This is a genomic window from Streptomyces kronopolitis (assembly GCF_014646275.1).
GTDB classification, from domain to species: Bacteria; Actinomycetota; Actinomycetes; order Streptomycetales; family Streptomycetaceae; genus Streptomyces; species Streptomyces kronopolitis.
Map to the genome: position 1 here is coordinate 1 of NZ_BMND01000011.1, position 57,671 is coordinate 57,671.

Genomic DNA, 57,671 nt, shown 5'->3' on the forward strand with positions numbered 1-57,671 from the left:
AGCGGCCGGGGCCGGCGCGGGGTCCGGAGCCGCGGCGGGGGCCGGGGCCGGGGCGGCAGCGGCCGGAGCGGCGGCGGCCTGGTCGGCCGAACCGATCACGGCGAGCTTGGCGCCGACCTCGGCGGTCTCGTCCTCAGCGACGACGATCTCCAGCAGGGTGCCGGAGGCCGGGGCCGGGATCTCGGTGTCGACCTTGTCGGTGGAGACCTCCAGCAGCGGCTCGTCGGCCTGGACCTCCTCGCCGACCTCCTTCAGCCAGCGGGTGACGGTGCCCTCGGTGACGCTCTCGCCGAGCGCGGGGAGGACGACGTCCGTGCCCTCGGCGCCACCCGCGGGGGCGGCGGCGGGGGCGGGGGCCTCGGCGGCCGGAGCCGCGGAGGGCTCGGGCTGCGGCTCGGCCGCGGGGGCCTCGGCAGCGGCCGGGGCCGGGGCAGCGGCAGGCGCGCCGGTGCCGTCGTCGATGACGGCCAGCTCGGCGCCGACCTCCACGGTCTCGTCCTCGGCCACCTTGATGGCGGACAGGACGCCGGCGGCCGGGGCCGGGATCTCGGTGTCGACCTTGTCGGTCGACACCTCGAGCAACGGCTCGTCGGCCTCGACGCGCTCACCCTCGGCCTTGAGCCAGCGGGTGACGGTGCCCTCGGTGACGCTCTCGCCGAGCGCCGGCAGGGTTACAGAAACCGCCATGGTTTCAGTTGCTCCTTACAAAAGTGGTGCGGATGTGATCGCGCCCGGGAAGGGGTCAGTCGTGGGAGTGGAGAGGCTTGCCGGCCAGGGCCAGGTGGGCCTCGCCGAGGGCTTCGTTCTGCGTCGGGTGCGCGTGCACGAGCTGCGCAACCTCGGCCGGCAGGGCCTCCCAGTTGTAGACCAGCTGGGCCTCACCGACCTGCTCGCCCATACGGTCACCGACCATGTGGACGCCGACCACGGCACCGTCCTTGACCTGGACGAGCTTGATCTCGCCCGTGGTCTTGAGGATCTTGCTCTTGCCGTTGCCCGCGAGGTTGTACTTGAGAGCGACGACCTTGTCGGCGCCGTACAGCTCCTTGGCCTTGGCCTCGGTGATACCCACCGACGCGACCTCGGGGTGGCAGTACGTGACGCGCGGCACGCCGTCGTAGTCGATCGGCACGGTCTTCTGACCGGCCAGCCGCTCCGCCACCAGCATGCCCTCGGCGAAGCCGACGTGCGCGAGCTGGAGGGTGGGAACGAGGTCACCGACGGCCGAGATGGTCGGCACGTTGGTCTGCATGTACTCGTCGACGAGGACGTAGCCGCGGTCCATCGCGACGCCCTGCTCCTCGTAGCCCAGGCCCGCCGAGACCGGCCCGCGGCCGATCGCGACCAGCAGCACCTCGGCCTCGAAGGTCTTGCCGTCGGCGAGGGTGACCTTCACGCCGTCGGCGGTGTACTCGGCCTTGTCGAAGAAGGTGCCGAGGTTGAACTTGATGCCCCGCTTGCGGAAGGCCCGCTCCAGCAGCTTGGAGCTGTTCTCGTCCTCGACCGGGACGAGGTGCTTGAGGCCCTCGACGACGGTGACGTCGGTGCCGAAGGACTTCCACGCGGAGGCGAACTCGACGCCGATGACGCCGCCGCCCAGCACGATCGCGGACTTCGGCACGCGGTTCAGCGTCAGCGCGTGGTCGGAGGAGATGATGCGGTCGCCGTCGATCTCCAGGCCCGGCAGCGACTTCGGCACGGAGCCGGTCGCCAGCAGGACGTGGCGGCCCTGGACACGCTGGCCGTTCACGTCGACAGAGGTCGGGGAGGACAGCCGGCCCTCGCCCTCGATGTACGTCACCTTGCGGGAGGCGATCAGGCCCTGCAGGCCCTTGTACAGGCCCGAGATGACCTCGTCCTTGTACTTGTGGACCGCCTCGATGTCGATGCCCTCGAAGGTGGCCTTGACACCGAACTGCTCGCTCTCGCGAGCCTGGTCGGCGATCTCACCGGCGTGCAGCAGAGCCTTCGTGGGGATGCAGCCGTTGTGCAGGCAGGTACCGCCGACCTTGCCCTTCTCGATCAGGGCGACGTCCAGGCCCAGCTGCGCCCCGCGCAGGGCAGCGGCGTAACCACCGCTACCGCCTCCGAGGATCACTAGGTCGAAAACGGTGCTGGCGTCGTTCGCCACGTCACGTCCTCCATGCATGGGTACGCCGGAGCCGGTCTCCGATGACCGGGCGGCGGCTGTGGTTCGGCCGCTTTTACTTCGGCCCTGGGTAAGGGGGGCCCTGTCCTGCCGAGAACCCATCTTCGCACTTGTTCCGGGAAGCCGGGACGGCGGGCCGGGCTGTGAGACGGTGATCAGCTGCCCCGTATGGGTTACTAACGGGTACAGAAAGTGCAGTGGCGCGAAGCGCCGCCTGGGAAGGGTGGTGGTGGGCGACGGGTGGGCTGATTTCGTTGAGGGCGAACGCGCGGCCGAGGCCCCGGGCGGGATGCCCGGGGCCTCGGGGATCAAGCGGACGGCGGGGCGGAAATGCCCCGGCCGGGCGGTCAGCCCAGGTCGCCGGCGGCGGTGCGCTCCGCCAGCCGGACCAGGGTGCGCACCGCGGATCCCGTGCCGCCCTTGGGGGTGTAGCCCCAGGGAGCGCCCTCGTGGAAGGCCGGGCCCGCGATGTCCAGGTGAGCCCAGGTGATGCCCTCGCCGACGAACTCCTTCAGGAAGAGGCCGGCGACCAGGCCGCCGCCCATCCGCTCGCCCATGTTGGCGATGTCGGCGACCGGGGAGTCCATGCCCTTGCGCAGCTCGGCGGGCATCGGCATCGGCCAGGACTGCTCGCCGACCTCCTCCGCGATCTCGTGGATCGAGGTGCGGAAGGCGTCGTCGTTGGCCATGATCCCGAACGTGCGGTTGCCCAGGGCGAGCACCATGGCACCCGTCAGGGTGGCGACGTCCACGATCGCGTCGGGGGACTCCTCCGAGGCGCGGGTCAGCGCGTCGGCCAGCACCAGCCGGCCCTCGGCGTCGGTGTTGAGGACCTCGACGGTCTTGCCGCTGTACATGGTCAGCACGTCGCCGGGGCGGGTGGCCGAGCCGGACGGCATGTTCTCGGCGAGCGCCAGCCAGCCGGTGATGTTCACCCGCAGGCCGAGACGGGCGGCGGCCACGACCGCGGCGAACACGGCGGCCGCACCGCTCATGTCGCACTTCATGGTCTCGTTGTGGCCGGCCGGCTTGAGCGAGATGCCGCCCGAGTCGTAGGTGATGCCCTTGCCGACCAGCGCCAGGGTCTTGTCGGCCTTGGGGTGGGTGTGCGCGATCCGCACCAGGCGCGGGGGAGCCTCGGAGCCCTGGCCGACGCCCATCAGGCCGCCGTAGCCGCCCTTCTTGAGCGCCTTCTCGTCCAGCACCTCGACCTTGAGGCCGAACTCCTTGGCGGCGGCCTGGGCCTGGGCCGCGAAGGACTTCGGGTCGAGGTCGTTGGAGGGCATGTTGATCAGGTCGCGGGCGCGGTTGATCTCGTCGGCCAGCGCGACGGCACGCTCGGCGGCGGCCTTGAACTCCTTGTCGCGCGGCTTGCCGCCGAGGATCGCGACCTCGCCGAGCGGCGCCGAGCGGTCGTCGTTCTTCTTGCCCTTGGCGCCGGCGCCGTTGCTGCTGCGGTACGCGGTGAAGGCGTACGCGCCGAGCAGGGCGCCCTCGCTCACCGCGGCGGCCGCCTCGGCGTCCTCGACGGGCAGGGCGAAGCCGGCCTTCTTGGTGCCGGACAGGGCGCGGGCGGCGCTGCCCGCGGCACGCCGCAGCGCCTCGTTGTCGTAGGTGTCGCCCTTGGCCGGGGCGTCGCCCAGGCCGACCGCCAGCACGACCGGAGCCTTGAGGCCGTCGGCGGCGGGCAGCTTGGTCACCTCGCCCTCGGCACCACTCGCGCCGAGGGTCTCCAGCACGGCGGCGAGCTTGCCGCCGAAGGCCTTGTCCACGGCCTCCGCGCCGGGGGCGACAACGACGCCCTTGGCGCCCTTGGCCACGCCGACGACGACGGCATCCGCACGCACCGTTGCGGCGGGAGAAGTACTGAGGGTCAGTGCAGTCACGGTGATAAGGGTCCTGTTCCGTCCGGGGAATCCGTCTGCGCGCAGCGCGCTGCTGCGGCGAGCCTACGCTCGGCGGCGCCGCGCGGCCCCGTCCCCTACCACACCGGCGACAACCCCCGTCGCGGAAGAAGGCGCCGTACTAGGTGAACTGCTATGAAATCAGGGCGAGTTGGAGGGCGCGGCGGCGGGCGGACGGGGGTCAGCCGAGGGCGAACGCGACCAGCGCGGTGAGCCCGGCGCTCTCCGCGAGCGCCCCGAACACATCGCCGGTCACCCCGCCGAACCGCCGCCGGCAGTGCCGCAGCACCAGCTCGCCGAGCCCGAGTCCGGCCACCGCGGCGAGCGCGGCGTGCAGCGCGCCGTACGGGCCGAAGAGGGCGCCGGCCGCCGCGCATCCGGCGGTCACCAGTGCCGCGCACAGCAACGCCGCCCGCCGCGGGACGCTTTCCGCGACCGCCGCGCCGAGTCCCTCCGGGCGGGCGGCCGGCACCCCCGCACGGGAGGCGAGGGTCAGCGCGGTACGGGAGACGGCCGCCGCGACGGCCGCCGCGACCGCGCCGCGCGCCCACCCCCCGGCGTACGCCTCGGCCAGCGCGGCCACCTGCGCCAGCACGGTGAACAGCAGCGTGAGCACCCCGAACGGGCCGATGTCCGACTGCTTCATGATGCGCAGGGCGTCCTCGGCGGGCTTGGCGCTGCCCAGGCCGTCGGCGGTGTCGGCCAGCCCGTCCAGATGCAGTCCGCGGGTGAGCACCGCGGGCACGGCGGCGGTGCCGACCGCGGCCAGCAGCGGACCGCCGCCGAGCAGCAGCAGCGCCAGGCCGACGGCGGCCGCGCACAGCCCGACGACCAGCCCGGCCAGCGGCGCGCTGAGCATGCCGCCGCGCGCCGCCGCCCGGTCCCAGCGGGTCAGCCGCACCGGCAGCACGGTCAGCGTCCCGAACGCGAAGCGCAGCGCGTCGGCGGCGGACGGGGGAGCGGGAGTGTCGGTCACCGCGGCAGGCTATCCGGGCGCCCTGGGCGTTTGGCTGCCGGTCCCGCGCGCCGGGAGGGGGCCTAATGGTGGCCGGGGTCTGTCGTGCGGATCGGGCCGGACCCCGCGAGCCCGATCCGCACGGCAGGCCCCAGGTGTCCGGACGCGGCAAAGGGGAGCGTGTGGGATGGGCCACTGGTGGTACCGCAACATCGTCGAACCGGGGAAGCAGCCGCTGCTGCTCGCCCTGGCCTCGTTCGTGCTGACCTTCCTCGTCACCCGGGTCATCACCCGCCTCATCCGCGCGGGCCGGGGGCCGTTCCGCGACATCAGCCCGGGCGGCGTCCATGTGCACCACGTCGTGCCCGGGGTGGTGCTGATGGTCGTCGGCGGCTTCATCGCGCTCGCCGGCGGGCGGCGGGGCTTCGGGTCCGGTGTCGCCGCGGTGCTCTTCGGCATGGGGGTGGGCCTCGTCCTGGACGAGTTCGCGCTGATCCTGCACCTCGACGACGTCTACTGGACCGAGGAGGGCACCAAGAGCGTCGAGATCGTCATCCTCACCGTCGCCCTGGTCGCCCTGATCCTGGGCGGGTTCCTGCCGTTCGGCGTCAACGAGCTGTCCCCGGAGGAGGCCACGGACCGCTTCACCGTGGTGCGGACCGTGGCCGTCAACTTCCTCTTCGCGCTCGTCGCGCTCACCAAGGGCAAGGGCCGGATGGCGGTCATCGGCGTCTTCGTGCCGTTCGTCGCGCTGTTCGGCGCGGTCCGGCTGGCCCGGCCGCACTCACTGTGGGCCCGCCGCTTCTACCGCAACCGGCCCAGGGCGCGGGCCCGCGCCCGGATCCGCGCCGTCCGCCACGACCGCCGCTGGTCGGGGCTGCGCCGCAGGGTCGAGCAGTTCATCGGGGGTGCTCCCAGCCGCTGACCGGCCCCGGGTCCGCCGGGGTGCGCGGCCGGCACACCTCCCGCAGCAGGCAGACCGCCAGCACCGCGAGCACCGCCGCCACATGCTCCTTGCCCGCCAGGTTGTTCTTGATGAACACCACCTCCAGGACCATCGCGGCCACCACCGCGCCGCAGGTGAACCACGCGCGATGGCGCCAGCACACGTACACCGCCAGCCCCACCACGGCCGCCGAAGGCCCGGTGTCCAGCACGTACTTGTCCGCGTCGGCCAGCCCGACCGGGCTCTGCGGGCCGATCCAGATGCCGATCCGGGCGTACATCGTCCCGGCGAGCGTGGCCAGGTAGGCGACGCCCAGCGTCTGCCGCCAGCCCACGCAGATCTCGGCGATCCCGAAGACCACCAGGATCTGCGCCAGCGCGCCCCACACCGGGAGGTCCAGCGCGGGCACGAACAGCGACAGCGGGGTGCGCAGCAGCGCCAGCCAGAGGTGCTCCCAGGCCTGGATGGCGCCGATGTCCTGGACCGCCCGATAGCCCCAGGCCTGGTTCTGCACGCACTGGAAGACCAGCGTCAGACAGACCGCGGCCAGCGTCACCGGGATCGCCCGCAGCTTCCGCACCGCCAGCGCGGACCGCACCGTGCTCAGCAGCGGACCCCACTCGGCAACCGCGGCGCGGCGCAGCAACGAGGCCTCCGCCCGCCCCGGCGCGGGCACCTCCCGCCCCGCCCCGGCCTGGCTCATCTCGCCTTCTCCAGGTGCTTGCGGTTCAGCCACTTGGGCAGACCCGGTGCTTCCAGAAAGCCTTCCGCGCGGCCCGCGGCGATTCCGATCCTCAGCAAATCGGTGCTCTTCTCGAAGAGCATGTAGCGCGGCTCCCAGATGGGCCGGTATTTCGCGTTGGCGCGATAGAGCGATTCAATCTGCCACCACCGGGAGAAGAAGCTGAGCAGCGAGCGCCACAGGCGCAGCACCGGGCCCGCACCGAGCCGCGAACCGCGTTCGAAGACGGAACGGAACATCGCGAAGTTCAACGAGAGCTGAGTGATCTCCACCTCTTTCGCGCGCTGGATCAACTCCAGCACCATGAACTCCATCAGGCCGTTCTCGGAGTTCCGCTCGCGCCGCATCAGATCCAGCGAAAGGCCCTTCGGACCCCACGGCACAAAGCTCAGCAGCGCCCGCAGCTCACCGTCCGCGTCACGGCATTCGAGGAACACGCAGCTGCCGTCGGCCGGGTCGCCGAGCCGGCCCAGCGCCATCGAGAAACCGCGCTCGGTCTCCCCGTCGCGCCAGTCGTCGGCCAGCTCCAGCAGCCGGTCCATCTCCTGCGCGGGGATGTCCTCGTGGCGCCTGATGCGGACGGTGTAGCCGGCCCGCTCGATGCGGTGGTACGCCTGCCGCACGGTGCGCATCGCCCGCCCGGCGAGGGTGAACTCCGCGGTCTCCACGATCGCTTCGTCGCCCAGCTCCAGCGCGTCCAGCCCGTGCCGGGCGTAGATCGTGCCGCCCTCCTCGCTCGCGCCCATCACGGCCGGCGCCCAGCCGTGCTCGCGCGCCTCGGCCAGCCAGCCCTCGATCGCGCCGGGCCAGGCCTCGGGGTCGCCCAGCGGATCACCGGAGGCCAGCGACACCCCGCCCACCACGCGGTAGGTGACCGCGGCCTTGCCGCTGGGGGAGAACAGCACGCTCTTGTCGCGGCGCAGCGCGAAGTAGCCCAGCGAGTCGCGGTCGCCGTGCCGGGCCAGCAGCCCGCGCAGCCGCTCCTCGTCGTCCGCGGTGAGCGCGTCGGTGGTGCGCACCGAGCGGAAGGCCGCCCACAGGACCGCGACCAGCAGCAGCGTGCTGAGCACATTGATCGCGACATCGACCCAGTTCGGGGTGGTGATCTCCGGGAGCGCCCGGCCCTCGGCGGCCAGTGACACCAGCCGCATCAGGCCGTAGCGCCAGCGCTCCACGAACGTCGAGGGGACGCCCGAGGTGTTCGTGGCGCTCACCAGCAGCGCCGCGAGCAGCGAGGTGACCAGCAGGCCGCCGGCCGCGACCGCCGCCGCCAGTTTCGGATTCGCCCGGTCGCCCTTGGCGTAGAACTCCCGGCGCCCGATCACCAGCGCGGCGATGAACAGCACGGTCAGCGCCAGCGAAACCCAGTTCTGCACATGTGCGCGGAACTCCGGGAACGTGGCCATCACGAAGGCCAGCGGCGCCGCCAGCAGACCGGACAGCACCAGATTCAAAATCCACGAGGCCCGCTTGCGCCGCCGCAGGGTGACGCAGAGGAAGAGCGAGAAGGCACCGGAGGCGAAGCCCGCCGTCAGCAGATACGGAGTGAAGAATTCCGCGCTGTTGTGCCGGCGGATGCCGTTACCGAACGACACCCACACCGCGCTCAGCACATTGATGAACGTGACCGTGCGCAGATACCAGATACCGAAACCGGCACCACGCCGTGACCATGGACCGCGCGCGCGGCCTTCCTCCGGACTCAAGCGATGTCTCCCATAAAACGTGTAAAGCGCGATCTTATGGGGCGCACACCGGTGGTCCGGTACGGCGAGAAGCACACGAGCGCCCGCAAAGGGGCGCTCGTCCGCTCGCATCCTCCCGGCGGCCCGGCCGCGGTGGGCCGGTGCCGGGTCAGTCGCGCACGGGCAGCTCCGCCGCCAGGGCCGCGGCCGCCTGCACCAGTGGCAGGGCGAGCAGCGCCCCCGTCCCCTCACCCGCAGTGACGCCGTGGTCGAGCAAAGGGTTGAGCGCGATCCGGTCCAGGGCCTTCGCCTGCGCCGGCTCCCCGCTCGCCTGCCCGGCCACCCACCAGTCCGGCGCCCGGAACGCCACCCGCTGCGCCACCAGCGCACAGGCGGCCGAGACCACGCCGTCCAGGATCACCGGGGTGCGGCGCACCGCGCTCTGCAGCAGGAAGCCGGTCATCGCGGTCAGATCCGCGCCGCCGACCGCGGCCAGCAGCTCCAGCTGATCGCCGAGCACCGGACGGGCCCGCCGCAGGGCGTCCCGGATCGCCGCACACTTGCGCATCCACGCCAGATCGTCGATCGGGGACCCGCCCCGACCCGTGACCACCGAGGCGTCCGTGCCGCACAGCGCGGCGATCAGGGTGCTCGCGGCGGTCGTCCCGCCGACGCTCAGATCGCCCAGCACCACCAGGTCGGTGCCGGCGTCCGCCTCCTCGTCGGCGAGGGCCATCCCGGTCCGGAACGCGGCCTCGGCCTCCTCGGCGGTCAGCGCGTCCTCGATGTCGATCCGCCCCGAACCGCGCCGCACGCGGTGCCGGGTGACCTCCTCGGGCAGCTCCTCCGGCGCGCAGTCCACCGCCAGATCGACCACCCGCAGCTGCGCCCCCGCGCCGCGGGCCAGCACCGCCGCCGGGCTCGCCCCGTCCAGCGCGGCCCGGACGAGATCCCTGGTGGTCCCCGCCGGGCGGGCCGAGACACCCAGCTGGGCCACGCCGTGATCGCCCGCGAACAGCAGCACCCGGGGCCGCGCGAGGGGCCGCACCGGCACCTGCTGCTGCGCGGCGGCCAGCCACTCGCCCAGCTCGTCCAGGCGGCCCAGCGCCCCCGGTGGCACGGCCAGGCGCGCCCGCCGTTCCTCGGCGGTCCGGCGCACCCCGCCGTCGGGGCGCTCGATCAGGTGGGCGAAGTCATCGAGATTCAGGGCGCTCATTGGGCGCAGATTACCGTCAACGCACCGCTGACGAGGCACGTCGGAGGGAACGGGCTCCCGCGAAGCGCACCTCGCACACCAGCGGCGTCAGCGCCCGCAGCACCGGCGCCCGCCGCCCGAGCCACGACGGCAGGCCCCACGCCGCCGCCCGCCCCGCCCCACCCGGCGCCGGGACCGGCACGACCTCGCGCACCGCGGCGATCCCGGGGTGGGTGCCCACCAACCGCGGCAGGTCACCGCGGTCCAGCCCCCAGCGGACCGGCGCCGGCCGCCGGCCCCCGCCCGGCGCGGCCGCGGCCCGCCGGACCAGCGCCGCGGCTGGCCGTGGCAGGGCGTCAAAGACCAGCGCACCACCGGGAAACCGCTCCGCGCACGCCGCCAGCAGCGCCCGCACCTCCGCCGGCGGCAGCCGCATCAGCACCCCCGGCGCCGTGACGACGACCCCGTCCCGCGGCTCGTGCACCGCGTCCAGCCAGTCGTGGGCGCCCGCCGGGCAGGCGACCGTACGCCGCCGGGGCCCGTCCGGCAGCAGCATCCGGCGCACCGCGGCGGCCTGCGGCACCACCACCGTCAGCCAGGTCAGCCGCCCGTTGTCCAGCCGCCAGAAGCCGGTGTCGAGGCCCTCCCCGAGCGCGACCACCGTCGCCCGCGGGAAGCGCTCCAGATAGCCGCGGACGGCCGCGTCGAAACGCCGCCCGCGCGCCCCCGGTCCCCGGGCGGGCGACGCGGCCCGCCCGGCCGGCGCACCGGTCCGGGTCCGCTCGGATTCACTCACGCCTCAAGAGCACCCGGCGCCGCTCCCCGGAGCAAGCGGACACGGGGCCCGCCGGGCCTGTGTCATCCACGCAGCGCAAGCGCCTGGCCCGCGACGACCAGCAGCACCTGCTCGCACTCCGCGGCGAACGCCGCGTTCAGCCGCCCCAGTTCGTCGCGGAACCGGCGGCCCGCCGGTGTCGCCGGGACGACCCCGGAGCCGACCTCGTTGCTGACCGCCACCACCGGCCGCGAGGTCGCGCGCACCGCCGCCACCAGCGCGTCGGTCCGCTCCCGCAGCGCCTGCCGTCCCCCGGCCGCCCAGGTCTCCTCGTCCCACGCCCCGACCTCGTCCATGACGTGCGTCAGCCACAGCGCCAGACAGTCGATCAGCAGCGGCGAGGCATCGGCCGCCCGGCCGGCCCCGGAACCGGCCCCCGCGACGCCCCCGGCGGCCTCCGCCCCGGGCCCGCCGATGTCCCCCGGACTCGCGGCGTCCTTTCCCGGCCCGCCGACTTCGCTCGGCCTCCCGGCTTCCCTCCCCGGCCTGGCGGCTTCTCTTCCCGGCCCAGCGGCTTCCCTCCCCGGCCTCCCGGCCTCCAGAAGCGGCACCAGGTCGCACGTCTCCACCGTCCGCCAGCTGCCCGGGCGCCGCTCCCGGTGCAGCGAGACCCGCTGCGCCCAGTCCTCGTCGCCGTCCCGGGTTCCGCCGGTGGCCACGTACACCACGTCCGGGAAGGCCTCCAGCCGCCGCTCCGCCTCCACCGACTTGCCGCTGCGCGCCCCGCCCAGCACCAGCGTCCGCCGCGGCAGATCCGGCACCGCGTGATACTCCCCGACCACCAGCGAACTGCCGTCCGCCACCGCGCGGGCCCCAGCCGCCGCCAGCCTGCGGTGCAGCTCGGGGCCCGGCGGCACGCCGTGGTCCACGTGCACCGCGACCACGTCCGTCGCCGCGTCGACCAGCCCGCCCGCCCGCAGCCGGGCCAGCGCGTCCGGCCGCTCCAGCACATCGAGCAGCACCATGTCGTAGGGCCCCGCGCCGCCCCGGTCGCGGTCCCCGCCGCCCGCCAGCCCGGCCGGTGCCGCGCCCGGCGGCAGATACAGCAGCCGCTCGCCTTCCGCCCCGGTGATCTCGTAGCCGGTGCCGGGGATGTCCACCGCGACCGCCCGCACCCGGTGCCCGTCGAGCAGGGCAAGCTCCCGCCCGTCGGCGACCCGCGCCGGCTGCGGCAGCCCGGCCGGCACCTCCATCGCCGGGCCGTCGTGCGGATGCGAGAGCAGCACCTGCCGGACGCCCGCCAGCGACCGCCCGGCCCGGGCCGCCGCGAAGGCCGGCCCCGGCGTCAGATCGATCAGCAGCACGCCGTCGACGAGCAGCGCGGTCGCCGCCCGCGCCCCGTCGCCGACGGCCGTCGCGCAGGCGGCACACGGGCAGCCGGGGCGCGGCAGCCCCCGCGGGGCCCCGGTGCCGAGGAGAGTCACATCCACACCGCCGAGTTTCTCGCGTCCGGCCGCGGGCAGCGCGGCGGGGGCGGACTCGACACGGCCGTTAGGCTGCCGATCAGCACGGAAGCACGCCCTCGCGCGACGTGGCGGGACCACGTCCGCGGCGGCACGGACTCGTACCCGGTGGGATCCAGGAGGCGGACATGGCGTGGACGTGGCGGTTCGAGACGGCGGACGGCGCGGAGGCGGCCCCCGCCGTGCAGCCGGAGGAGTTCACCACGCAGGGCGACGCGGAGTCCTGGATCGGCGAGGAGTGGAAGGCCCTCCTGGAGGGCGGCGTCGACCAGGTCAGGCTCTTCGAGGACGGCACCGAGATCTACGCGGGCCCGATGAGCCTGCACGCGGACGCCGAGGGCTGAGCCCGCGAAACGCGGCGCGGCCGGCCCCCGAGGAGGGGCCGGCCGCGCCGCATTTCTGTCCGCAACAGCGGGGCGAATCCGCCGGTCAGGGGCGCTGACCCCGCTTGACCTGCGGCTTGGGCAGCCGCAGCCGCCGCATCTGGAGCGTGCGCATCACCGCGTACGCCTTCACGCCCTTGAGGTTCTCCTTCGGGAAGCGCTCTTCGAGCCGCTTGCCCAGACGGAACCAGATCAGCACCGAGTCGAGCACGATCAGCACGATCAGCACCAGCCACAGCAGCAGCGCGATGCTCTGGATCGAGGGCACCCGGATCATGGTGAGCACCAGGATCACCACGGCCATCGGCAGGAAGAACTCGGCGACGCACCAGCGGGAGTCGACGTAGTCCCGGGCGAAGCGGCGCACCGGACCCTTGTCGCGCACCGGCAGATACCGCTCATCGCCGTTGGCCAGCGCCTCGCGCTGACGGGCCATGTCGCTGCGGCGGGCGTCGCGCTGGGCCTTGGCGGCGTCCTTGCGGTTGGCCGGCGTGTGCGCACGGGAGCGGCGCTGCGACTGCGCCTGGTTGCGTTTGGGCGTCGCGCGGCCCTTGGGGGCCTGCGGATCGCGGGGCTGCTGGGGCTGGTCCGCGGTCACCTTGGCGGTCGCGGCCTGCTCATCCTTCGAACGGCTTCGGAACACAACACCCAAGAGTACGTGCTCGCCGCGGCGGGGCCACGGTCCGACGGGCACGATCCGGCAACGGAGCGCCCCGGGCCGTACCGTCTCACCGGCGGCGCCGGTGGCGCCAACCCGGTCAGAGCGGGCATCACCCAGCTTTTCCGGACTCTCCACTACTCCCTGGGCGGGAGGAACGGCGCCCGCGATCGTCCTGGAGGAGGAGCGCATCCGGGCGCGAACAGTGCGGTAATGGAACCAGGGCCCGTACTGTGGGGTCTGTAGATGTGCTGGAGCCTAAGCCCGAGGCGACTCGGTCAGAAGGGGGCGCGCGAGGCCCATGAGCGATGGTGTCATGAAGCGGATGGGGATGATCTTCCGCGCGAAGGCCAACAAGGCCCTGGACCGGGCCGAAGACCCGCGCGAGACCCTCGACTACTCGTACCAGAAGCAGCTGGAGCTGCTGCAGAAGGTGCGCCGCGGGGTCGCCGACGTGGCGACCTCCCGCAAGCGCCTGGAGCTGCAGCTCAACCAGCTCCAGGGCCAGTCCGCCAAGCTGGAGGACCAGGGCCGCAAGGCGCTGGCGCTCGGCCGCGAGGACCTGGCCCGTGAGGCGCTGACCCGCCGCAGCGCGCTGCAGCAGCAGGTCACCGACCTGGAGACGCAGCACCAGACCCTGCAGGGCGAGGAGGAGAAGCTCACCCTCGCCTCCCAGCGGCTGCAGGCCAAGGTCGACGCGTTCCGCACCAAGAAGGAGACGATCAAGGCCACGTACACGGCCGCCCAGGCGCAGACCCGGATCGGAGAGGCCTTCTCCGGCATCTCCGAGGAGATGGGCGACGTCGGCATGGCCATCCAGCGCGCGGAGGACAAGACCGCGCAGCTGCAGGCCAGGGCCGGTGCCATCGACGAGCTGATGGCCTCCGGCGCGCTGGACGACCCGTCCGGCATGGCCAAGGACGACATCACCGCCGAGCTGGACCGGCTCTCCGGTGGCAGCGATGTCGAACTGGAGCTGCAGCGGATGAAGGCCGAACTCGCCGGGGGGCCGTCCGACGGCCAGCAGGCCCTGGAGAGCGGCCAGAACGGCGGGTCCCAGCCCGCCCGGCCGCAGGACCAGCCGCGTTTCGACAAGCAGTGACGGTCCGCGGCCGCTAGCCTCGCAGAGATCGTCGGACCGGACCAAGGGAGACCGTCGTGATCGTACGGATCATGGGGGAGGGCCAGGTGAAGCTGGACGATGCCCACTTCACCGAGCTCAACAAGCTGGACGATGAGCTGCTCGCCGAGATGGAGAGCGGCGACGAAGAAGGCTTCCGGCGCACCCTCGGCGCCCTGCTCGACGCGGTGCGCCGCCTGGGCGCACCGCTTCCCGACGACGCCCTCGAACCGTCCGCCCTCATCCTGCCGTCCCCGGACGCCTCGCTCGACGAGGTCCGGGAAATGCTCAGTGACGACGGGCTGATCCCGGGCTGAATTCCGGCCGGGCCGCGCCCGGTCACTCCACTCCAGCGCACAGCGCCCCGGTCCCCCGCGGACCGGGGCGCTACCGTTTGCTCTTGTGAGCCTCCTCGATCCCCGCCCGGACACCTCGCGCGCCGGCCGCTTCCAGTGGCACCGCACGCATCCGCGCGCGTGGGACGCCCTCGTCGCCGTCGTCGCCTTCGGGCTCATCCTGTTCGGCGCGATGGCCGGTCCGCACGGCCAGCAGGGTGCGCGCTTCGTCCGCCACGAGCTGTCCGCCGCCGGTGTGGCGCTGGCCGCGCTGGCCTGCGCCGCCCTGGTCCTGCGCCACCGGCTGCCGCGCACCGTCCTGGCCGCGACGGTCGTGCTCACCCTCGGGGAGCTGCTCACCCGCACCGACACCCAGGGCGTCCCGGTGGCCGCCGCCACCGTGATCGCCCTCTACGGACTGGCCTCCCGCACCGACCGCCCCACCACCTGGCGGGTCGGCGCGCTGACCATCGTCGTGCTGACCGCCGCCGCCATGCTCTACGGGCCGCGCCCCTGGTACGCGCAGGAGAACATCGGGATCTTCGCCTGGACCGGCATGGCCGCGGCGGCGGGCGACGCGGTCCGCAGCCGCCGCGCCTTCGTCGACGCCATCCGGGAGCGCGCCGAACGCGCCGAGCGCACCCGCGACGAGGAGGCCCGGCGCCGGGTCGCCGAGGAGCGCCTGCGGATCGCCCGCGAGCTGCACGACGTGGTCGCCCATCACATCGCCCTGGTCAACGTCCAGGCCGGGGTGGCCTCGCACGTCATGGACAACCGCCCCGACCAGGCCAAGGAGGCGCTGGCGCATGTGCGCGAGGCGTCCCGCTCGGCGCTGGAGGAACTCCGCACCACCGTCGGCCTGTTGCGGCAGTCCGACGACCCCAAGGCGCCCACCGAGCCGGCCCCGGGCCTGGGCGTCCTCGACCAGCTCGTCGACGGGTTCGTCCGGGCCGGCATCCCCGTCGACCTGGAGATCCCGCACGCGCCCCGGGCGCTGCCCGCCTCCGTCGACCTCACCGCCTACCGCGTGGTCCAGGAGGCCCTGACCAACGTCCACAAGCACGCCGGGGAGGGGGCCCGGGCCACGGTCCGGATCGTCCACGCCGACACCGCGCTGACCGTCACCGTCCTGGACGACGGGGCGGGCCGGGCCGGCGTACCGCGCCAGAAGGGCGGCGAGCGGCCGTCCGTCGACCCGGACCGCCTCACCGAGCCGGAGGACAGCGGCGGCGGCCACGGCCTGATCGGGATGCGCGAGCGGGTCTTCGCGCTGCGCGGCACCGTCGAGACCGGCCCCCGCGCGGCCGGCGGCTTCCAGGTGCGGGTGACCCTTCCACTGCAGTCCGTCCGTACGGGGGAGACCACATGACGATCAAGGTGCTGCTCGCCGACGACCAGGCCCTGCTGCGCAGCGCGTTCCGGGTGCTGGTCGACTCCGAGCCGGACATGCGGGTCGTGGGCGAGGCCTGCGACGGCGCCGGCGCCTACGAACTGACCCGGGCCGAGCGGCCCGACGTCGTCCTGATGGACATCCGGATGCCCGGGGTGGACGGCCTGGCGGCCACCCGCATGATCAGCGAGGACCCCGACCTCACCGGGGTCCGGGTGGTCATCCTGACCACGTTCGAGGCCGACGACTATGTGGTGCAGTCGCTGCGCAACGGCGCCAGCGGCTTCCTCGGCAAGGGCGCCGAACCCGACGAGATGCTGCACGCCATCCGGATCGCGGCGGCCGGCGAGGCGCTGCTGTCACCAGTGGCGACCAAGGGCCTGATCGCCAAGTTCCTGGCGCAGGGCAGCGGTTCGGGCGACGGCGGCCGGGCCGGGCGGGCCACCGGGCGGCTGGCGACGCTGACCGGCCGGGAGCGGGAGGTGCTGACGCTGGTGGCCGGCGGGCTGTCCAACGACGAGATCGCCGGACAGCTCGAGGTCAGCCCGCTCACCGTCAAGACGCATGTGAACCGTGCGATGGCCAAACTCGGCGCCCGGGACCGCGCCCAGTTGGTGGTCATCGCGTACGAGTCGGGACTCGTACGCCCACGGGTGCAGTAAGAACGGCGTAAACGTACTCCGAACGCGGTACACCCCCCGACCGGAAACCGACCTGCGAGCGAGGAAAACCGGCCAGGGCATGCCGGAAGGTTGAGGTGGGCTGCAAAGGCCCCTGTCGTCGGGCCTGAGCAGGCCCCGCCGCCCTTTCGGAACAGAAGAGAGTGACCCCACCATGGCCTGGCTGTCCCGCCTCAGCCTCGTGCAACGGGGCCTGATAGCGCTGATGTCGATCGTGGCGATCGCCTTCGGCGCCATCGCGATCCCGCAGCTCAAGCAGCAGCTCCTGCCGTCCATCGAACTCCCGATGGTCTCCGTGCTGGCCCCCTACCAGGGCGCCTCGCCCGATGTCGTCGAGAAGCAGGTGATCGAACCGCTCGAAGACGGTGTCCAGGGCGTCGACGGCATCAAGTCCGTCACCTCGACGTCGAGCGAGGGCACGGGCGTCATCATGGCGCAGTTCGACTACGGCAACGACTCCAAGCGCCTGGTCGCCGACGTCCAGCAGGCCGTGAACCGCGCCCGCGCCAAACTGCCCAAGGACGTCGACCCGCAGGTGGTGTCCGGCTCCACCGACGACATCCCCACCGTGGTCCTGGCCGTCTCCTCCGGCTCCAAGGACCAGCAGACGCTGGCCGACCAGCTCAACCGCGGCGTCGTACCGGACCTGAAGAACATCGACGGTGTCAGCCAGGTCACCGTGGACGGCGTCCAGGACCGGATCGTCGCGGTCACCCCCGACGACAAGAAGCTCGCCGCCGCCGGGCTGAGCGCCCAGTCGCTGGGCCAGGCGCTGCAGAACGGCGGGACATCGGTGCCCGCCGGCTCGTTCTCCGAGGACGGCAAGAGCAAGACCGTCCAGGTCGGCGCCGGCTTCACCTCCGTCGCGCAGATCAAGGACCTGAAGGTCGCCCCGTCGGCGGGCGGCGGCGCGGGCGGCGGTGCCTCCGCCGGCGGTGACGCGTCCTCGCGCGGCGGTGCCTCCGCCGGTGGTGCCCCCGCCGCCGGCCCCTCCGCGGGCGGGCGTCCGGGCGCCGCGGTCCGCCTCGGCGATGTCGCCACCGTCAAGGAGGAGCAGGCCACTCCGACGTCCCTGACCCGCACCGACGGCAAGCCCAGCCTCGCCGTGAACGTGACGATGGACAAGGACGGCAGCGCGGTCGCCATCTCCGACGCCGTCAAGGACAAGCTCTCCAAGATCCGTCAGGACCTCGGCAAGGACACCCACGTCACGGTCGCCTCCGACCAGGGCCCGCAGGTCTCCAAGTCGATCGACTCGCTGACCACCGAGGGCCTGCTCGGCCTCGCCATGGCGGTCATCGTCATCCTGGTCTTCCTGCTCAGCCTGCGCTCCACGCTGGTGACGGCGGTCTCCATCCCGCTCTCGGTCGTCCTCACCCTGATCGTGCTGTGGACCGGCGACCTCTCCCTCAACATGCTCACCCTCGGCGCGCTGACCATCGCGATCGGCCGCGTCGTCGACGACTCCATCGTCGTCCTGGAGAACATCAAGCGGCACCTGGGCTACGGCGAGGAGCGCCGCGAGGCCATCCTCAACGCCGTCAAGGAGGTCTCCGGCGCGGTCACGTCCTCCACCCTCACCACGGTCGCGGTCTTCCTGCCGATCGGCGTGGTCGGCGGCATGATCGGCGCGCTGTTCGGCTCCTTCTCGGTGACGGTGACCGTCGCCCTGCTCTCCTCCCTGATCGTCTCGCTGACCGTCGTCCCGGTGCTGTCGTACTGGTTCCTGCGGGCTCCGCAGATCCCCGAGGGCAGCACGGTGGACGACCTGCGCCGGGCGGCCGAGGAGAAGGAGGCCAAGAGCCCTCTCCAGCGGTTCTACGTCCCGGTCCTGCGGTTCGCCACCCGCCGCCGGTTCACCAGCCTGGTCATCGCCGTGGCGGTCCTCCTCGGCACCTTCGCCATGGGCCCGCTGCTCAAGACCAACTTCCTCGACCAGGGCGCCCAGGACACCCTCACCCTCAAGCAGGAACTCCCGCCCGGCACCAGCCTGGGCGCGGCCGACAAGCAGGCCAAGCGGGTCGAGAAGGTGCTCGCGGCCGACGACGACATCGCCGACTACCAGGTCACCGTCGGCTCCTCCGGCTTCATGGCGGCCTTCGGCGGCGGCACCGGCGCCAACCAGGCCTCCTACCAGCTCAAGCTGAAGGACTCCGCGGACTCCGACAAGGTCACCGAGGCGCTGCGCACCGACCTCGGCAAGCTCGGCAAGTCCATCGGCGACACCAGCTTCGCCACCGGCGGCGGCTTCGGCAGCCAGGACCTGAGCGTGGTCGTCAAGTCCGGTGACGCCGGGGTCCTGAAGACGGCCAGCGAGCAGGTCCGCAAGGCCGTGGCCGGCCTCGACCACGTCACCGACGTCCAGAGCGACCTCTCCCAGAGCGTGCCCCGGATCTCCGTGAAGCCCAACGACAAGGCGGCCGCGGCCGGTTACGACCAGACCACGCTCGGCGCCGCGGTGACCCAGGCGGTCCGCGGCACCACCAGCGGCTCGGCCGTCCTGGGCGACACCCAGCGGGACATCGTGGTGAAGTCGGCCCACCCGGCCACCACCGAGGGCGAGCTGAAGAACCTGACCGTCCCGACCCCGTCGGGCCCGGCCAAGCTCAGCAGCCTCGCCACCGTGCAGACCGTCCCCGGCCCGGTCCAGATGACCCGGATCGACGGCGCCCGCTCGGCGACCATCACCGCCAAGCCGACCGGTGACGACACCGGCGCGGTCAGCGCCGAGCTGAAGAAGAAGGTCGACGCGCTGAAGCTGCCGGACGGCGCCACCGCGACGATCGGCGGAGTCTCCCAGGACCAGTCCGACGCGTTCTCCTCGCTCGGCCTGGCGATGCTGGCGGCCATCGCCATCGTCTTCATGCTCCTGGTGGCCACCTTCCGCTCGATGATCCAGCCGATGATCCTGCTCGTCTCGATCCCCTTCGCGGCGACCGGCGCGATCGGCCTGCTGGTCGCCACCGGCACCCCGCTGGGCGTCCCGGCGATGATCGGCATGCTGATGCTGATCGGCATCGTGGTCACCAACGCCATCGTGCTGATCGACCTCATCAACCAGTACCGGTCGCAGGGTTACGGGGTCGTCGAGGCGGTCATCGAGGGCGGCCGCCACCGGCTGCGCCCGATCCTGATGACGGCGCTGGCCACGATCATGGCGCTGCTCCCGATGGCGCTGTCCATCACCGGTGACGGCGGCTTCATCTCCCAGCCGCTGGCCGTGGTCGTGATCGGCGGCCTGATCACCTCCACCCTCCTCACCCTCCTCCTCGTCCCGACGCTCTACGCGATGATCGAGCTCCGCAAGGAGCGCCGGGCGAAGAAGAAGGCCGCGAAGCGGAGCGGCAGCGCCGGCCCGCGGACCGGGGAGGACGACCGCACCCCGGAGCCGGCGGCCGTCTGACGGTTCCCCGGCGGTCTTCCGCGCAGAAACGATGCCCCCGCAGGCCGGTGCTTGCGGGGGCATCGTGCTGGGCATCCCCTGACGGGGAGCGCCCGGCACGGGGGATCCCGCCATCGACGAAGGGGGCCCGCATGGGGAAGCACGGTGACGGCAAGGGCGGCACGGACGGCGACAAGCAGCAGAGTCCGAAGGAGTCCGACGGCCGGTGGACCAAGCCGGTGACCGACCCGCCGAAGAAGTAGGGGGAGCCATGTCCTCGCCGGACCGGCTGGTGGAGATCCTGCGCAACAAGGGCGCGCTGACGCCCTCGTGGGCCCCGTCCGTCGCCGCGGTCGACCGGGCGCACTTCGTCCCGGACACCTTCGAGGTGGGGGAGCGCACGGTCTCGCGCGCCGCGGACGAGGCGGAGTGGCGGCGGATGGTCTATGCCGACCTGCCCCTCGTCACCCAGCACAACGACGGCCGCACCGCCGACGGCCAGGTCCCCGTCCCGACGTGCTCGACGTCCATGCCCTCCCTGATGCTCGACATGGCCGCGGTCGTCCAAGACGGCGACGCGGTACTGGAGATCGGCACCGGCACCGGCTACCACGCCGCCTGGCTGGCGCACCGGCTCGGCGGGGACCGCACCACCACCATCGAGACCGACAAGGCCCTGCACGACCTCGCCCGCGACAACCTCGCCCGGGCCGGTCTGCGTCCCCACACGGAGTGCGGCGACGGCCTGGCGGGCGTCCCCGGGCGCGCGCCCTTCGACCGCACCATCGCCACCTGCACGGTGCGCGACATCCCCTACGCCTGGGTGGCGCAGACCGCACCGGGCGGCACGATCCTCACCCCGTGGGGCTCCTCGTTCCACTCCTTCTCGTTCGCGACCCTGACGGTCCGCGACGGGCGGGCCACCGGCCGCTTCTCCGGCCGCCCGGCCTTCATGTGGGCCCGTCAGCAGCGCCGCTCCTACGGCCGGATCCGGGACTGGTTTCACGGCGAGGAGGGCGCCCGCGCGACGACCGCCGTCGACCCCCGGACCCTGGAGGACGACCTGCACGCCCGCTTCGCCGTCGGACTGCGGGTGCGCGACGCCTGGCCGCTGCTGTGCCCCGCCGACGACGGCAGCGACGAGGCCACCTACTGGCTCTTCGACGACGCCCGCACCTCCTGGGCCACCGTCGAATACGTGCCCGGCCGCGACACCTACGAGACCGAGCAGCACGGCCCCCGCCGCCTGTGGGACGAGGTCGAGGCCGCCTACCGCGCCTGGATCGCCCAGGGCAGCCCGCCCCGCCACCACTACCGCATCACGGTCACCCCGGAGGGCCAGACCGTGTCGCTGTGACGTACGGCCGTCCCGGCGCCGGGACGGGCGGTGCGGGTGCGGCCTGCCGAGGTCCGTCGACAGCACGCCTGACGGTCCCGCCGTCCGGGCGGCATCCGCGTGCGGAGGTGCACTTCCCGCCCAGGACGGGGAGCGATGGTCGGGAGGTGGCCGATGGCTGCCGAACCGACGAAAGGGTGCGAGCGTGCCGCACGTCCCGGCCCGCAGGGCCGTCCCCGTCACCGCTGCCGCGCTGCTGCTCGCGCCGGCTCTCGTGGCCGCCGCGCCCGCCGGCGCCGAACTCCCCGACGCGGGGAGGGCTGCCGCCGGGAGGTCCACCGCCGCCGTCCGGGTGGCGGTCACCGGCGGGTCGTACACCGCCAGTGTGGGGCTCGTCCGGACCGGTCCGCGCACCCTGTTCGGCGGCTTCTACTGCGCCGCCGACGGCATCAGCCCGACGCCCCTGACCGCCCTGGTCGACGCCGACCGGATCTACCGCCTCGGCGGGGTACGGGCCCACTGGGACCCCGCCACCCAGGACTACGTGGTCACCGTGATCCACGGCGACGCCGCGGACAGCACCAAGCAGTGGAACGCGTATGTGAACGAGAAGAAGATCACGACGGGCCCCTGCCACACCGCGATCAAGGGCGGCGACAAGGTCCGCTGGACCCTGGAGGCCGTCTCGGGCGCTGCGTCTGGGACGGGGACGGCCGAGCGGCCGCCGCGCCGCCGCCGGGAGCGCTGACCGGCCGCCCCGCCCGCGGGGGAGGGGCGGCCGGTCAGCGCCGTGCTCCGCGGCCGCTACGGCAGCGCCAGCATCCGCTCCAGCGCCAGCTTCGCGAAGCTGGCGGTCTCGTGGTCGACCTCGATGCGGTTGACGAGCTTGCCGGCGGCGAGCGACTCCAGCGTCCACACCAGGTGCGGCAGGTCGATGCGGTTCATCGTCGAGCAGAAGCAGACCGTCTTGTCGAGGAAGACGATCTCCTTGTCCTCCGCGGCGAAGCGGTTGGCCAGCCGGCGCACGAGGTTCAGCTCGGTGCCGATGGCCCACTTCGAGCCGCGCGGGGCGGCCTCCAGGGCCTTGATGATGTACTCCGTCGAACCGACCTGGTCCGCGGCCGCCACGACCTCGTGCTTGCACTCGGGGTGGACCAGGACGTTCACGCCGGGGATGCGCGCGCGGACGTCGTTCACCGAGTCCAGCGAGAACCGGCCGTGCACCGAGCAGTGCCCGCGCCACAGGATCATCTTCGCGGCCCGCAGCTGCTCGACGGTCAGGCCGCCGTTCGGCTTGTGCGGGTTGTAGACCACGCAGTCGTCCAGGGACATGCCCATGTCGCGGACGGCGGTGTTGCGGCCCAGGTGCTGGTCCGGCAGGAAGAGGACCTTGCTCGTCGCGGGGTCGCCCTGCTCGAAGGCCCAGTCCAGCGCGCGCTTGGCGTTGGACGACGTGCAGATCGTGCCGCCGTGCTTGCCGGTGAAGGCCTTGATGTCGGCCGAGGAGTTCATGTACGAGACGGGCACGACCTGCTCGGCGATGCCGGCCTCGGTCAGCACGTCCCAGCACTCGGCGACCTGCTCGGCGGTGGCCATGTCGGCCATCGAGCAGCCGGCGGCCAGGTCGGGGAGGATCACCTGCTGCTCGTCGCCGGTGAGGATGTCGGCCGACTCCGCCATGAAGTGCACACCGCAGAAGACGATGTACTCGGCGTCCGGCCGGGCGGCGGCGTCCCGCGCGAGCTTGAAGGAGTCGCCGGTGACATCGGCGAACTCGATGACCTCGTCGCGCTGGTAGTGGTGCCCCAGGACGAAGACCTTGTCCCCGAGCTTCGCCTTGGCCGCGCGGGCGCGCTCGACGAGATCGGGGTCCGACGGCGCCGGCAGATCGCCGGGGCACTCCACGCCGCGCTCGCTCTTCGGGTCGGCCTCGCGGCCGAGGAGGAGCAGCGCCAGCGGGGTCGGCTGGACGTCCAGGGGCTGGGCGGTGGTCACAACACGCACCCTCTCTTTTCTGCGGACAGCTCTTGCACAAGCCTTCTCGTCTAGTTGACGTTATCTATCATAGCCGCTTCACGTCAGTTTGACGATGGGGGATGTGTCGATGTGACGCATCCGCACCTCGCGGTGTGCGCTCGGCCACCTGTTCCTGCCCGCCGGTGTGCGAGCATGGGGAGAACGAAAGGGGAGAAGCCCCCCGGGCGGCGCCCGGAAAGCTTCTCCACACGTTGCGCCCAGCCGGAATTAATCCGGGACGTCGTGGGTTGCAGCTGGTTGCATCCGATGACAAGCGGTCCGTACAACCCGGGAGAGATCTAGATGAGCGTTCAGGACGAGACCACCGTCAGCGACGGCATCATCCTGTCCGACGCGGCCGCGTCGAAGGTCAAGAGCCTGCTGGAGCAGGAAGGCCGGGACGACCTCGCGCTGCGGGTGGCCGTGCAGCCCGGCGGCTGCTCCGGACTGCGCTACCAGCTCTTCTTCGACGAGCGCGCGCTCGACGGCGATGTCGTCAAGGACTTCGACGGCGTCAAGGTCGTCACCGACCGGATGAGCGCCCCCTACCTGGGCGGTGCCTCCATCGACTTCGTCGACACCATCGAGAAGCAGGGCTTCACGATCGACAACCCGAACGCCACCGGCTCCTGCGCCTGCGGCGACTCCTTCAGCTAAGGAGTTCGGGCAGTACGTACGGAAGGCGGCGCCCCCCGAGTGGGGGAGCGCCGCCTTCCGCTGTTTCCGCCTCCCAGGCCTCCGCCTCCGACGGCCCGCGGGCGCGCCCTACTGCTTGGGCACGGACTCATCGGTCGAGACATCGACCACCTTCCGGCCGTCCAGCGGCTTGTCCAGGGTCACGGTCTTGGTGAACTCCTTGGCGATCTTCACGCAGACCTGTCCCGGCTTCTTGTCCTTGCCGACGACCTTGGTCCGCACGGTCGAGCCCGACTCCTCGGCGCTCACCGAGTAGGTGCTGCACACTCCGCCCCAGAAGTGCACCGTCAGCTTCTTGCCGCCGTCGCTCACGCCGTACGACTCCAGGGCCATCACGCCGGGCTTCCCGGACGGCTTCCCGGGCGCGTGGCCGCCGGGGCTCTGCGAGGCGCTCCGGCCGTCCCGGTGGGCCAGGTACTTCGGGTTCACGGCCGGCTGCGCGACCGTCGAGGTGGCGTCCGGGCCGCTGCCGGCGCCCGGCTGGCGCACCGCGTACAGCCACGACGGCACCAGCGCCTGCCCGCCGTCCACGTACTGCACCGAGAGCCCGAACACCGCGCCGGTCACCTCGGACGGCTGCTGCGCCTTCGTCGGCGCCGGCTCGCACGGCGCGATCCCGCCCGCCTTGCCGTCCTTGCCGTCCTTCTTCCCGGGCGGCGAGGGGCAGCCGGCCGGCTTGCGGCCCTCACCGGAGTTCAGCCGGTCCAGCGTCTTGCCGGCGTTCAGCACCGGATACTCCGCGCCCTTGACCGGGCTCGCGAACTGGCCGCTGCCGCCGACCACTTGACCGTCCGAGCCGACCTGGAGATCGCTCTGCCAGCCGTACGTCGGCAGCCCGCCCAGCACCGGGTTCGTGGTGACGACCCGCACCGCGCCGGACAGCCCGCCCGCGTCGAGCTTGGCGTCCTCCTGGCCGAGCGCCTTCAGCACCGGCCGCACCGCCTGCTTGGCCTTCTCGGGCGACACCGCGCCCTTGCCGCTGCTGTCGTCCTCGGTGGCGATGTCCCCGCCCCCGCGGTACGAGGGGCAGCCGGGCCGGCTCGACGCGGCGCCGTCCCCGGCCTTGCCGCCCCCGTCGTCGCCCTTGCCGCCCCCGTCGTCGCCCTTGCCGCCCTTGGGGGAGGCGGGCAGCGCGCAGTTGGTGCCGCCCGGGGTGCCGTACTGCGAGAACGTCCAGGACCCCGAGCCGGTCTTGTTCACCTGGAGGACGGGGCCGCGGCCGTCCCGGGTCGGCCCGCCGACCTTCCAGGCGGTGCCCTCCGAGCGGACCTTGCCGTCCACGTCCAGGGCCTTGGCCAGCCGCTCGACCGACTCCCGGCTGATCTCGCCCTTGGGGCGGTAGACCGGCGCGGCGTCCGGACCGCCGGGCAGCTCCTTCACCGCCCGGTACTTCGCACCCTGCGGATTGGGCTCACCGGCCGCGATCGAGCCGCCGGAGTAGCCGTCGAGCGCGAGCGGCGGCGGGTCGCCCTTGGCCGAACCGCCCCCGTCGTCGGACGCGGACGAGGCCCAGTACGCCGCGCCGCCCCCGGCCAGCAGCACCGCGGCGGCCACCGAGGCGACCACCGCGGGGGTGCGCCGCCCGCGCTCCGCGGGGTTCGGGCTGTCGTTGCTGTCCTCGGTGTTCACCGCATCGCTCCTTCGGCTCCGCTGAACATCTGATGTCCTCCTCGGTGAGGTGGACGCCGATGGGACGGAGCGGGGGCGGATGCGGTTCCCCGGAGGGCCGCATCCGCCCCCGGCGGGCGGGTGGTCAGTCGCCGTACTCGGACATTCCCTCCACCAGGGCGGCGGAGGACGAGGGGACCTTGACGCCGTGCAGATCGACGGCCCGCCCCGGTGCCGGCGCGGGACGCCGCCCCGCGTGCCAGCGGCCCTTCATCCGCGCGCAGTCACCGCGCAGCTCGTCGAGCGACTCCGGGTCCTGCCGGGCCGGCGAGGGGGCGGGGGACGGTGTGACGGCTTTCACAGGCTTGGTCATAGGGGCACCGTACGCAGCCATAAACTGAGGAGAAAGACCTACTATTGGGTAGTTTCAGTAGTTCAAGTGTCCGGGATGACCGGGTGGCGTGCCACCCCGCCCGGTAGCGTTGCTTCACGTCCGCCCGCCCCTACGCATTCCGCAGGAGCAGACCCGTCGTGCGTATCGCAGTCACCGGCTCCATCGCCACCGACCACCTGATGACCTTCCCCGGCCGTTTCGCCGATCAGCTGGTCGCCGACCAGCTGCATACGGTCTCCCTTTCCTTCCTGGTCGACCAGCTCGACGTCCGCCGCGGCGGCGTCGCCGCCAACATCTGCTTCGGCATGGGCCAGCTCGGCACCTCGCCGATCCTGGTCGGTGCCGCCGGCAACGACTTCGAGGAGTACCGCGCCTGGCTCGACCGCCACGGCGTCGACACCCGCTCCGTCCGCATCTCCGAGGTGCTGCACACCGCGCGCTTCGTGTGCACCACCGACGCCGACCACAACCAGATCGGCTCCTTCTACACCGGCGCGATGAGCGAGGCCCGGCTGATCGAGCTGCAGCACGTGGCCGAGCGGGTCGGCGGCCTGGACCTCGTGGTCATCGGCGCCGACGACCCCGAGGCGATGATCCGGCACACCGAGGAGTGCCGCAGCCGCGGCATCCCCTTCGGGGCCGACTTCTCCCAGCAGATCGCCCGGATGGACGGCGACGCCATCCGCACCCTCATGGAGGGCGCCGCCTACCTCTTCTCCAACGAGTACGAGAAGGGCCTGATCGAGTCCAAGACCGGCTGGACCGACGAGGAGATCCTCGGCAAGGTCGGCACCCGCGTCACCACCCTCGGCGCCCACGGCGTCCGCATCGAGCGGGTCGGCGAGCCGGCCATCGAGGTCGGCGTCCCGGAGGAGAACGCCAAGGCCGACCCGACCGGCGTCGGCGACGCCTTCCGGGCCGGCTTCCTGTCCGGCCTGGCCTGGGGCGTCGGCCTGGAGCGCGCCGCACAGATCGGCTGCATGCTGGCGACGCTGGTCATCGAGACCGTCGGCACCCAGGAGTACGAGCTCCAGCGCAGCCACTTCATGGACCGCTTCACCAAGGCCTACGGCCACGAGGCCGCCGGCGAGGTCCAGCAGCACCTGGCCTGATCCACCGCGTCAGGCGCGGCGCCGCACCACATAGGCGGCGCCGCGCACGGCCGCCCGCTCACCCACGTACTCCTGGTCGCGCATGGCGCACCAGGCCGGGATGTCCTGCCGGGCCGCCTCGTCGTCGGAGAGCACCGTCACGGTCCCGCCGACCGGCACCTCCCCGATCACCTTCGCGAGCTCGATGACCGGGATCGGGCAGCGCCGGCCCAGCGCGTCGACGACCAGCCCGGCCGCCTCGGCGGATCCCGCGGCCGGCGGCGCGTCGGCCCGCGGGACGGCAGCCGAGGGCGCCGTCCGGTCCTCCGCGGGGACACCCAGCCGCTCCCGCACCGTCCGCACCACCCCCGGCAGCACCTCCAGGAAGCGCTCCACGTCCGCCTCCGGCGTGCCGTACGGCAGCGAGATCCGGACATTTCCCTCGGACAGCACCCCCATCGCCCGCAGCACATGGCTCGGCGTCAGCGTGCTGGACGTACAGGACGACCCGGACGACACCGAGAAGCCCGCCCGGTCCAGCTCGTCCAGCAGGGTCTCCCCGTCGACATAGAGGCAGGAGAAGGTGACGAGGTGCGGCAGGCGGCGCACCGGGTCGCCGACCACCTCCACATCCGGCACCAGCTCCGGCACCCGCGCGCGGATCCGGTCCACCAGCCGCCGCAGCCGCGCCGCTTCACCGTCCGTCCCCGGGTCCGCCCGCAGCGCGCGCAGCGAGGCCGCGGCGGCCACGATCGCCGGCAGGTTCTCGAAGCCCGGGCTGCGGCCCGACTCCCGCTCGTCCGCCGGACCCTGGGCCGCGAACCGGGTCCCCTTGCGGACCACGAGCAGCCCCACCCCGGGCGGCCCGCCCCACTTGTGGGCGCTCGCCGCCAGCAGCGACCAGGGACCGGGCACCGGCCCCCACGGCAGCGACTGGGCCGCGTCCACCAGCAGCGGCACCCCCGTCTCCCGGCACAGCTCCGCCACCTCGCCCACCGGCTGCTCGGTGCCCACCTCGTGATTGGCGGACTGGAGGCAGACCAGCGCGGTGTCCGCGGTGAGCGCGGCGGCCACCTCCCCGGCCGCCACCCGGCCGAAGGGGTCCACCGGCAGCTCCGCCCGGCCGCCCCCGGCCGCCTCGTGGACCTCGGCGGCGTGCAGCACCGCGGAGTGCTCGACGGCGGAGTGCAGCAGCCGGCGGCCGGCCCGCCGGCGGCCCGCCAGCGCCCCCGACACCCCGGTGTGCACCGCGCGTGTCCCCGAAGGGGTGAAAACCAATTCGTCCGGGCGGCAGCCCACGGCCTCGGCCGCCGCCTCCCGGGCGGCGTCCAGCAGCAGCCGGGCGCGCCGCCCCTCGCGGTACAGGCGGGCCGGGTCGGCCCAGCCCTCGTCGAGCGAGGCGAGCAGCGCCTCGCGGGCGACCGGGTGCAGCGGGGCGGCGGAGGCCGCGTCGAAGTAGGGCACGTACGAGACGGTAGAACACCGGGCGCGGGCGGTGCGCGGGCCCGGCGCCGACGGGGGCGGGGCGGTTCGCCGGGCCCCTGGGAAGCGGCCCGGGCGCGGTGCCGGGCACGGCGTCAGATGCCTGGTGGAAGCGGGTATTCGGGGGTTCGCCGGACCTTTCGCGGGGGCCGCGGCCACCCCATAGGGGTGCCTCGCGGCGCGTTGGGCACCCTCCCCGCGCGACCCCAAATAGCGTCCAGTAAGGTTTGGCCCGCATAAACATCCAAACCCCTGCCCGACGCAGGGCGGCGACCGACCAGCGAGTAAGGCCGCAGCCGACCGCGCGGGCGAGACTCTCGGGAAGGCGCTACGTGAGTCCCAACGGCTCCGACCGCTCGTCGCGGCGCCCGATGCGGCGGAAGCTGCCGCAGGTGCTTGCTGCGGGCCTGGTCCTTGCGACCGCTACCGGTTGCACATATAAGGACTTCCCCCGCCTCGGCATGCCGACGCCCGTCACCGACGAGGCGCCGCGGATCCTCTCTCTTTGGCAAGGCTCCTGGGCCGCCGCCCTCGCAACGGGCGTGCTGGTCTGGGGCCTGATCATCTGGAGTGTGATCTTCCACCGCCGCAGCAGGACCAAGGTGGAGGTCCCCGCGCAGACCCGGTACAACATGCCGATCGAGGCGTTGTACACGATCGTCCCGTTCATCATCATTGCGGTGCTTTTCTACTTCACCGCACGGGACGAGAGCGCGCTGCTGAAGACTTCCAAGAAGCCGGACCACGTCGTGAACGTGGTCGGCTTCCAGTGGAGCTGGGCGTTCAACTACCTGGAGAACGTGGACGGCAACAAGTCGACCACCAACATCAACTCCAGTGCACTCTCCGCGGTCCCGGACAAGTGGAAGAAGACCGCGCCGGCCGGTGCGGACGGTGTCTACGACGTCGGCACCCCGGGCGAGCGCAACCCGCAGACCGGCAACCCCGGTCCGACCCTGTGGCTGCCGAAGGGCGAGACAGTTCAGTTCGTGCTGACCTCTCGTGACGTCATCCACTCCTTCTGGGTGGTGCCGTTCCTGATGAAGCAGGACGTCATCCCGGGCCACACCAACGTCTTCGAGGTGACTCCCAACAAGGAGGGCACCTTCATGGGCAAGTGCGCCGAGCTCTGCGGCGTCGACCACTCCCGGATGCTCTTCAACGTCAAGGTCGTCTCCCCCGAGCGGTACCGGGAGCACCTGAAGGATCTGGCGAAGAAGGGCCAGACCGGATACCTGCCGTCGGGCATCAAGCAGACGGATCACGCCAGGAATGCGGAGACCAAGAACCAGTGAGCATCCTCAACGAACCTCAGGGTGCCGCCGCCGACAAGGCTCCGGCAGCACCGCCCGTACGCAAGAAGCAACCCGGTATCGCTGCCGTCAAGTGGCTCACCACCACTGACCACAAGACCATCGGCACGCTCTACCTGGTCACGTCGTTCGCGTTCTTCTGCATCGGCGGCCTGATGGCGCTCCTCATGCGCGCCGAGCTGGCTCGTCCCGGCACGCAGATCATGTCGAACGAGCAGTTCAACCAGGCGTTCACGATGCACGGCACGATCATGCTGCTGATGTTCGCGACGCCGCTGTTCGCCGGTTTCGCGAACTGGATCATGCCACTGCAGATCGGCGCGCCCGACGTGGCGTTCCCGCGGCTGAACATGTTCGCCTACTGGCTCTACCTCTTCGGCTCGCTGATCGCGGTGGCCGGCTTCCTCACCCCGCAGGGTGCGGCGGACTTCGGCTGGTTCGCGTACTCGCCGCTGTCGGACGCGGTGCGTTCGCCGGGCGTCGGTGCGGACATGTGGATCATGGGTCTGGCCTTCTCCGGCTTCGGCACGATCCTCGGTTCGGTCAACTTCATCACGACGATCATCTGCATGCGGGCACCCGGCATGACGATGTTCCGCATGCCGATCTTCGTCTGGAACGTCCTGCTGACCGCCGTGCTGGTCCTGCTGGCCTTCCCGGTGCTCGCGGCGGCGCTGCTCGCACTGGAGGCGGACCGCAAATTCGGGGCGCATGTCTTTGATGCGGCGAATGGCGGTGCGTTGCTCTGGCAGCACCTCTTCTGGTTCTTCGGCCATCCAGAGGTGTACATCATCGCGCTGCCGTTCTTCGGCATCATTTCCGAGGTCATTCCGGTGTTCTCCCGGAAGCCGATGTTCGGTTACGTCGGTCTGATCGCGGCGACCGTGTCGATCGCGGGTCTGTCGGTGACGGTGTGGGCGCACCACATGTACGTGACGGGTGGCGTGCTGTTGCCGTTCTTCTCGTTCATGACGTTCCTGATCGCGGTGCCCACAGGTGTGAAGTTCTTCAACTGGATCGGCACGATGTGGAAGGGCTCACTGTCCTTCGAGACGCCGATGCTGTGGGCGATCGGCTTCCTGATCACCTTCACCTTCGGTGGTCTGACGGGTGTCATCCTGGCGTCGCCGCCGATGGACTTCCATGTCTCGGACTCCTACTTCGTGGTGGCGCACTTCCACTACGTGGTGTTCGGCACGGTGGTCTTCGCGATGTTCGCCGGCTTCCACTTCTGGTGGCCGAAGATGACCGGCAAGATGCTGGACGAGCGGCTCGGCAAGATCACGTTCTGGACGCTGTTCGTGGGCTTCCACGGCACCTTCCTCGTCCAGCACTGGCTCGGCGCCGAGGGCATGCCGCGGCGCTACGCGGACTACCTCGCGGCCGACGGCTTCACGACGCTGAACACCATCTCGACGATCAGCTCGTTCCTGCTGGGCCTGTCGATCCTGCCGTTCCTCTACAACGTCTGGAAGACGTCGAAGTACGGCGAGAAGATCGAGGTCGACGACCCGTGGGGCTACGGCCGTTCGCTGGAGTGGGCGACGTCCTGCCCGCCGCCGCGGCACAACTTCCTCACCCTGCCGCGCATTCGCTCCGAATCCCCGGCGTTCGATCTGCACCACCCGGAGATCGCAGCCCTTGACGCGCTGCACAACGGCCACGGCACCGAGGCCGACAAGGCCCTCGCCGGCGGCAAGGAGGCGGGCAAGTGAAGATCCAGGGCAAGATGTTCATCTGGCTCGCCGTCTTCGTCCTCGTCATGGCGATCGTCTACGGCCTGTGGTCGAAGGAGCCGGCGGGCACCACCGCGCTGTTCCTCGCCTTCGGCCTGTGCATCATGGTCGGCTACTACCTGGCCTTCACGGCCCGGCGGGTCGACGCGGGCGCCCAGGACAACGAGAACGCCGAGGTCTCGGACGACGCCGGCGAGCTGGGCTTCTTCAGCCCGCACAGCTGGCAGCCGCTGTCCCTGGCCATCGGAGGCGCGCTCGCCTTCCTGGGCGTGGTCTTCGGCTGGTGGCTGCTGTACTTCTCGCTGCCGGTGATCTTCGTCGGACTCTTCGGCTGGGTCTTCGAGTACTACCGCGGTGAGAACCGCACGCAGTAGGCACGCGCAGTGCCGTACGGGCCCGGACACCCCCTGGGGTGTCCGGGCCCGTCGCGTTGCCCGGCCGGGGGCAGACCCGTTTGCAGTCCTCCAGCGCGCTGGGACAGGTGATTCTTCATATTTTTGGGGCATGAGTCACAGACCTCGAACCCGGACGGTGCTGAGCTGCGGCCTCCTGCTCGTGCCCCTTGCGGTGAGCGCCACCGCGTGCGGGGGCTCGGATTCCGAATCGCTCTCCGCCACTCCCTACGACGCGGCCGACCAGATCACGGCCAACACCCCCGACGGCAAGAAGAAAGCGGACCCCGACAAGCCGCTTGAGGTTTCCGTCAAGGGGGACGACGCGCGGATCACCGACGTGACCGCCACCGATTCCACCGGACGCTTCGTCCGCGGCGAACTGAGCGCCGACGGCCGGCGCTGGCGCACCACGGTGCCCCTGGCCGCCGGCAGCCGCTACACGGTGCGGGTGAGCACCGAGGACGAGGACGGATCCCCCGGCCGCAAGACGCTCACCGTCAACACCGCGGCGGCCGCCGGCCAGTTGTCCGCGGCCTTCGGGCCCGTGGGCGGCGAGTACGGCGTCGGCCAGCCGGTCACCGCAGAGCTGAGCCGGCCGGTCACGGACGCCAAGCAGCGGGCCATCGTCGAGAGCGCCCTGAAGGTCGACTCGATGCCGCGCGTCGAGGGCGCCTGGCACTGGGTGGACGGCAAGAAGCTGCACTTCCGCCCGAAGGAGTACTGGCCCGCCCACGCCACCATCTCGGTGCACAGCAACCTGGCCGGCCTGAAGATCGCCAAGGGCCTCTACGGCGGCCCGTCCAAGCCGCTGCGGCTCACCACCGGCGACCGGGTGGAGGCCATCACCGACGCGGCGTCGCACCAGATGACGGTGCTGCGCAACGGCGAATCGATCAACACCATCCCCGTGACCACCGGCAAACCGGGATTCTCCACCCGCAACGGCGTCAAGGTCGTCCTGGGCAAGGAGAGCTTCGTCCGGATGCGCAGCTCGACGGTCGGCATCGCCGCCGGCAGCGGGGACTCCTACGACCTGCCGGTCTACTGGGCCACCCGGGTGACCTGGAGCGGTGAGTACGTGCACGCCGCACCCTGGTCCGTCGGATCCCAGGGCGCGGCGAACGTCAGCCACGGCTGCACGGGCATGTCCACCAGCAACGCCCAGTGGTTCTTCAACCACGTCCGGGTCGGCGACATCGTCAAGGTCGTCAACAGCGGCGGCGACACCATGACGCCGTTCGACAACGGCTTCGGCGACTGGAACATGCCCTGGCAGGAGTGGCGGGCCGGCAGCGCGCTGAAGAACAAGGCCTCCAGCACCACAGGAGCCGCCGAGCGGGAGCAGAACCCCGCCGACGACGCCCGGCTGCGCCCGACCCTCTGAGCGCCTCCCAGCAGGCCGCTCAGGCCTGTACGAGGTGCTTGCGGCGCAGCAGGCCGGCCAGCGCGTCGGCGAAGGCGACCGGGTCCAGCGGATGGGTCACCGCCGCGTCCGCACGGCTCCAGGTCGCCAGCCAGGCGTCCTGGGGGCGGCCGATCAGCAGCAGCACCGGTGGGCACCGGAAGATCTCGTCCTTGATCTGCCGGCAGACGCCCATGCCGCCCGCGGGGGCGGTCTCGCCGTCGAGCACGCAGACGTCGATGCCGCCCTGCTCCAGCGCCGTCAGGACGGCCGGGGCGGTGGCGCACTCCAGGATCTCGATCCGCGGGGCATCGGCGGCGGGGCGCCGGCCGGCCGCCAGCCGGACCTGCTCGCGGGTGCCTGCGTTGTCGCTGTAGACCAGCACCGTGGCAGTCGCCTGCATCGTTCCTCCACGCTTCGTAGCGGCACAGCATCGGGTGGGGCGGATGCTACTCCCGCGACGGGGGCCCGCAGGAGGGTTCGGACCGATCCGGGATCTTGCCGACGGGCCGTCAGGAGCGGCCCCGGCGCGGCCCGGGCACCCGCGCCGGGCCCGCCGCGTCCCCCCTTCGAGCGACCGCCGAAATGCGCCGTACGAGCAGGGCATACGTCCTTGACACACCGAACGGCACCCCCCGGAGTGAGGGCGGGATAAGCGACCGACATAATGTCGGTCGTGGCGACAGCAACGACAGTAGAAACCGGGCACGCGCACCCGTCGGTCAATCGGCCGAACCTCACCAGCGTCGGAACCATCATCTGGCTGAGTTCCGAGCTGATGTTCTTCGCGGCCCTCTTCGCGATGTACTTCACCCTTCGATCGGTGACCGGTGAGGCGTATTGGAAGGAATCCGCCAGTGCGCTGAATCTTCCGTTCTCCGCGACCAACACCACGATCCTGGTGCTCAGCTCGCTGACCTGCCAGCTCGGCGTCTTCGCCGCCGAGCGCGGCGACGTCAAGAAGCTCCGGGCCTGGTTCGTGGTCACCTTCATCATGGGTGCGATCTTCATCGGCGGTCAGGTCTTCGAGTACACCGAGCTGGTCAAGCACGAGGGCCTGTCGCTCTCGTCCGGCCCCTACGGCTCGGTGTTCTACCTGACCACCGGCTTCCACGGACTGCATGTGACAGGCGGTCTGATCGCCTTCCTGCTGGTCCTGGGCAGGACGTACGCGGCCAAGAGGTTCACCCACACGCAGGCCACCGCGGCCATCGTCGTGTCCTACTACTGGCACTTCGTCGATGTCGTCTGGATCGGCCTCTTCGCCACGATCTACCTGATCCGGTAATCGGTACGGGGCCTTGCCGGGCCCGCATATCAGACAGACATAGCCAAAGCATCGACGCAGAAGATCCTGACACCGGGGTAATCCGTGAAAAAGCTCTCCGCACGACGGCGCCATCCGCTGGCGGCGCTCGTCGTCCTACTCCTCGCGCTGGCGGTCACTGGGGGGCTGTACGCCGCGTTCGCGCCGGCGGACAAGGCTCAGGCCGATGACACCGCCCAGTCCCTTGCCATCAAGGAGGGCAAGAAGCTCTTCGCCGTCGGCTGCGCAAGCTGCCACGGCACCGGCGGTCAGGGCACCTCCGACGGCCCGAGCCTGGTCGGCGTGGGCGCCGCCGCCGTCGACTTCCAGGTTGGCACCGGCCGTATGCCCGCCCAGCAGCCCGGCGCCCAGGTGCCGCGGAAGCGGAACATCTACACCAACGCCCAGATCGACCAGCTCGCGGCCTATGTCGCGTCGCTGGGTGCCGGTCCGTCCGTCCCGGAGAAGTCGCAGTACAACTCCGAGGGCGCGAACATCGGCAAGGGCGGCGAGCTGTTCCGCACCAACTGCGCGCAGTGCCACAACTTCACCGGTAAGGGCGGCGCCCTCACCAACGGCAAGTTCGCACCGACGCTCGAGGGCGTGGACCCGAAGCACATCTACGAGGCCATGGAAACCGGCCCGCAGAACATGCCCTCCTTCGGTGACGGTTCGCTGTCGCAGCAGAACAAGAAGGACATCATCGCGTACCTCGGCGCCGTCAACGGCGATGAATCCGAGAGCCCCGGCGGCCTCGACCTCGGTGGTCTCGGTCCGGTCAGTGAGGGTCTCTTCGGTTACATCTTCGGCCTGGGCGCGCTGATCGCGGTCGCCATCTGGGTCGCAGCCCGGACTACGAAGGCCAAGAAGTCATGAGCGAGACTGGACGACACGAAGACGTGCCAGAAGAAACCCTTCCCGGTGAGCGGGAGACGGCGCACGAAGGTGCGGTGGCCACGGCGGAGAACCCCTTCGCCGACCCGGGCCTGCCGCCCCACGAGCACCGCGCCCAGGACATCGACGAGCAGGCGGCCAAGCGCTCCGAGCGCACCGTGGCGCTGCTCTTCGTGGTGTCGATGATCGCCACGGTCGGCTTCATCGCCTCGTACGTGGCGATCCCGATCGACAAGATCGTCTACATCTGGCCGATCGGCCACATCAGCGCGCTGAACTTCGCGCTGGGTCTGACCCTCGGTGCGGCCCTCTTCTGCATCGGCGCCGGCGCGGTCCACTGGGCCCGCACGCTGATGTCGGACGAGGAGGTCGCCGACGAGCGCCACCCGATCGAGGCGGCCCCCGAGGTCAAGGCCAAGGTCATGGCGGACTTCGCACAGGGTGCGAAGGAATCGCAGATGGGCCGCCGCAAGCTGGTCCGCAACACGATGTTCGGTGCGCTGGCCCTGGTGCCGCTCTCCGGCGTCGTCCTGCTGCGCGACCTCGGGCCGATGCCCGGCACCAAGCTGCGGACGACGAACTGGAAGAAGGGCGTCCGGCTGGTCAACCAGTCGACGAACCTCCCGCTGCGTCCCGAGGACATCGCCGTCGGCTCGCTCACCTTCGCCAAGCCCGAGGGCCTGGAGGAGGACGACGAGGAGTTCGCGGAGAAGATCGCCAAGGACGCCCTGATGCTCGTGCGGATCCAGCCGCAGAACATCAAGGACAAGCACGAGCTGTCCTGGTCGCACGAGGGCATCGTGGCGTACTCCAAGATCTGCACCCACGTCGGCTGCCCGATCAGCCTGTACGAGCAGCAGACGCACCACGTGCTCTGCCCCTGCCACCAGTCGACCTTCGACCTCTCTGACGGCGGTCGAGTGATCTTCGGTCCGGCCGGTCACGCGCTGCCGCAGCTGCACATCACGGAGAAGGACGGCTTCCTGGAGGCCGCAAACGGCTTCGAGGAGCCCGTCGGCCCGAGCTTCTGGGAGCGCGGATGAGTAACGAGACGAGCGCGACCACCACGCGCCGTGGCCAGGCGCCACGGGGCGAGCGGATCGCCGACTGGGCGGACGGCCGGCTGGGCATCTACAGCCTCGCCAAGTCCAACATGCGCAAGATCTTCCCGGACCACTGGTCCTTCATGCTGGGCGAGGTCGCGCTTTACAGCTTCATCATCATCATCCTGACCGGTGTCTATCTGACGCTGTTCTTCCACCCGAGCATGGCCGAGGTGACCTATCACGGGTCCTATGTGCCCATGCAGGGGATCCGGATGACGCAGGCCTTCGAGTCGACGCTGAACATCAGCTTCGACGTGCGCGGCGGCCTGCTGATCCGCCAGATCCACCACTGGGCCGCGCTGGTCTTCCTGGCCGCGATGATGGTCCACATGATGCGGGTGTTCTTCACCGGCGCCTTCCGCAAGCCGCGTGAGATCAACTGGCTGTTCGGCTTCCTGCTGTTCGTGCTGGGCATGTTCACCGGCTTCACCGGCTACTCGCTCCCCGACGACCTGCTCTCCGGCACCGGCGTGCGGTTCATCGAGGGCGTCATCCTGGCGATGCCGCTGGTCGGTTCGTACCTGCAGATGTTCATCTTCGGCGGCGAGTTCCCCGGGCACGACATCATCCCGAGGTTCTTCACGGTCCACGTGCTCCTGCTGCCGGGCATCATGCTCGGCCTGCTGGTGGCCCACCTGATCCTGGTCTTCTACCACAAGCACACCCAGTTCCCGGGTGCCGGCAAGACCAACAACAACGTCGTGGGCATGCCGCTGCTGCCGGTCTACATGGCCAAGGCCGGAGGCTTCTTCTTCCTGGTCTTCGGTGTGATCGCGGCCATCGCCGCGATCGCCAGCATCAACCCGGTGTGGGCCATCGGCCCCTACCGCCCCGACCAGGTGTCCACCGGCGCCCAGCCCGACTGGTACATGGGCTTCGCCGAGGGCCTGGTGCGTGTCATGCCGGGCTGGGAGTGGAACTTCTGGGGCCACACCGTCAACTTCGGTGTGCTGATCCCGATCGTGATCTTCCCGCTGGTCCTGGTCGCGATCGCGGTCTACCCGTTCGTCGAGTCCTGGGTCAAGGGCGACAAGCGCGAGCACCACATCCTGGACCGCCCGCGCAACGTGCCGACCCGTACGGGATTCGGCGTCGCCTGGCTGGTCGCGTACTTCGTGATGCTGATCGGCGGCGGCAACGACCTGTGGGCCACGCACTTCCACCTGTCGCTCAACTCGCTCACCTGGTTCGTCCGGATCGGCTTCTTCGTCCTGCCGGTGCTGGCCTTCATCGCCACCAAGCGGATCTGCCTGGGTCTGCAGCGGCGCGACAAGGACAAGGTGCTGCACGGCCGCGAGTCCGGCATCATCAAGCGCCTGCCGCACGGTGAGTTCATCGAGGTCCACGAGCCGCTCGACCAGGAGCAGCTGCACTTCCTGACCCAGCACGAGCAGCCCGAGCCGCTCGAACTGGGCCCGGAGGTCGACGAGAACGGCGTGGAGCGCAAGCTCTCGCGGTCGCAGAAGCTGCGCGCCAAGCTCTCCAAGAGCTACTACGGCGAGGACAACGTCATCGCCAAGCCCACGGTGGAGGAGTACAAGGAGATCACCAGCGGCCACGGCCACCACTGATCTCCGCGGCGCCTCGTAGCGCACCGCGGTCAGCACGCCACCCAGAGGGCCCCGTCCTCCCCCGAGCTCTCCACGAGCAGGGGGCAGGACGGGGCCCTCCGGCATGTCCGGCGGCTCGATAGGGTGAACCGCAGAAGCAGTGACGAACCAGGAGCGTGGACCATGAACGTTGCGACCCCCTCTGGCGGCGACAGCGTGGCGGCCCACACCTGGCCGGGTCTCCTCAACGCCCTGCTCGACGGCCGCGACCTCACCGCGGACGACACCGCGTGGGCGATGGACAAGATCATGCGGGGCGAGGCCGGCGACGCCCAGATCGCCGGGTTCGCGGTGGCGCTGCGGGCCAAGGGCGAGACCGTCGCGGAGATCTCCGGCCTGGTCCGGACGATGTACGCGCACGCCCGGCTGATCGACGTGCCGGGCCCGAGCGTGGACATCGTCGGCACCGGCGGGGACGGCGCCAAGACCGTCAACATCTCCACGATGTCCTCCATCGTGGTGGCCGGCACCGGCGCCCGGGTCGTCAAGCACGGCAACCGCGCCGCGTCCTCGGCCAGCGGCGCCTCCGACGTCCTGGAGAAGCTCGGCGTCAACCTCGACCTCACCCCGCGGCGGGTCGCGGAGGTCGCCGGGGAGGCGGGGATCACCTTCTGCTTCGCGGTGAAGTTCCACCCCGCGCTGCGGCACGTGGCCAACGCCCGCAGCCAGCTCGGCATCCGCACCACGTTCAACGTGCTGGGCCCGCTGACCAACCCCGCCAAGGTCCGCGCGCAGGCCACCGGCGTCGCGGACGCCCGGATGGCGCCCATCCTGGCCGGAGTGCTCGCCGAGCGCGGCTCCTCGGCCCTGGTCTTCCGCGGCGACGACGGCATGGACGAGCTGACCACCACCGCGACCTCGCGGGTGTGGATCGTCCGGGACGGCACCGTCCGCGAGGAGGCCTTCGACCCGCGGGACGTGGGGATCGAGCTGGTGCCCGTGGAGGCTCTGCGCGGCGCGGACGCCTCGCACAACGCGGAGGTGGCGCGCCGGCTGCTGGACGGGGAGACCGGGCCGGTGCGCGAGGCGGTGCTGCTGAACTCCGCGGCCGCGCTGGTCGCCCTGGCGCCCACGGACGCCCCGCTGACCCACCAGATCCGGGCCGCGCTCGACACCGCCGCCGCCTCGATCGACTCCGGGGCGGCCAAGCGGGCCCTGGAGCGCTGGGTGGCGGCCAGTAACGCCTGAGCGCGCGGTCACGCAGGGTGTGACGCAAGGCCCGTTCCGTCATGTGGGACGGGCCTTGCGCCGCACCGGCGGTATGGCATGATTCTGCGCAGGTCACGAGTGACAGCGACACAGGCCCCGGCCCGCTGTCCGGCAACCCTCCTTCCGTGGCGGGGTGCCCCGGGTGATGACCAGGCCGCAGGCAGCGAGGTCTGCGGCAAGCGCGGATCCCTCGCCAGGGATCCTGGTCCCCGAGGGAGAACTTCCGTGAATCAGCGAATGCGATAGGGCTCGACGGCCCCTTCTCCGCATCCCCTTTTTCCTTTCCGCTGCGGTGCCCCGACGGCGCCTTCCGCGCGCCTTCCCGCAGCGAATTCGCTTACCTCTTACGGGAGTTCGCCATGTCTGTCGCCACCGCTGCCGCCGACCGTTCCGTTTGTTCCCCGCTGCCCGTTCTCGGCCGGGATGTCCGCGTCCCGCTCGTGACCGGCGGCGAGGTCGACTACGCCGCGCTGGACTACGCGGCCAGCGCCCCCGCGCTCCAGCGGGTCTGGGACGACGTGGCGGCCTACGCCCCCTACTACGGCAGCGTGCACCGCGGCGCCGGATACCTCTCGCAGCTCTCCACCGACCTCTTCGAGAACAGCCGCCGGACGGTCGCGGAGTTCCTCGGCTGCCGCGCCGACGACCAGGTGGTGTTCACCCGCTCGACCACCGACTCGCTGAACCTGCTCGCCGCCGCCCTGCCGCAGGGCACCCGCGTCTTCGTCTTCGAGACCGAGCACCACGCCTCGCTGCTGCCGTGGGAGCAGCGCGCCGATGTCGAGGTGACCTACCTGAACGCCCCGCGCACCCCGCTGCAGGCGGTGGACGCCCTGGAGAAGGCGCTGGCGGAGCGCGAGCCCTACGGGCCGGCGCTGGTCTGCGTCACCGGGGCGTCGAACGTGACCGGTGAGCTGTGGCCGGTGCGGGAACTGGCGGCCGCCGCGCACGCGCACGGCGCGCGGATCGTGCTCGACGCCGCGCAGCTCGTCCCGCACCACCCCGTGGACCTCGCCGAACTGGACGCCGACTGGGTCGCGTTCTCCGGACACAAGCTGTACGCGCCGTTCGGCTCCGGGGTGCTGGCCGGCCGCGCGGACTGGCTGCGCGAGGCCGCGCCCTACCTCGCCGGCGGCGGCGCCAGCCGCAAGGTCACCCGGCGTGTGAGCGGGGAAGGGGCTTGCGGGGTGGACGTCGAGTGGCACACCACCGCGGCCCGCCACGAGGCCGGCTCGCCGAACGTCATCGGCGCCTACGCGATCGCCTCCGCCTGCCAGGCGCTGTCCGAGGCCGGCTTCCCCGCCCTCATCGCCCGCGAGCAGGAGCTGATCGAACGGGTCCGGGCCGGCCTGGCCGAGGTGCCCGAGGTCCAGGTGCTCTCCCTCTTCGGCGCGGACGCCGCCCGGGTCGGCGTGCTCTCGTTCGTCGTCGAGGGCTGGAACAGCTCGCACTTCGCGGCGGCGCTGTCGGCCGAGTACGGCATCGGCGTCCGCGACGGCCTCTTCTGCGCCCACCCCCTCGTCCGCACCCTCCTGGGCAGCGAGCCCCAGGACCCCGGCGAGTGCGGCGCCCCCGAGGCGGCCCCCGGCGAACGCTCCCTCAACGCCATCCGCGTCAGCTTTGGCGTCGGCACGCCGGATGAGCATGTCGACCGCTTCGTCCGCGCGGTCCGCGAGCTCGTCACGGACGGCGCCCGCTGGAACTACCGCACGGAGGACGGCCGTTGCGTTCCCGCGCGGAGCGCGGGCTAGTTCCCACGTTTTCGGCTTTCCCGCCGTGGGGGTCTTTCGCCGTTGCGCCTGCGGCGGGCGGTGGGTGTTGGGTGCGGTGACGGTCCTCCGGGGCCTGGTCTGTGGACTGCTTCGCTTTACGTCCACAGACCAGGCCCCTCCGGCCCGTCCCCTCCCGTGGAGGGATGACTGACGGTGGGTGGGGGCGGGCGTCGTGCCCCGCCAGAGCCTCGGTCCGTCGTCAGCCTCGGTCCGTCGTCGGCTGTTTCGGTAGACCACGAGGCGCGCTCGCCCACCGACGTGTACCCCCACCGGCCTTTTTCCCACCCCTCAACGGGAGGGGGCGGGCCGGAGGGGTCGGTGTGTGGGACGTAAAGCGAAGCAGTCCCACACACCGGCCCCGGAGGACCGTCACCGCACCCGACAGCCCCGCGCAGCGGACCCCGCCCGCCGCAGGCGCAAACGACGAGCGCACCGCGAAGCGGGCGCAAAACGGCGAGCAACCCCCACGGCGGGGAAAGACAAAAGCGCGGGAAGAGCCCGGGCTACGCTTCCAGCCCGATCGCAAAGGCAGCCTCAAGGTCGTGCTGCGAATACGTGCGGAACGCGATATGCGTTTCCGTGGAGGCGACGCCCGGGACCTTGCTGATGCGGCCGGGGATGACGTCCGCGAGGTCGTCGTGGGCGGCGACGCGGACCATCGCGATCAGGTCGTGGGCGCCGGTGACGGAGTAGACCTCGCTGACGCCGTCCAGGGCGGCGATCTTCTCGGCGATCTCGGGGATCTGGTCCACGCTGGTCTTGATGAGCACGATCGACGTGATCACGGCTGGCTCTCTCCCTCGGTCGCCCGGTCGTTCTGCCTGGTGGCCCTCACACTATCCCGCCGGTAGCGGGCCCAGGCGTAGAGGAAGCCGAGGGCGAAGCCGACGACATGGGCGAGGTAGGCGACCCCGGGGCCGCGTGAGTCGTGCTGGGCGGCCTGCCACTGGAGGAAGAACCAGAAGAGCAGCACGATCCAGGCGGGGAAGCGCAGCGGCAGGAAGAAGAGGAAGGGAAAGACGCTGGTCACCCGGGCCGTGGGGAAGAGGTAGAGGAAGGCTCCCAGTACCCCGGAGATCGAGCCGGAGGCGCCCACCAGGGTCTGGCCCGAGGAGGCGTGCGCGGCCGCGTAGCCGAGCAGCGCGAGGTAGCCGATGATGAGGTAGAAGGCGGCGAACGGGAGCCGGCCCATCCGCGCCTCGGCCATTCCGCCGAAGACGTAGAGAAAGAGCATGTTGCCGAGCAGGTGCAGCCAGCTGCCGTGCACGAACAACGCGGTCAGCGGCGTGATCAGGGCACGCAGCGAACCGCTCCACAGCTCCAGCGGGATCACGCCCCACCGCTCGAAGTAGGCGGTCTGGGCCTTCAGCAGGGCGTCGCCGGTGCCGTATATGCGGTTCAGGCCGGAGGCCGGGCCGATCACGAAGACCGCGCAGCACAGGCCGATCAGCACATTCGTCACCCGCGAGAACACCGCGGTCAGCGACCGGGTGGCATGCGGCGGACGGGGGAGGAGACCGGACGAGCGGGGTGAACGGGGAGAGGGGGCCGGCGCCGTCATGAAGTGATCATTGCTCAATGCGGGCAATCGGGACAGAGTGCCTCGCCGCATCCCGGCAGCCGGGCGGGGCCCGCACCCGCCCCCCGTCAGGCCGTAGGGTTACAGGCAGTACTTTGCGTACTTCCGCAGTCCGACGGCGCACCGCGTGAACGGCGCAGCAGCACGAGATCGACGAGCACGAAAGAGGACGACAGGATGTCTGTTCCCCTGCCGACGGACGGAACCCGGTGGCGCTGCACGCTGTGCGGCAACCTCACCCGTTTCGACGTGACCCGCCAGGCCAAGGTGGTGGAGTACGTCCATCTGGACCTGGCCGGCGAGCCGAAGGTGGAGGAGCGCGAGGTCCTCAGTGAGAGCATCGAGTCCGTGCGCTGCCGCTGGTGCAACGCGGTCGACCAGATCGAGCTGGTGGACCGTCCGGGCGCGAACGCCTGAGATCGGAGCGAGGCAGCCGTGGTGGACCGTCCAGAAGGGGAGCCGGGGGCCCGGCGTGACGACGTGCCCGAGGGCGCGGCGGACGAGGTGCTCGACCGACCGCTGCCCGAGGGCGTACGGCGCCGTGTCGTGGCGCTCACCGCGGAGTCGTTCGGCGCGCTGACCGTCGCCGAACTCCCGCCCCCGCTGCGGCAGTACGCCCGATTCACCCCGACTCGCCGGGCCAAATTCGCCGGAAACGCGATGGCTTCCGCCCTGGAGAGCGACGCGGTCTTCCGGCAGCGGATCGCCGGCAAGCTGCGCGAGGCGCAGCCGGAGCTGGCCTCGGCGCTGGAGCGCGGCAACCCGCCGGCGGCCGCCGAACCGCTCGATGTCGCGGCGGCCGCCTACGTGCTGCGTCCCGAGGGCTGGGTCAAGCTCGTCGAGGCGGCCGGCGAGGAGGCGCAGCGGGTGCGCGCCGAGCGGGCCGGCGAGGAGGCCGAACGGGAACTGGCCCGGCTGCGCGAGGAGCTGGCGCAGGCGCGCGGCGAGGCCCGTACGGAGGCCGACCGGATCCGGGGCGACCTCGACACCGCCCGCAAGGAGAACGAGTCGCTGCGGCGCAAGCTGCGCAGCGCGCTGAGCGACGTCAAGCGCGGTGAGGCGGCGGTGCGCAAGGGCGATGCCGCCCTCACGGAGGTCCGGGACCGGGCGGCCACCGAGAAGACCGCGGCGGACAGCGAGGTGCGCCGGCTCAAGGCCCGCCTGGCCGAGGCCGAGACGGCGCTGGAGACGAGTCGGCGGGCGGCCCGCGAGGGCCGCAGCGTCGAGGACATGCGGGTGCGGCTGCTGCTCGACACGGTGCTGGACGCGGCCCAGGGGCTGCGCCGCGAGCTGGCGCTGCCGCCCGCCGGCGTCCATCCCGCGGACACCGTCGAGGCGGTCGAGCCGGGCCGGATGACGCCCAAGGACATCGCCGCCCGCGCGCTGTCGGAGATGGACCCGGCGCTGCTGGACCAGCTTCTGGCGCTGCCGCAGGCGCATTTGGTGGTGGATGGGTACAACGTCACCAAAACCGGCTATCCGACCATGCCGCTCGACAAGCAGCGGCTGCGGCTGCTGGGCGGTCTCGCGGTGCTGGCCGCGCAGACCGGCGCGGAGATGACCTGTGTCTTCGACGGGGCGGAGCTGGCGGCGCCGGTGCTGCTCGCGCCCCCGCGCGGCGTACGGGTCCTGTTCAGCAAACCGGGCGTGACGGCAGATGAGTTGATCCGTCAGCTGGTGCGGGCCGAACCGCCCGGCCGGCCGGTCGTCGTGGTCTCCACGGACCGGGAGGTGGCCGACGGGGTGGCGAAGGCCGGGGCGCGCCCGGTCGCATCGGCTCTGTTGCTCAAGCGACTTGCCCGGACGTGAGGTCGCGGGCCACCGGGCGGCCGGGAAATCGCTGCGCTCCGTGTCTGAGCGTCAGTTGGCGCTCACTGCCTGTGCGACGTTGGTAAAGGATGGGGCTGGTGGCGCAGATTTTTCCCCTGGGGATTTGAAGCGATCACAGCTCGGTTACTAAGGTCAGCCCCGAACCTTCATGCAGATGATTATCCAACCGGGATGACCAGTGAAGGTACCGCCGAGTCCGCGGCGTTCACGCGGAGCCGGGGTCTCACCACCCCCCACTTCCCGGTAGGCGGCTGGAGGAAGAAGGAGCTCGCCCCCGTGGCGTCCCACCGTCGACCCAAGCAGCCGAGCCGTACCCGCGTGACCGTGCTCACCGCCACCGCCGCGGCGGCCGTCGCCCTGTCGTCCCAGGCCGCGCAGGCCGACCCCCACCAGTCGAAGAAGGACGTCAAGTCCGAGGTCGACAAGCTCTACAACGAGGCCGAGCAGGCCACGGAGAAGTACGACGGGGTCAAGGAGCAGCAGGACAAGCTGCAGAAGGAGGTCGACGACCTCCAGGACAAGGTGGCCCGCGGCCAGGGGGACCTCAACCAGCTGCGCAAGGGCCTCGGCGCGGTCGCCTCCGGCCAGTACCGCAGCGGCAGCATCGACCCCTCGGTGCAGCTGTTCCTCTCCGGCGACCCGGACACCTACCTCGAAAAGGCCGCCACGCTCGACCAGTTGAGCGGCAAGCAGGCCGACCAGCTGAAGACCATCGCGGACAAGCAGCGCCGGCTCGCCCAGGAGCGCGCCGAGGCGTCCGCGAAGATCAAGGACCTCACCGAGACCCGCAAGGCGCTCGGTGACAAGAAGGACGAGATCAAGGGCAAGCTCGCCAAGGCGCAGCAGCTGCTCAACCAGATGACCGCCAAGGAGCGGGCGGCCATGCAGGCCGAGGAGAACCGCGCCAACCGCAGCAACGACCGGGCCGACCTCGGTGACGACGTCCCGGCGTCCCAGCGCGGTGCGGCGGCCCTCCGGGCCGCCCAGTCCAAGATAGGTTCGCCCTACGTCTGGGGCGCCACCGGCCCGTCGTCCTTCGACTGCTCCGGTCTGACCTCCTGGGCCTACGCGCAGGCCGGCCAGTCGCTGCCGCGCACCTCGCAGCAGCAGGCGAACGCCGGTACCCGGATCGCCTCGCAGAGCGCCCTCAAGCCGGGCGACCTGGTGCTCTTCTACAGCGACCTGCACCACATCGGCCTCTACGCGGGCAACGGCATCGTGCTGCACGCGCCGAAGCCGGGCGCCGCGGTGCGCTACGAGCCCATGAGCAACATGGAGTTCGCGTTCGGCGTGCGGGTCTGACAAGCCTCACAACACTCTCAACCTGCCGCCCGAACGGGCGAATTGCGGCCGCGTCCGCTGACCTGCCGCCCCGTCGGTGACCTGCACAGTCACCGGCGGGGCGGCGCCGTGTGGGCGAACCGCGGTCTTTGGCCGGTGCGGATCCGCGCCGCTACTGTCTGCCCGCGCAGCATCCGGATCACCGACGCCCTCCCGGGCGGCAGGGGCTGCACAGGGAAGGAGTGCGGCATTCGTGGTGTCCCACCGCCGTACCTCGCAGCACGGCCAGAGCACCCTCGCCGGGGTCACCGTTGTGTCGGCCGCCCTGGCGACCGCGGCCGCCGCGCTGTCCGCGCCCTCGGCGGCCGCCGACCCGGCGGGCCACCCGGCCGCCGGCCGTGCGGCGGCGACCGCCCACGTCGCGCGCCTCTACGCGCAGGCGGAGCGGGCCACCGAGAAGTTCGACGGCGCCCAGGCACGGGCCAAGGAACTGCGCGGCCGGGTGACGGCCCTCCAGGACCGCACCGCCCGGGCCCAGGAGCGGGTCAACCGGATGCGCGGCCGGCTGGGCGCACTGGCCGCCGCCCAGTACCGCTCCGGCGGCATGGACCCCACCCTCCAGCTGATGCTCTCCGAACGGCCCGACAGCTTCCTGGAGAAGGCCTCCGCGCTCGACCGGCTCGGCACCGACCAGGCCGGCCAGCTGCGCAGGCTGCGGGCGGCACAGCGCTCCCTGGAGCAGCAGCGCAGGGAGACCACGGCGAAGCTGGCGCAGCTGGAGGCCAGCCGCAAGGACGTCGCCCGCCACAAGCGGGACGTCCAACGCCGGCTGGCCGCCGCGCGGCGGGTGCTGCACGGGCTCCCCACGGACGCCAGGAAGGCCTTCGAACGGGCCGCCCGGGGCGACGGGCGCCACGGGGCGGTCCCGGACCTGCGCGGCGCCGTCCCCGCCTCCGGGCGGGCCGCGGCGGCCGTCGCCGCGGTGCGCTCCGCGATCGGCTCGCCGTACGCCTGGGGGCGCAGCGGCCCCTCGTCGTTCGACTGCTCCGGGCTCACCCAATGGGCCTACGGGCGGGCCGGAGTCTCCATCCCGCGCACCTCGCAGGCCCAGCGCGGCGCCGGCCGGCAGGTGCCGCTCAGCCAGGCGCAACCCGGTGACCTGGTCATCTACCGTGCGGACGGCAGTCATGTCGGGATGTACGTCGGCAACGGGCAGGTGGTCCACGCGCCCTATCCCGGCGCGCGGGTGCGCTACGACCCGGTCGGGATGATGCCGATCTCGGCCGTCACCCGGCCCTGAGGCGCGGCCCAGCGTTTTTGCCCCGGCCGGGGCCGACCTACGATCGTCCGCATGTCAGAGCAGAGGGCGGCAGCGCGGCTGCCGGGGGCCGGTGCGGCGGGGTGCGCCGCCCTGGTCCTCGCGCTGCTCGCCCCGCTGGCGGGGTGTGCGCCGTCGGCCTCCACGCCGGCCCGCTTCCCGGACGTCCAGCGGATGCTCGACACCCGTGCGCAGGCCGTACGCCAACGGGACGCGGCGGGCTTCCTGGCCTCCGTCGACCCGCGGGCCACCGGCTACCGCGGCCGGCAGCGCGCGATGTTCGCCCACCTCGCGGGCGTCCCGCTGGCCGACTGGCACTACGACCTCGACTCGACCGGCGCCTTCCCGCTCCCGTCCGGCGGCGGCACCCGCCTGGCCGCGAAGGTGCGGCTGCGCTACCGCCTCAAGGGCTACGACACCGCCCCGGTGCACTCCGTGCAGTACCTCACCCTGACCGAGCGCGACGGCCGCTGGCTGATCTCCTCCGACACCGACGGCGCCGACGAGGGCCGCACCGGCACCCGGCAGCTGTGGGACCAGGGCCCGGTGCGGCTGGTGCGCGGCAAGCACAGCCTGGTCCTCGGCGGCACCGCGCATCCGGGGCGGCTGAAGGATCTGGCCCGCCGGGTGGACCGGGCGGTGCCCGCGGTCTCCGCGGCCTGGAAGGGGAAGTGGGCGCGCAAGGTCGTGGTGGAGGCGCCGGACTCGGTCGAGCGGATGGCGCAGCTGATGGGCAGCGACGACCCGTCCGGCTACACCGGGATCGCGGCGGTCACCACCGGGGAGGCGGGCGTCGAGACGGCCGCGCCCGCGGACCGCGTGATCGTCAACCCGGACGCCTACGAGGAGCTGAACGACCTGGGCCGCGAGGTGGTGCTCACCCACGAGACCACCCATGTCGCCACCCGCACGGCCACCACCCCGGCCACCCCGCTGTGGCTCTCCGAGGGCTTCGCCGACTGGGTCGCCTACCGCGGCATCCGCCACAAGGCCGTCACCACCGCCCCCGAACTCACCCGCGCGGTCGCCGGCGGCAAGCTCCCGGCCCGGCTGCCGACCGACGAGGACTTCGGCTTCCGGGCCGGCGCCGACCGGCTGGCGAAGGCGTACGAGGGCAGCTGGCTGGCCTGCCGGATGATCGCGGAGAAGTGGGGCGAGGCCAAGCTGATCGCCTTCTACAAGGCGGCCGGCAAGAGCGCGATCCGGGTCGCGGGCGGGGGCACCGGGGCGCCGATGGAGGCGGCCACGGCGACGCCGGGCACCGGCCCGGCCTGGCCGGCGGCCGGCACCGGGCACAAGCCGCCGTCCCGCACCGACCGCACGGACCGCGCCATGCGCACCCAACTGGGCATCGGCATGGCGGAGTTCACCCGCCGCTGGCGCGCCTTCGTACGGCAGCAGCTGCGGCGGTGAGCGGGGGCGCGGCGGCGGTCCCGTCGGCGGGCGTGCGGGCGCCGACCACGCCGGCGCCCTCCCCGGGCACGCTGTCCCCGGACCCCTCCTCTTCGGGCCCGCTGTCGCCGCGCTCGCCGTCCCGTAGCGAGACCCACAGCCGGCGGCAGGCGAGCAGCGAGGCGGCGACCAGCAGTCCGTTGCGCACGACCAGCAGGGCGATGCCCTTCGGGTCGCTCGCCACGACATCGGCGAACCGGACGGGGAACTCCAGCAGGGTGACCCCGGTGGCGAGCAGCACCAGCACCGCCGACGGCGTCTGGCGGCACCCGCGGACCGTCACGCAGACCGCTGCCAGCCCCACCAGCCACAGCATGTACTGCGGGCTGATCACCCGGCTGGTGGTGGTGAACAGCAGGGTCGCGGTGAAGGCCGCCTCGCACAGCGTCGTCGGTCCCGGCGTCCGGGCCCGCACCCGCCACAGGAACAGCCAGCCCGCGGCCGCCAGGCTCAGCGTGAGCGCGACGGTGCCGGCCAGTGCGACGCCCGGCCCGAGGAACTCCAGCGAGCCGTAGTTCAGCAGCACCTGGCCCGGCCAGCCGAAGTGGCGGGCGAAGTGGAAGACCAGGGCGCCGAGCGACTCGACCTCCGTCCCGCGCTCGCGCTGGAAGGTGAGGAAGGCCAGCGCGCCCGGGGCGGCGGCGACGAAGAACAGGGTCAGCCCGGCGGCGGTGGCCCCCGCGCTCCACCACAGCGCACGGGCCCGCCGGCCGCGCACCGCCGCCCCGGTCAGCAGCAGCGCCGGCCAGACCTTCAGCAGCGCGCCGAAGGCGATCAGCGCGCCCGCCACCCGCGGCCGGCGCACGGCGGCGAACAGCGCGGCGACCGCGACCGCCGTGACCATCAGGTCGTAGCGGGCGTAGGCGGTCGGGCCCAGCAGAGCCACCCCCGCGATCCACACCCAGGCCCCGGCCGGGCGGTGGCCGGGCCGCCGGCCGGCCCGCAGGAAGAGCGCCAGCACCACCGCGTCGGTGAGCAGGATCAGGGTGAAGAACGCCGGGGCGTAGTCCAGGAACGGCAGCAGGGCGGGGGAGAGGATCGCGAGGGCGGCGGCCGGCGGGTACTGCCAGGTCACATCGGCCCTCGGGAACGTGCCGGACTTGAGCACGTCGAACCAGCCCTGGTAGATCACCGAGACATCGGTGGTGACATCCGGCCCGGGCAGAACCAGCACCCGCAGGACGCACAGCAGCACCACGGCCCGGGTCGCGGCCCATGCCGCCACCGGGAGCCACACTCCACGTACCGTGCCGGTCCTGATCGTCGTCACCCCATCGCGCTCGTCGCGGGCCCGCCGGCGCCGCGGGCGCCGGGGCCATCGCCGCCTGTCCGCCGATTCCCGCCCGTGCAGTCTGCCCGATCGCGGAGGGCGGCCGGTCATCGCCGTCCGGGAGGTGCGGGGGTGGCGGGGCGGGCCGCCCCCGTCCGGCGGCCGCCCGGTACTGTCGGGCCCGAACCGCCGAGACCGCCCGCCCGGACCGACCGCCGAGAGACCATCGTGCACAAGACCCTGATCGTCACGAACGACTTCCCGCCCCGGCCCGGCGGCATCCAGGCCTTTCTGCACAGCATGGCGCTGCGGCTGGACCCCTCCGAGGTCGTCGTCTACGCCTCGACCTGGAAGCGCGGCGCGGAGGGCCGCGCGGCCACCGCCGCCTTCGACGCCGAGCAGCCGTTCCCGGTGATCAGGGACCGTACGACGATGCTGCTGCCCACCCCGAGGGTGACCCGGCGGGCCGCCGGGCTGCTGCGCGCGCACGGCTGCTCCTCGGTGTGGTTCGGCGCGGCGGCGCCGCTCGGGCTGATGGCGCCGGCGCTGCGGGCGGCCGGCGCCCGCCGGATCGTGGCGACCACCCACGGCCACGAGGCGGGCTGGGCGCAGCTGCCGGCCGCCCGGCAGCTGCTGCGCCGGATCGGCGCGGGCACCGACACCCTCACCTACCTCGGCGAGTACACCCGCAGCCGGATCGCCGGTGCGCTCGCCCCCCGGGACGCCGCACGGATGGTCCAACTCCCGCCCGGCGTCGACGAGAAGACCTTCCACCCCGGCTCGGGCGGCGACGAGGTGCGGGCCCGGCTCGGCCTCGCCGGCCGCCCGGTGGTGGTGTGCGTCTCCCGGCTCGTCCCGCGCAAGGGCCAGGACACCCTGATCGAGGCGATGCCGGCCGTGCTGGCCGCGGTGCCCGACGCCGTCCTGCTGATCGTCGGCGGCGGCCCGTACGAGAAGGACCTGCGCGCGCTGGCGGCCGCCAGGGGCGTCGCGGACGCGGTGCGCTTCACCGGCGCGGTCCCGTGGGAGGAGCTGCCGGCGCACTACGGCGCGGGTGACGTCTTCGCGATGCCGTGCCGCACCCGCCGCGGCGGACTCGACGTCGAGGGCCTGGGCATCGTCTACCTGGAGGCCTCCGCGACCGGACTCCCCGTGGTGGCGGGCGACTCGGGCGGCGCCCCCGACGCCGTCCTGGACGGCGAGACGGGCTGGGTGGTCCCCGGCGGCTCCCCGGCGCCGACCGCCGAGCGCCTGGTCACCCTGCTCCGCGACCCGGCCCTGCGCCGCACCATGGGCGCCCGCGGCCGCGCCTGGGTGGAGGAGAAGTGGCGCTGGGACCTGCTCGCGGAGCGGCTGAAGGACCTTCTGTAGGACCCGCCCGCGCTCCCGGACACACGAGATCCGCCGCCGCGGCGGCAGCCACGACGGCGGATGACGGTGCGGCCGGGCGGCCGGGCGGCCCTAGGACCGGTAGAGCGCCTCGATCTCCTCGGCGAAGTCCTTCGCGACCACGTTCCGCTTGAGCTTCAGCGACGGGGTCACATGGCCCGACTCCTCGGTGAACTGGGCCGGCAGGATGCGGAACTTGCGCACCGACTCGGCCTTGGAGACCGCCGCGTTGCCGTCGTCGATGGCGCGCTGCACGGCGGCCAGCAGCTCCGGGTCCTCGGCGACCTGGGACGGCGTCACATCGGCGGGGTGGCCGTGCTCCTCGGCCCAGCGGGGCAGGAACTCCTCGTCGAGGGTGATCAGCGCGCCGATGAACGGCCGGCCGTCGCCGACGACCATGCACTCGGCGATCAGGGCGTGCGCCCGGATACGGTCCTCGATCACGGCGGGGGCGACGTTCTTGCCGCCCGCGGTGACCAGTATTTCCTTCTTGCGGCCGGTGATGGCGAGGTAGCCGTCCTCGTCGAGGGTGCCGAGGTCGCCGGTGTGGAACCAGCCGTCGGACAGCGCCTCCTTGGTGGCCGACGGGTTGTTCCAGTACTCGGTGAAGAGGTGCTCGCCGTGCAGCAGCACCTCGCCGTCGTCGGCGATCCGCACCACCGAGCCGGGCAGCGGCTGGCCGACGGTGCCGATCTTCTGCCGGTCCCAGGGGTTGAACGCGGTCGCCGCACAGGACTCCGTCAGGCCGTAGCCCTCCAGGGCGGTGAAGCCGATGCCACGGTAGAAGTGGCCCAGCCGCTCGCCCAGCGGGGCGCCGCCGGAGATGGCGTGGGTGGCGCGGCCGCCGAGGACGGCCCGCAGCTTGCTGAACACCAGCCGGTCGAAGACCTTGTACTTCAGTTTCAGGCCGAGCGCCGGGCCCTCCGGGGCGTCCAGCGCGCGGCTGTAGGCGATCGCGACGTCCGCCGCCTTGTCGAAGATCTTGCCCTTGCCGTCCGCCTGCGCCTTGGCCCGCGCCGAGTTGTAGACCTTCTCGAAGACCCGCGGCACGCCCAGGACCAGCGTCGGGCGGAAGGAGGCGAGGTCCTCGGTGAGGTTCTTGATGTCGGGGGCGTGGCCCAGCTTGATGGGCGCCATCACGGCGGCGATCTGCACCAGCCGGCCGAAGACGTGCGCGATGGGGAGGAAGAGCAGCACCGAGGAGTCGCCGGTGCGGAACAGCGGCCGCAGCCGCTCGACGATGTTGCCGCACTCCGCGAAGAAGCTGCGGTGGCTGAGCACGCAGCCCTTGGGGCGGCCGGTGGTGCCGGAGGTGTAGACGATGGTGGCGGGGGAGTCGGCGTCGGCCAGCGCGCTGCGCGCCTCCACCTCGTCATCGCCGATGCCGGCGCCCGCGGCCTGGAGCCGGGCGATGGCGTCCCGCTCGATCTGCCAGATGTTCTCCAGGTCGGGCAGCCGGTCGCGCACCGATTCCACGGTCGCCTCGTGGCCGGGGGACTCCACCAGGCAGGCCACCGCGCCGGAGTCGCCGAGGATCCACTGGATCTGCTCGGCCGAACTGGTCTCGTACACCGGGACGGTGACGGCCCCTGCGCTCCAGATGGCGAAGTCCAGCAGCGTCCACTCGTAGCGGGTGCGCGACATCAGGCCGACCCGGTCGCCGGGCTGCACGCCGGTCGCGATCAGGCCCTTGGCGGCGGCGCGGACCTCGGCGAGGAAGGTGGTGGCGGTGACGTCCTGCCAAGCGCCGTTCACCTTGCGTCCCATGACGGCAACATCCGGGTGCTGCGCGGCATTTCGGCGGATAAGATCCGTCAGATTGCCGTCTGCGGGGACCTCGTACAGGGCCGGAAGGCTGAACTCGCGCAAGACTGCTGCTCCTCAAAAGCGCCGGCGCCACGACGCTGTGTGTTGCACCGGCGGCGGTCCATGATCATGCAGGGGGGAGAGTGGACTGCCCGGACGTTACCCATGGGTATTGCTCTCGGGATAGGGGGGAACGGCCAGATGTTCGATGCGTCACACGCTGCGGGACACGCCAAGGGGACTGTCCCGCGCAGACTAGACCAGCGGGTCGGTGACCCGAAAGTAACCCCAGGTCCCACCACCCCTCCCGCCCCCCGCCCCGGCGACTTAGGGTGACGTCATGCGCGTGCATGTGGTCAGTGACGTACACGGGAACAGCCGGGACCTCGCGGCGGCCGGCGAGGGCGCCGATGCCCTGGTCTGCCTCGGCGATCTGGTGCTCTTCCTCGACTACGCCGACCATTCGCGCGGCATCTTCCCCGACCTCTTCGGCTCCGAGAACGCCGGCGCCCTGGTCGAACTGCGCACCGCCCGCCGCTTCGAGGAGGCCCGCGCGCTGGGCCGCCGGCTGTGGGGCGAGCTCGACCGCACCGGCGCGAGCCGGGAGTCCGTCATCGAGGAGGCGGTCCGCCGGCAGTACGCCGAACTCTTCGCGGCCTTCCCCGCCCCCACGTACGCCACCTACGGCAACGTCGACATCCCGCGCCTGTGGCCCGAGTACGCCCGGCCCGGCACCACCGTCCTGGACGGCCAGCGGGTGGAGATCGGCGGCCGGGTCTTCGGCTTCGTCGGCGGCGGCCTCACCAGCCCGATGCGCACCCCCTACGAGATCAGCGACGAGGAGTACGCCGCCAAGATCGAGGCGGTCGGCGAGGTGGACGTGCTGTGCACCCACATCCCGCCCGAGGTCCCCGAACTCTGCTACGACACCGTCGCCCGCCGCTTCGAGCGCGGCAGCGCTGCCCTGCTGCACGCCATCCGCACCACCCGCCCGCGCTACTCCCTCTTCGGCCATGTGCACCAGCCGCTGGCCCGGCGGGTGCGGATCGGGGGCACGGAATGCGTCAATGTCGGGCACTTCAACGCGACCGGTACGCCCTACGTCCTGCAGTGGTGAGGCCGTGCGCGCCCGGCCCGGGCGGGGCGCGGGGGCCGGCCGGGCCCGTCGTGCCGGGCCTGCTGGTGTCCGCCCGCAGGTTCCCGCGCGGTAGCCTCGGAGCCTGTAGCAGCACAGACACCGCGCAACGGGGTCTCCCCGGCTCATGGGGGTCCCTCCGCTCCGGCGACACCGGGAGCGGGGGAGGGGCCGAGAGCTCGGGGAAGGGTCGGCGGACCGGCATGAATCGGCATGGAGGAGTCACGGCGATGGCCGAACACACCAGCTCGAGCATCACGATCGAGGCGGCACCCGCCGAAGTGATGGGAGTGATCGCCGACTTTGACCGCTACCCGGAATGGACCGGTGAGGTCAAAGAGGCGGAGGTCCTGGAGAAGGACGACCACGGCCGCGCCGCCCAGGTGCGCCTGCTGCTGGACGCCGGGGCGATCAAGGACGACCACACCCTCGCGTACACCTGGACCGGCGACAGCGAGGTCAGCTGGTCCCTGGTCAAGTCGCAGATGCTGCGCGCCCTCGACGGCTCCTACCGGGTGGCCGCGCTGGGCGGCGGCGCGCGCACCGAGGTGACCTACCAGCTCACCGTCGACGTCAAGATCCCCATGCTCGGGATGATCAAGCGCAAGGCCGAGAAGGTCATCATCGACCGCGCGCTGGCCGGGCTGAAGAAGCGCGTCGAGAGCGGCCCCGAGGGCCACGCCGCGGAGCCCGCCGACGGCGCCGGTTCCGCCGACGAGGCCGAGAAGCGCTGAGCGTGCGCACCGTCCTCGTCACGGGCCCCGGCGGCGCGGGCCGCACCACGCTCGCCGCCGCGACCGCCCTGGCCGGCGCCCGGCGAGGCGTGCGGACGCTGCTGCTCACCACCGGGGGCGGCGCGGCGGAAGCGGTGCTGGGCGTCCCCCTGGACGCCGACGCGCCCACCCCGGTGGCGCCGGGCCTGCACGCCCGGCGCGTCGACCCCGCGGACCGCTTCCGCCGGGAGTTCCTCGCCTTCCAGGAGCGTGCCGGCGCCGCCCTCGACCTGCTCGGCGCGGCCCCGCTCGACGAGGACGAACTCACCGAACTCCCCGGCTCCGAGGACTTCGCGCTGCTCCAGGCGCTGCGCGCGGCACACGCCGCGGAGGAGTGGGACCTGGTCGTCGTCGACATGCCCCCGGCCGCCGAAACGGTCCGCCTGCTCGCGCTGCCGGTCCAGGTGCGCCGCTACCTGCGCCGGCTGCTGCCCCCCGAGCGCCAGGCGGCCCGCGCGCTGCGCCCGGTGCTCGCCCAGCTCGCCGGCGTCCCGATGCCGGCCCAGAAGCTGTACGACGCCGCCGAGCGCTGGGAGCGCGAACTCGCCGGCGTCCAGCGCGTCATCGACGACCCCGGCACCTCCGTCCGCCTGGTCACCGACGCCGGACCGGTCGCCGCCGCCGCCCTGCGCGAGGTCCGGGCCGGACTCGCGCTGCACGGCCGGCGCACCGACGCCCTGATCGTCAACCGGCTGCTGCCCACCGGCTCCGCCGACCCCTTCCTCGCTGCCCTCTCCGGCAGCCAGCAGTCCGCCCTCAAGGCGCTGCGCGAGGAGTTCCCCGACGTCCCCGTCCACGAGGTGGCGCACCTGGGCGGCGACCCCCAAGGCCTCGCCGCCCTGGAGGAGTTGACCGGGAAGGCGGCCGGCGCGGCCGGCACCGGCGCCCCCGCCGAGGGGCCGGTCCGCGACCCCTGGACGGTCGAGGACCGGCTGGCGGGCGACGGCATCCTGGTCTGGCGGGTGCCGCTGCCCGGCGCCGAACGCCGGGGCCTGGGCCTGGTGCGCCGCGGCGACGAGATCGTGGTCACCGTGGGCCGCTACCGCCGGATCCGTACGCTGCCCTCCGCGCTGCGCCGCTGCTCCGTCTCCGGTGCCGGACTGCGCGACGGCGTCCTGGACATCCGCTTCACCCCGGATCCCGAGCTGTGGCCCAAGAGCGACTGAACGCGCCACCGCCGTTCGGGTACCGTCGAGGGTGGGGCGCCGCCCCCGTGCCCGTCCCGCACCCCTTCGCCGTACTGCCTCGCCGCAGGAGTCACGGAGTTCCTCATGAGTGATGCCACCGAGCGCCCCGCCGACCGCAGGGCCGAGCCCGACGCCGACGCCTGGGAGCGGGCCTGCGCCGAGGACCTCGCGGCCGAGAAGGCCCGCCACCGCGACGCCCACGGCCCGCAGCCGGGCAGCGCCGCCGAGGAGCTGCGCAAGCTCGCCGAGGCGGTCACCGACAAGCTCGCCGGCATCCAGCTGCCCGGCGCGCTCGGCGGGATCGCCGCGCAGGGCGCCGTCAACCAGCTGTTCAAGCAGGCCAGGGCCGCCGTCGAGCCGGTCATCGAGCGCAACCCCGAGATCTTCGACCACCTCGCCGCGGCCGGCTCCGAGCTGCTCGCCGCCTACCGCTCCGCCGTCGAGGGCAGCGAGCGCCGCTGGACCCGCGAGGACCCCGACGACCGGCCCGCCGGCCGCCGCGACGACGACCCCCGCGACGACGACGGCCCCGCCGGCACCGAGCGGATCGACCTCGACTGAGCCTCCCGTCCCCCGCGCACCGGCGGCCGCCCTCCCGCCGGCCCGCTGAGGGAGCGGCAGGCGCCCCCGCCTCCGGTACGGTGGATCCCGGCGGGGTTCGAGCGAAAATCTGAGGGACACATGGGACTCACCATCGGCGTCGACATCGGCGGCACGAAGATCGCGGCCGGCGTGGTCGACGAAGAGGGCTCGATCCTTGAAACGTGCACGGTGCAGACCCCGCATGCCACCGAGGCGCTGACGGAGGCCATCGCGGAGGCGGTGCGCACCGTGGGAGCCGGCCATCAGGTCGAGGCGGTCGGCATCGGCGCCGCCGGCTACGTCGACGAGAAGCGGGCCACGGTCCTGTTCGCACCGAACATCGACTGGCGCCACGAGCCGCTCAAGGACAAGGTCGAACAGCGCGTCGGCCTGCCCGTGGTGGTCGAGAACGACGCCAACGCCGCGGCCTGGGGCGAGTACCGCTTCGGCGCCGGCCAGGGCCACAGCGACGTCATCTGCATCACCCTCGGCACCGGCCTGGGCGGCGGCATCATCATCGGCAACAAGCTGCGCCGCGGCCGGTTCGGCGTCGCCGCCGAGTTCGGCCACATCCGGGTGGTGCCCGACGGACTGCTGTGCGGCTGCGGCAACCAGGGCTGCTGGGAGCAGTACGCCTCCGGCCGCGCCCTGCTGCGCTACGCCCGCCAGCGCGCCTTCGCCACCCCCGAGAACGCCCAGATCCTGCTGTCGCTCGGCGACGGCACCTCCGAGGGCATCGAGGGCCGGCACGTCAGCGAGGCCGCCCGCCAGGGTGACCCGGTGGCCATCGACTCGTTCCGCGAGCTGGCCCGCTGGGCCGGCGCCGGCCTCGCCGACCTCGCCTCGCTCTTCGACCCGTCCGCCTTCATCGTCGGCGGCGG

51 protein-coding genes and 1 riboswitch (1 of these 52 running past the window's edge) are annotated in these 57,671 nt (G+C 72.2%); of the genes, 32 read left to right on the top strand and 19 right to left on the bottom strand.

All coding sequences use genetic code 11. The features are described 5' to 3' along the window. From IEY78_RS14340 to IEY78_RS14355, 4 genes are all read right to left on the bottom strand, one after another. Positions 1–687 (bottom strand): biotin/lipoyl-containing protein (locus IEY78_RS14340; protein WP_308426894.1); only part of this gene is annotated, 687 nt, incomplete at its 3' end. 55 nt (positions 688–742) lie between these two features. Then, complete coding sequence (gene lpdA / locus IEY78_RS14345; RefSeq protein ID WP_189098204.1) at positions 743–2,131, bottom strand: dihydrolipoyl dehydrogenase; 1,389 nt, start codon at positions 2,129–2,131, stop codon at positions 743–745. Between the two features lie 365 nt (positions 2,132–2,496). Next, complete coding sequence (locus IEY78_RS14350) at positions 2,497–4,035, bottom strand: leucyl aminopeptidase (RefSeq protein ID WP_189098206.1); 1,539 nt, start codon at positions 4,033–4,035, stop codon at positions 2,497–2,499. A 199-nt stretch (positions 4,036–4,234) separates the two neighbouring features. Further along, positions 4,235–5,029: an adenosylcobinamide-GDP ribazoletransferase gene (locus IEY78_RS14355; RefSeq protein ID WP_189098208.1), complete on the bottom strand. Its 795-nt coding sequence runs from the start codon at positions 5,027–5,029 to the stop codon at positions 4,235–4,237. A gap of 166 nt (positions 5,030–5,195) precedes the next feature. Here IEY78_RS14355 and IEY78_RS14360 point away from each other — a divergent pair, with 166 nt between their 5' ends. Next, a complete protein-coding gene (locus IEY78_RS14360) occupies positions 5,196–5,933 on the top strand; it encodes a hypothetical protein (RefSeq protein WP_189098210.1) in 738 nt (245 codons plus the stop codon). Here IEY78_RS14360 and IEY78_RS14365 read toward each other — a convergent pair. The 5 genes from IEY78_RS14365 to IEY78_RS34425 all read right to left on the bottom strand — a co-directional run bounded on the left by IEY78_RS14365 (position 5,908) and on the right by IEY78_RS34425 (position 11,841). Beyond that, positions 5,908–6,657 carry a hypothetical protein gene (locus IEY78_RS14365; RefSeq protein ID WP_189098212.1) on the bottom strand — a complete coding sequence of 250 codons (750 nt, stop codon included), beginning with the start codon at positions 6,655–6,657 and terminating at the stop codon, positions 5,908–5,910. The genes IEY78_RS14360 and IEY78_RS14365 overlap by 26 nt on opposite strands. Then, complete coding sequence (locus tag IEY78_RS14370) at positions 6,654–8,402, bottom strand: phosphatidylglycerol lysyltransferase domain-containing protein (RefSeq protein ID WP_229699951.1); 1,749 nt, start codon at positions 8,400–8,402, stop codon at positions 6,654–6,656. Before IEY78_RS14370 ends, IEY78_RS14365 begins: the two co-directional genes overlap by 4 nt. A 148-nt stretch (positions 8,403–8,550) precedes the next feature. Beyond that, on the bottom strand, positions 8,551–9,597 hold the full coding sequence (gene cobT / locus IEY78_RS14375; RefSeq protein ID WP_189098216.1) for a nicotinate-nucleotide--dimethylbenzimidazole phosphoribosyltransferase: 1,047 nt from the start codon (positions 9,595–9,597) through the stop codon (positions 8,551–8,553). Positions 9,598–9,613: 16 nt separating this feature from the next. Then, the gene (locus IEY78_RS34830) at positions 9,614–10,372 is read right to left on the bottom strand and encodes a class I SAM-dependent methyltransferase (protein WP_189098218.1); all 759 of its coding nucleotides are present in this window, start codon (positions 10,370–10,372) and stop codon (positions 9,614–9,616) included. Between the two features lie 62 nt (positions 10,373–10,434). Then, positions 10,435–11,841, bottom strand: a complete 1,407-nt coding sequence (locus IEY78_RS34425; RefSeq protein ID WP_229699952.1) for a bifunctional adenosylcobinamide kinase/adenosylcobinamide-phosphate guanylyltransferase — start codon at positions 11,839–11,841, stop codon at positions 10,435–10,437. Between the two features lie 161 nt (positions 11,842–12,002). Here IEY78_RS34425 and IEY78_RS14395 point away from each other — a divergent pair, with 161 nt between their 5' ends. Continuing rightward, on the top strand, positions 12,003–12,218 hold the full coding sequence (locus tag IEY78_RS14395) for a hypothetical protein (RefSeq protein WP_189098220.1): 216 nt from the start codon (positions 12,003–12,005) through the stop codon (positions 12,216–12,218). 85 nt (positions 12,219–12,303) lie between these two features. Here the strand turns inward: IEY78_RS14395 and IEY78_RS14400 are convergent, their stop codons facing one another. Beyond that, a complete protein-coding gene (locus tag IEY78_RS14400; RefSeq protein ID WP_189098221.1) occupies positions 12,304–12,900 on the bottom strand; it encodes a DUF3043 domain-containing protein in 597 nt (198 codons plus the stop codon). A 331-nt stretch (positions 12,901–13,231) separates the two neighbouring features. On the opposite strand from IEY78_RS14400, the gene IEY78_RS14405 reads away from it, so the two are divergent. The 7 genes from IEY78_RS14405 to IEY78_RS14435 all read left to right on the top strand — a co-directional run bounded on the left by IEY78_RS14405 (position 13,232) and on the right by IEY78_RS14435 (position 21,906). Beyond that, positions 13,232–14,017: a PspA/IM30 family protein gene (locus tag IEY78_RS14405; RefSeq protein WP_189098494.1), complete on the top strand. Its 786-nt coding sequence runs from the start codon at positions 13,232–13,234 to the stop codon at positions 14,015–14,017. A gap of 56 nt (positions 14,018–14,073) precedes the next feature. Continuing rightward, positions 14,074–14,352, top strand: coding sequence for a PspA-associated protein PspAA (gene pspAA, locus IEY78_RS14410; RefSeq protein ID WP_189098223.1), 279 nt, complete (start codon positions 14,074–14,076; stop codon positions 14,350–14,352). 85 nt (positions 14,353–14,437) lie between these two features. Next, entirely contained in the window at positions 14,438–15,739 is a 1,302-nt protein-coding gene (locus IEY78_RS14415) for a sensor histidine kinase (RefSeq protein WP_189098224.1), read from the top strand. Further along, the gene (locus IEY78_RS14420; RefSeq protein WP_189098225.1) at positions 15,736–16,422 is read left to right on the top strand and encodes a response regulator; all 687 of its coding nucleotides are present in this window, start codon (positions 15,736–15,738) and stop codon (positions 16,420–16,422) included. The genes IEY78_RS14415 and IEY78_RS14420 overlap by 4 nt, the downstream gene beginning before the upstream one ends. A gap of 172 nt (positions 16,423–16,594) precedes the next feature. Continuing rightward, on the top strand, positions 16,595–19,843 hold the full coding sequence (locus tag IEY78_RS14425) for an efflux RND transporter permease subunit (RefSeq protein ID WP_189098226.1): 3,249 nt from the start codon (positions 16,595–16,597) through the stop codon (positions 19,841–19,843). A 250-nt stretch (positions 19,844–20,093) separates the two neighbouring features. Beyond that, a complete protein-coding gene (locus IEY78_RS14430) occupies positions 20,094–21,179 on the top strand; it encodes a methyltransferase domain-containing protein (RefSeq protein WP_189098227.1) in 1,086 nt (361 codons plus the stop codon). 184 nt (positions 21,180–21,363) lie between these two features. Then, complete coding sequence (locus IEY78_RS14435) at positions 21,364–21,906, top strand: hypothetical protein (RefSeq protein ID WP_189098228.1); 543 nt, start codon at positions 21,364–21,366, stop codon at positions 21,904–21,906. A gap of 56 nt (positions 21,907–21,962) precedes the next feature. Here the strand turns inward: IEY78_RS14435 and nadA are convergent, their stop codons facing one another. Continuing rightward, positions 21,963–23,162 carry a quinolinate synthase NadA gene (gene nadA, locus IEY78_RS14440; RefSeq protein WP_189098229.1) on the bottom strand — a complete coding sequence of 400 codons (1,200 nt, stop codon included), beginning with the start codon at positions 23,160–23,162 and terminating at the stop codon, positions 21,963–21,965. A 315-nt stretch (positions 23,163–23,477) separates the two neighbouring features. On the opposite strand from nadA, the gene erpA reads away from it, so the two are divergent. Further along, positions 23,478–23,831, top strand: coding sequence for an iron-sulfur cluster insertion protein ErpA (erpA, locus tag IEY78_RS14445; RefSeq protein ID WP_189098230.1), 354 nt, complete (start codon positions 23,478–23,480; stop codon positions 23,829–23,831). A gap of 108 nt (positions 23,832–23,939) precedes the next feature. Here erpA and IEY78_RS14450 read toward each other — a convergent pair whose 3' ends face one another. Both IEY78_RS14450 and IEY78_RS14455 read right to left on the bottom strand, forming a co-directional pair. Continuing rightward, on the bottom strand, positions 23,940–25,499 hold the full coding sequence (locus IEY78_RS14450) for a hypothetical protein (protein WP_189098232.1): 1,560 nt from the start codon (positions 25,497–25,499) through the stop codon (positions 23,940–23,942). Between the two features lie 124 nt (positions 25,500–25,623). Next, on the bottom strand, positions 25,624–25,851 hold the full coding sequence (locus tag IEY78_RS14455) for a hypothetical protein (protein WP_189098234.1): 228 nt from the start codon (positions 25,849–25,851) through the stop codon (positions 25,624–25,626). A 158-nt stretch (positions 25,852–26,009) separates the two neighbouring features. Here IEY78_RS14455 and IEY78_RS14460 point away from each other — a divergent pair, with 158 nt between their 5' ends. Further along, a complete protein-coding gene (locus IEY78_RS14460; RefSeq protein ID WP_189098236.1) occupies positions 26,010–26,984 on the top strand; it encodes a carbohydrate kinase family protein in 975 nt (324 codons plus the stop codon). A 9-nt stretch (positions 26,985–26,993) separates the two neighbouring features. On the opposite strand, the gene IEY78_RS14465 is transcribed toward IEY78_RS14460, so the two are convergent. Further along, positions 26,994–28,427, bottom strand: coding sequence for a cysteine desulfurase/sulfurtransferase TusA family protein (locus IEY78_RS14465; protein WP_189098238.1), 1,434 nt, complete (start codon positions 28,425–28,427; stop codon positions 26,994–26,996). Between the two features lie 350 nt (positions 28,428–28,777). Here IEY78_RS14465 and ctaC point away from each other — a divergent pair, with 350 nt between their 5' ends. The 4 genes from ctaC to IEY78_RS14485 all read left to right on the top strand — a co-directional run bounded on the left by ctaC (position 28,778) and on the right by IEY78_RS14485 (position 33,273). Further along, positions 28,778–29,740: an aa3-type cytochrome oxidase subunit II gene (gene ctaC, locus IEY78_RS14470; RefSeq protein WP_189098240.1), complete on the top strand. Its 963-nt coding sequence runs from the start codon at positions 28,778–28,780 to the stop codon at positions 29,738–29,740. Next, the gene (gene ctaD / locus IEY78_RS14475) at positions 29,737–31,473 is read left to right on the top strand and encodes an aa3-type cytochrome oxidase subunit I (RefSeq protein ID WP_189098242.1); all 1,737 of its coding nucleotides are present in this window, start codon (positions 29,737–29,739) and stop codon (positions 31,471–31,473) included. The genes ctaC and ctaD overlap by 4 nt, the downstream gene beginning before the upstream one ends. Further along, complete coding sequence (locus IEY78_RS14480) at positions 31,470–31,868, top strand: cytochrome c oxidase subunit 4 (protein ID WP_189098244.1); 399 nt, start codon at positions 31,470–31,472, stop codon at positions 31,866–31,868. Before ctaD ends, IEY78_RS14480 begins: the two co-directional genes overlap by 4 nt. A 130-nt stretch (positions 31,869–31,998) precedes the next feature. After that, a complete protein-coding gene (locus IEY78_RS14485; protein ID WP_189098246.1) occupies positions 31,999–33,273 on the top strand; it encodes a L,D-transpeptidase in 1,275 nt (424 codons plus the stop codon). A 19-nt stretch (positions 33,274–33,292) separates the two neighbouring features. Here the strand turns inward: IEY78_RS14485 and IEY78_RS14490 are convergent, their stop codons facing one another. After that, entirely contained in the window at positions 33,293–33,694 is a 402-nt protein-coding gene (locus tag IEY78_RS14490; RefSeq protein WP_189098248.1) for a DNA-binding transcriptional response regulator, read from the bottom strand. A 264-nt stretch (positions 33,695–33,958) separates the two neighbouring features. Here IEY78_RS14490 and ctaE point away from each other — a divergent pair, with 264 nt between their 5' ends. The 6 genes from ctaE to IEY78_RS14520 all read left to right on the top strand — a co-directional run bounded on the left by ctaE (position 33,959) and on the right by IEY78_RS14520 (position 41,167). Beyond that, a complete protein-coding gene (gene ctaE / locus IEY78_RS14495) occupies positions 33,959–34,579 on the top strand; it encodes an aa3-type cytochrome oxidase subunit III (protein ID WP_006606088.1) in 621 nt (206 codons plus the stop codon). Between the two features lie 84 nt (positions 34,580–34,663). Then, entirely contained in the window at positions 34,664–35,473 is an 810-nt protein-coding gene (gene qcrC, locus IEY78_RS14500; RefSeq protein WP_189098250.1) for a cytochrome bc1 complex diheme cytochrome c subunit, read from the top strand. After that, on the top strand, positions 35,470–36,534 hold the full coding sequence (qcrA, locus tag IEY78_RS14505; protein WP_189098252.1) for a cytochrome bc1 complex Rieske iron-sulfur subunit: 1,065 nt from the start codon (positions 35,470–35,472) through the stop codon (positions 36,532–36,534). The genes qcrC and qcrA overlap by 4 nt, the downstream gene beginning before the upstream one ends. Further along, the gene (gene qcrB / locus IEY78_RS14510) at positions 36,531–38,168 is read left to right on the top strand and encodes a cytochrome bc1 complex cytochrome b subunit (protein WP_189098254.1); all 1,638 of its coding nucleotides are present in this window, start codon (positions 36,531–36,533) and stop codon (positions 38,166–38,168) included. The genes qcrA and qcrB overlap by 4 nt, the downstream gene beginning before the upstream one ends. Before the next feature lie 162 nt (positions 38,169–38,330). Next, positions 38,331–39,395 carry an anthranilate phosphoribosyltransferase gene (gene trpD / locus IEY78_RS14515; RefSeq protein WP_189098256.1) on the top strand — a complete coding sequence of 355 codons (1,065 nt, stop codon included), beginning with the start codon at positions 38,331–38,333 and terminating at the stop codon, positions 39,393–39,395. Between the two features lie 91 nt (positions 39,396–39,486). Beyond that, positions 39,487–39,604, top strand: a riboswitch (SAM riboswitch). Positions 39,605–39,775: 171 nt separating this feature from the next. Next, a complete protein-coding gene (locus IEY78_RS14520; RefSeq protein ID WP_189098258.1) occupies positions 39,776–41,167 on the top strand; it encodes an aminotransferase class V-fold PLP-dependent enzyme in 1,392 nt (463 codons plus the stop codon). A gap of 524 nt (positions 41,168–41,691) precedes the next feature. Here IEY78_RS14520 and IEY78_RS14525 read toward each other — a convergent pair. Together IEY78_RS14525 and IEY78_RS14530 are read right to left on the bottom strand one after the other, a co-directional pair. After that, positions 41,692–41,973, bottom strand: a complete 282-nt coding sequence (locus IEY78_RS14525) for an Lrp/AsnC family transcriptional regulator (protein ID WP_066932041.1) — start codon at positions 41,971–41,973, stop codon at positions 41,692–41,694. Then, positions 41,970–42,749: a rhomboid family intramembrane serine protease gene (locus IEY78_RS14530; RefSeq protein ID WP_283781432.1), complete on the bottom strand. Its 780-nt coding sequence runs from the start codon at positions 42,747–42,749 to the stop codon at positions 41,970–41,972. The genes IEY78_RS14525 and IEY78_RS14530 overlap by 4 nt, the downstream gene beginning before the upstream one ends. Before the next feature lie 195 nt (positions 42,750–42,944). On the opposite strand from IEY78_RS14530, the gene IEY78_RS14535 reads away from it, so the two are divergent. The 5 genes from IEY78_RS14535 to IEY78_RS14555 all read left to right on the top strand — a co-directional run bounded on the left by IEY78_RS14535 (position 42,945) and on the right by IEY78_RS14555 (position 48,609). Beyond that, complete coding sequence (locus IEY78_RS14535; RefSeq protein ID WP_040899430.1) at positions 42,945–43,184, top strand: hypothetical protein; 240 nt, start codon at positions 42,945–42,947, stop codon at positions 43,182–43,184. A gap of 18 nt (positions 43,185–43,202) precedes the next feature. Beyond that, positions 43,203–44,576 (top strand): NYN domain-containing protein, encoded by a 1,374-nt coding sequence (locus tag IEY78_RS14540; protein ID WP_189098260.1) that lies wholly within the window; start codon positions 43,203–43,205, stop codon positions 44,574–44,576. 297 nt (positions 44,577–44,873) lie between these two features. After that, on the top strand, positions 44,874–45,899 hold the full coding sequence (locus IEY78_RS14545; protein ID WP_189098262.1) for a C40 family peptidase: 1,026 nt from the start codon (positions 44,874–44,876) through the stop codon (positions 45,897–45,899). A gap of 232 nt (positions 45,900–46,131) precedes the next feature. Further along, on the top strand, positions 46,132–47,178 hold the full coding sequence (locus tag IEY78_RS14550; RefSeq protein WP_189098264.1) for a C40 family peptidase: 1,047 nt from the start codon (positions 46,132–46,134) through the stop codon (positions 47,176–47,178). Positions 47,179–47,229: 51 nt separating this feature from the next. Then, positions 47,230–48,609 (top strand): hypothetical protein, encoded by a 1,380-nt coding sequence (locus IEY78_RS14555; protein WP_189098266.1) that lies wholly within the window; start codon positions 47,230–47,232, stop codon positions 48,607–48,609. On the opposite strand, the gene IEY78_RS14560 is transcribed toward IEY78_RS14555, so the two are convergent. Further along, positions 48,563–49,918 (bottom strand): glycosyltransferase 87 family protein, encoded by a 1,356-nt coding sequence (locus IEY78_RS14560; protein ID WP_229699953.1) that lies wholly within the window; start codon positions 49,916–49,918, stop codon positions 48,563–48,565. The genes IEY78_RS14555 and IEY78_RS14560 overlap by 47 nt on opposite strands. 228 nt (positions 49,919–50,146) lie before the next feature. Here IEY78_RS14560 and IEY78_RS14565 point away from each other — a divergent pair, with 228 nt between their 5' ends. After that, the gene (locus tag IEY78_RS14565) at positions 50,147–51,289 is read left to right on the top strand and encodes a glycosyltransferase family 4 protein (protein WP_189098268.1); all 1,143 of its coding nucleotides are present in this window, start codon (positions 50,147–50,149) and stop codon (positions 51,287–51,289) included. A gap of 90 nt (positions 51,290–51,379) precedes the next feature. Here the strand turns inward: IEY78_RS14565 and IEY78_RS14570 are convergent, their stop codons facing one another. Then, entirely contained in the window at positions 51,380–53,176 is a 1,797-nt protein-coding gene (locus tag IEY78_RS14570) for an AMP-dependent synthetase/ligase (RefSeq protein ID WP_189098270.1), read from the bottom strand. 277 nt (positions 53,177–53,453) lie between these two features. On the opposite strand from IEY78_RS14570, the gene IEY78_RS14575 reads away from it, so the two are divergent. The 5 genes from IEY78_RS14575 to IEY78_RS14595 form a co-directional block, all read left to right on the top strand. Continuing rightward, positions 53,454–54,230 carry a metallophosphoesterase family protein gene (locus IEY78_RS14575; RefSeq protein ID WP_189098272.1) on the top strand — a complete coding sequence of 259 codons (777 nt, stop codon included), beginning with the start codon at positions 53,454–53,456 and terminating at the stop codon, positions 54,228–54,230. A 248-nt stretch (positions 54,231–54,478) separates the two neighbouring features. Continuing rightward, positions 54,479–54,982: an SRPBCC family protein gene (locus tag IEY78_RS14580; protein ID WP_189098274.1), complete on the top strand. Its 504-nt coding sequence runs from the start codon at positions 54,479–54,481 to the stop codon at positions 54,980–54,982. Between the two features lie 2 nt (positions 54,983–54,984). Beyond that, positions 54,985–56,187, top strand: coding sequence for an ArsA family ATPase (locus IEY78_RS14585; RefSeq protein WP_189098276.1), 1,203 nt, complete (start codon positions 54,985–54,987; stop codon positions 56,185–56,187). A gap of 105 nt (positions 56,188–56,292) precedes the next feature. Then, entirely contained in the window at positions 56,293–56,769 is a 477-nt protein-coding gene (locus IEY78_RS14590) for a DUF5304 domain-containing protein (RefSeq protein WP_189098278.1), read from the top strand. Between the two features lie 120 nt (positions 56,770–56,889). After that, positions 56,890–57,671 carry the 5' portion of an ROK family glucokinase gene (locus IEY78_RS14595; protein ID WP_189098281.1) on the top strand. It continues 160 nt past the right edge of the window, so the window shows 782 of its 942 coding nt (coding positions 1–782); it begins with the start codon at positions 56,890–56,892; its stop codon lies beyond the right edge, outside the window.

Excerpts from the sequence above, each read along its gene's own strand:
- qcrB (WP_189098254.1), top strand. The coding sequence starts at position 36,531 with ATGAGTAACGAGACGAGCGCGACCACCACGCGCCGTGGCCAGGCGCCA.
- IEY78_RS14365 (WP_189098212.1), bottom strand. The coding sequence starts at position 6,657 with ATGAGCCAGGCCGGGGCGGGGCGGGAGGTGCCCGCGCCGGGGCGGGCG.
- IEY78_RS14590 (WP_189098278.1), top strand. The coding sequence starts at position 56,293 with ATGAGTGATGCCACCGAGCGCCCCGCCGACCGCAGGGCCGAGCCCGAC.
- IEY78_RS14485 (WP_189098246.1), top strand. The coding sequence starts at position 31,999 with ATGAGTCACAGACCTCGAACCCGGACGGTGCTGAGCTGCGGCCTCCTG.
- IEY78_RS14420 (WP_189098225.1), top strand. The coding sequence starts at position 15,736 with ATGACGATCAAGGTGCTGCTCGCCGACGACCAGGCCCTGCTGCGCAGC.
- IEY78_RS14395 (WP_189098220.1), top strand. The coding sequence starts at position 12,003 with ATGGCGTGGACGTGGCGGTTCGAGACGGCGGACGGCGCGGAGGCGGCC.
- trpD (WP_189098256.1), top strand. The coding sequence starts at position 38,331 with ATGAACGTTGCGACCCCCTCTGGCGGCGACAGCGTGGCGGCCCACACC.
- cobT (WP_189098216.1), bottom strand. The coding sequence starts at position 9,597 with ATGAGCGCCCTGAATCTCGATGACTTCGCCCACCTGATCGAGCGCCCC.
- IEY78_RS14430 (WP_189098227.1), top strand. The coding sequence starts at position 20,094 with ATGTCCTCGCCGGACCGGCTGGTGGAGATCCTGCGCAACAAGGGCGCG.
- IEY78_RS14360 (WP_189098210.1), top strand. The coding sequence starts at position 5,196 with ATGGGCCACTGGTGGTACCGCAACATCGTCGAACCGGGGAAGCAGCCG.
- qcrA (WP_189098252.1), top strand. The coding sequence starts at position 35,470 with ATGAGCGAGACTGGACGACACGAAGACGTGCCAGAAGAAACCCTTCCC.
- IEY78_RS14530 (WP_283781432.1), bottom strand. The coding sequence starts at position 42,749 with ATGACGGCGCCGGCCCCCTCTCCCCGTTCACCCCGCTCGTCCGGTCTC.
- IEY78_RS14575 (WP_189098272.1), top strand. The coding sequence starts at position 53,454 with ATGCGCGTGCATGTGGTCAGTGACGTACACGGGAACAGCCGGGACCTC.
- erpA (WP_189098230.1), top strand. The coding sequence starts at position 23,478 with ATGAGCGTTCAGGACGAGACCACCGTCAGCGACGGCATCATCCTGTCC.
- IEY78_RS14555 (WP_189098266.1), top strand. The coding sequence starts at position 47,230 with ATGTCAGAGCAGAGGGCGGCAGCGCGGCTGCCGGGGGCCGGTGCGGCG.
- IEY78_RS14425 (WP_189098226.1), top strand. The coding sequence starts at position 16,595 with ATGGCCTGGCTGTCCCGCCTCAGCCTCGTGCAACGGGGCCTGATAGCG.
- IEY78_RS14490 (WP_189098248.1), bottom strand. The coding sequence starts at position 33,694 with ATGCAGGCGACTGCCACGGTGCTGGTCTACAGCGACAACGCAGGCACC.
- IEY78_RS14535 (WP_040899430.1), top strand. The coding sequence starts at position 42,945 with ATGTCTGTTCCCCTGCCGACGGACGGAACCCGGTGGCGCTGCACGCTG.
- IEY78_RS14580 (WP_189098274.1), top strand. The coding sequence starts at position 54,479 with ATGGCCGAACACACCAGCTCGAGCATCACGATCGAGGCGGCACCCGCC.
- IEY78_RS14455 (WP_189098234.1), bottom strand. The coding sequence starts at position 25,851 with ATGACCAAGCCTGTGAAAGCCGTCACACCGTCCCCCGCCCCCTCGCCG.
- IEY78_RS14520 (WP_189098258.1), top strand. The coding sequence starts at position 39,776 with ATGTCTGTCGCCACCGCTGCCGCCGACCGTTCCGTTTGTTCCCCGCTG.
- ctaE (WP_006606088.1), top strand. The coding sequence starts at position 33,959 with ATGTCGGTCGTGGCGACAGCAACGACAGTAGAAACCGGGCACGCGCAC.
- IEY78_RS14405 (WP_189098494.1), top strand. The coding sequence starts at position 13,232 with ATGAAGCGGATGGGGATGATCTTCCGCGCGAAGGCCAACAAGGCCCTG.